The sequence below is a fragment of the Thiogranum longum genome (assembly GCF_004339085.1).
In the GTDB taxonomy this organism is placed as follows: Bacteria; Pseudomonadota; Gammaproteobacteria; order DSM-19610; family DSM-19610; genus Thiogranum; species Thiogranum longum.
Genome location: NZ_SMFX01000001.1, coordinates 2,869,486 through 2,916,906, shown reverse-complemented (window position 1 = coordinate 2,916,906; position 47,421 = coordinate 2,869,486). Strand labels below are relative to the sequence as shown.

The window sequence follows — 47,421 nt, the reverse complement described above, 5'->3', positions numbered from 1 at the left end:
CTCAAAAAAGACCTGAGTGACGCCATGGTCAGCCCGCTGGGCAACCCGGCCATGCCGATGAAAATGCCGTTCGGTCCCAAGTGGTTCCAGGACTTCGACTGGCCGATGCCCAACCTGCTGATGGCCGGTGTTCCCGGGTTCGAAAAGGTCGCCACCGGACTGATGAAGAAAACATTCAAGAACAAGGGAGTAGCAACAGTTGAAGAGTTGCGTGACCTGTGTGTCGAAGCTGATGTGAAGATGGTTGCGTGCCAGATGACGGTGGATGTATTCGGATTTGACCAGAGCGAGTTTATCCCGGAAGTGACCGACTATGTCGGTGCGACCTACTTCCTGCCTGTCGCCAAGGATGCCGACGTCTGCCTGTTTATCTAGGCTGTCGCGTCATCATGAAAAGGCGTGCTTTGCACGCCTTTTTTTATGTCAGAATAAAAGCATGCGAACACTCTATCCCCCTGTCGAACCTTATGTACGCCATACGCTGCAGGTCGAGGCGCCACACACGCTGTATGTCGAGGAATGCGGGAACCCGGCCGGCATTCCCGTTTTGTTTGTGCACGGAGGCCCTGGCGGCGGTTGCGAACCCTGGCACAGGCAGTTTTTTGATCCCGATCGATACCGTATTGTTCTGTTTGATCAGCGGGGTTGCGGACGGTCAACCCCGCACGCCAGTCTTGAAAATAATACAACGCAGGCCCTGACAGGAGACATGGAGCAACTTCGTGAGCACCTGGGCATCGAGCGCTGGATGCTTTTTGGTGGTTCCTGGGGTTCCACGCTAAGTTTACTGTATGCGCAGGCCTGCCCTGAACGGGTGCTTGCGCTGGTGCTGCGGGGCATTTTCCTGTGCCGTAAACAGGATATTGACTGGTTTTACCAGCAAGGGGCATCACGATTGTTTCCGGATGCGTGGCAGGATTTTATTGCACCTGTCCCGCCATCACGGCGAGACAACCTGGTGCAGGCGTATCACGAATTGCTTACGGGCGATGATGAAGTAAGGCGCCTTGCCGCAGCGCGGGCCTGGTCGGTTTGGGAGGGAACGACGTCGACACTCCAGCATAAGCCCGCGCTTGTGCGGCATTTTGCCGACAGTTATATCGCGCTGAGTATGGCGCGCATCGAGTGTCACTACTTTATCAACGGGGCATTTATACGCCCTGACCAGATCATCAGTGACGCTGCGCAACTCAAAAATATCCCCGGACGGATTATCCATGGCCGCTATGATGTGGTGTGCCCGGTAGATCAGGCTATTGAGCTGCACCACGCCTGGCCTGAGGCAGATGTGCAGATAATACCGGCGAGTGGGCACTCTGCAGGCGAGCCGGCCGTTGCAGGGGCGTTACTGGAGGCGACAGATCATTTTGCAGGCCAACTGGCATGATCGCCCTCCTGCAGCGTGTCAGTGAGGCATGGGTCGATGTGAAGGGCGAACGGATTGGCGAGATTGATACCGGCCTGATGGTTTTAATCGGTGTCGAGCGTGGCGATAGTGGGCAACAGGCTGACCGCTTGCTGGAGCGCTTGCTCGGTTACCGGGTATTCTGCGACGCGCAAGGCCGGATGAACCTCGGTGTGGGGGAGGTGGGCGGTGGTTTGTTGCTGGTTCCGCAATTTACCCTCGCAGCAGACACATCGCGTGGCCGTCGTCCTGGCTTCAGCCAGGCCGCATCACCCGAAGAAGCCATAAAATGGTTTGAGTACTTTGTAGCGCAGGCAAGGCTCAGGCACCCGGTCGTGGAAACCGGCCAATTTGGCGCAGACATGCAGGTAGGGCTGGTTAACACAGGGCCTGTTACTTTCTGGTTACAGGTCAGGCCCGTGTGACCCGGTTGTTGTCAGTATGGCAGGGCTTCTGGAAATAACAGGTCAGTGCGCAGGTGCCGGCTGTCAGCAACCAGAACAGAAAGAAACCGATCGTGTAGACGCCCATGCGACTGATCTCGGGCAGGCCGGCTATATGCACCAGGTCCTGTGGATCAAAAAGTGTAAAGAAAGCCCCGGTAGCAATGCCGGAGGTCAGGAAAGATGGCCAGAATACGGCGATGATTCGCTGTATGAGGGGTGTATCTGACATGTGTTCCTCCATCTCTGTTTGAGCGGTGAAAGATCGGGCGCTATCACGCATCGGTAGTTGTTCAGAGTTCGTCTGAACTCAGGCGTGCCTGAAACTGTCTGCCACCTTTTATACGGGCGCGTATTTCCCAGCGATTGTCTGCGGGTCTCAGTCGGAGATACCACACGCCTGTCGGCAAGTCAGGTGAAGGAGCGGCATAGTGGCCTTCTCCAAGAGTTTCCAGCTTAACGCTTCTGTCCAGCTCAGCACGTGTTGCATGAATAAACTGGAGGACCAAAGCGCCATCATCGACTATTTTTTTGCCGCGTAGTGACAGGGTAATCTGGCTGCCATCACTGCGCAGCAAGGCATCAAGCTGTGCGTCCCTGGCCATTTCGAGGCGGTGCTTGTGCTGGTTGATGGCGAGTCCTTCCTTGTAATAGTCGTCAACAACCAGGGCGTGAGGGCTTTGAACGGCCAGCACAATGGTCAATATGCCGCCCAGCACGGCACCGACCGGCGGGATGAACAGCAGGCCGGGCCAGGCCTTTCTGTACCACGGTGAAGATTCATATACGGTAGTTTTCTGCATGGCGGTTACCTTATAACGGGGCCAAGAAAACGTGCTGTTTCAGTGCGTGTCAGTGCAGGATCATCGACTGCCTGAAGCGTAAACTCAATGGTATTGGCTGTGCGATCAAGTACCACCGGGTCGATTCTGACCGAAACCGGCAGGTTACGCACCACGCCGGCAGGTACCTCGACAAGTGGTGACTCCATGGCAAGGCTCATGCCTTCAAGTCCGGATGTGGAGAGTTTGAAGGTGTGAGCTTGCTCGTCCATGTTGATGAGTTTCAGTGTGTAGACATTCTCCACCAGTCCATCCGGAGTTTCCCGGTACAGGCTGTTACGATCGCGGATGATATCCAGTTCCAGCGGCATACGCTGGCTGATGGCGTACACCAGTCCGATGCTTAGTGCCGCCAGCACAATGGAGTACAAGATGATACGGGGACGTAGCAGGTGGGTCTTCAGTCCTGCCATGGCATTTTCTGTTGTATAACGTATCAGGCCGCGCGCATAGCCCATCTTGTCCATGACATCGTCACAGGCATCGATGCAGGCGGCGCAGCCAATACACTGGTATTGAAGGCCATCGCGGATATCGATCCCCGTCGGGCAAACCTGCACACACAGCGTGCAATCGACGCAGTCACCCAGTCCGGCACTGGCAGGATCGACATTGCGTTTACGTGAGCCGCGTGGCTCACCGCGGCGTTCATCGTAGGAGATGACCAGCGTGTCCTTGTCGAACATGGCGCTCTGGAAGCGCGCATAAGGGCACATGTAAATGCACACCTGCTCACGCAACCAGCCGGCATTCCCGTAGGTGGCAAAACCGTAAAAGAACACCCAGAAGGTCTCCCAGGGTCCCAGGTTGAAGTTCATCGATTCAACAGTCAGATCACGGATGGGTGTGAAATAGCCGACAAAGGTAAAGCCCGTGAACAATGCGAAACTGATCCATATAAAGTGTTTGAGTGCCTTGGTACGGAATTTAACCGGTGTCAGATCACTTTTATCGAGCTTGATCTGCTGGTTACGGCTGCCTTCCACCTTGCGTTCTATCCATAGAAACACCTCGGTCCAGACGGTTTGCGGGCAGGCGTAGCCACACCACAGTCGTCCTGCCAGGGCGGTAAAGAAGAACAGTGAAAGTGCGGCAATGACCAGAAGCCAGGCAAAGTAAAAGAAATCCTGTGGCCAGAATGTCAGGCCAAAGATATAAAATTTACGTGCCGGAAGATCAAACAGGACAGCCTGGTGGCCATCCCAGGTCAACCAGGCAGTACCATAGAACAGGCCAAGCAAAACCACCACGCCCAGGGTGCGAAGGCGGGCAAATGTGCCGTGCACTTCGCGTGGGTAGACTTTCTTGTGGCTGGCATACATCTCGTCCATTCCGGAGCCAGGTTGTGGCTCCGGGCTGGACGAGGTTTGCGTGGGTGGTGCCTGGACATCTGTCATGGACTAGCGTTTCCCGTTGGACAGACTGTACACATAGGTTGCCAGCAGATGCACCTTGTCTTCACCAAGGAAGTTGCGGTGTGCCGGCATGTGTCCGTTTCTCCCATTGGCGATGGTCTTGGCGATGACACCGGCCGACGCACCGTACAACCAGGTCTTGTCGGTCAGGTTTGGCGCACCCAGTGCCGGGTTGCCCTTGCCGTCAGCGCCGTGGCAGGCAGCGCAGTAGGTTGCGAAATGCTGTTTCCCGGCAGTTACCAGCGAAGTGTCAGCATCACGACCACTGAGACTGACAACATAGGCAGTGACCTCTTTTATGCCCTGGTCACCCAGTACCGCTTTCCAGGCCGGCATAACGCCGCTGCGACCATCGAGGATGGTAGTGGTAATCGTTTCCGGGTTGCCGCCGTACAACCAGTCAGTATCGCGCAGATTCGGGAAGCCCGGGGCACCACCTGCATCTGAACCATGGCAACTGGCGCAATAGTTGACGAACAGCCGTTCACCAATGCGCAATGCCCTGGGGTCCAGAACCAGTTGCTCAACCGGCTTGGTGGCATACTGGGCAAACAAGGGCCCGAACTTGGCATCTGCCGCTTCCATTTCTTTCGCGTAGGCATTCTGGTGGGTCCAGTTCAGCACACCGCGGAAGCTGCCGAGCCCCGGGTACAGTACCAGGTAGCCCAGTCCGAAGATCATGGTGATATAGAACATCCACAACCACCAGCGCGGCATCGGGTTGTTGTATTCGGCCAGTGTCTCATCCCAGGTGTGCCCGGTGGTATCACCCTCGGCAGCCTCACCGGCACGCCGTTTGGCGGTCCAGCGTATGAGCCACCAGCAGGCAAAGATATTGCCCAGCGTTAAAACGATGATCCAGCCACTCCAGAATTCACTGGTGAAGGCGAAATCCTGTGCAAGGTTTGCTTCATTCATGGCTTGCATCCTTTGGTTCAAGATTACTGTCATCGGCGAACGGCAGGTTCGCCGCTTCGTCGAAGGCACTCTTGCGGTTTTTGCTCCAGGCCCAGATACAGACGGCAAGGAAAGCGATCAGTGCAAGTGCCGTGGTGATGCCACGCAATGTATTGAGATCCATGACGCTTACCTCCGTGATGAAATGCTGGTGCCGAGCACTTGCAGGTAGTCGATAAGTGCATCCAGCTCGGTTTTGCCCTTGAGTGTTTCCGGGGCCTGTTCGATTTCCGCATCACTGTAGGTATCGCAACCATTGCAGGTGGCGCTGATGAGCATATTCATGACGCGCATTTTCTTTTTGATCAGCTTGCCATCCAGTTCGGTTTCCCCCAGCCAGGGGAAGCTCGGCATGTTGGATTCCGGAACGACATCGCGTGGATTTGTCAGGTGTACACGGTGCCAGTCATCACTGTAACGACCGCCAACACGTGCCAGATCCGGGCCTGTGCGTTTGGATCCCCACTGGAATGGATGGTCGTATACGAACTCACCCGCCACCGAGTAGTGACCATAGCGTTCTGTCTCGGCGCGGAACGGCCGGATCATCTGTGAATGGCAGAGGTAACAGCCTTCACGTACATAGATGTCACGCCCTTCCAGTTGCAGTGCCGTGTAGGGTTTTAACCCTTCGACAGGCTCCGTTGTGCTCTTCACAAAAAACAGCGGAACAATTTCGACCAGCCCGCCGACACTGATGACCAGCAGGATCAGTACCGCCATCAGACCGATATTTTTTTCGACGACTTCATGACTCATGATAATTCTCCTCGTTCACGCCGTCTGTGGGACCGGGGCATCGGCAGGTTCGGCACCGGAAGTGGTCCTGATAACGTTGTAGGCCATCACCAACATGCCGCTGAAGAACAGCGCACCACCCAGGAAGCGGACGAAGTAGTAGGGGTACATGGCTTCCAGTGACTCGACAAAGCTGTAGGTCAGCGTGCCGTCATCATTGACAGCCCGCCACATAAGGCCCTGCATAATGCCGGAGATCCACATGGAGACGATGTACAGCACGACGCCGATGGTTGACATCCAGAAGTGCCAGTCGATGAGCTTGATAGAGTACATCTGCTCACGCCCGAACAGTTTTGGAATCAGGAAGTAGACCGAGCCGATCGACACCATGGCAACCCAGCCCAGCGCACCGGAATGCACGTGGCCGATAGTCCAGTCGGTGTAGTGAGACAGTGCATTGATAGTCTTGATCGACATCATCGGGCCTTCGAAGGTAGACATTCCGTAGAAGGACAGCGACACGATCAGGAACTTGAGGATCGGATCATCACGAAGTTTATGCCAGGCGCCCGACAGCGTCATAATGCCGTTGATCATGCCACCCCATGAAGGGGCGAGCAGAATCAGCGAGAACACCATGCCCAATGATTGTGCCCATACCGGCAATGCCGTGTAGTGCAGATGATGCGGGCCGGCCCACATATACGTTGAGATCAGGGCCCAGAAGTGTACCACCGACAGGCGATAGGAATACACAGGGCGCCCCGCCTGTTTGGGGACGAAGTAGTACATCATGCCGAGGAATCCGGCCGTCAGGAAGAAACCCACAGCATTATGTCCATACCACCACTGCACCATGGCGTCGATGGCACCCGGGTAGACCGAATAGGATTTGGTCAGGCTTACCGGTATCTCGGCACTGTTGACCAGGTGCAGAACTGCGACGGTCAGGATAAATGCACCATAGAACCAGTTCGCCACATAGATATGCTTGACGCGGCGTTTCATGATGGTACCGAAAAATACGATGGCGTATGACACCCAGACCACAGTGATGAGAATATCAATGGGCCATTCCAGTTCTGCGTATTCCTTGCTGGTGGTGATACCCAGTGGCAGGGTGATAGCAGCCAGAACAATCACCAGCGTCCACCCCCAGAAGGTGAATGCTGCCAGCTTGTCAGAGAACAGCCGCGTCTGGCAGGTGCGCTGCACGACATAATATGAAGTCGCAAACAGCGCCGATCCACCGAAAGCAAAAATGACGGCATTGGTATGCAGTGGGCGCAGGCGGCTGAAGGTTAACCAGGGCAGATCCCAGCTTAACTCCGGCCATACCAGCTCGGCGGCGATAAAGACGCCGACCAGCATGCCGACGATGCCCCATACGATAGTCATCACGGTAAACTGGCGCACAACCTTGTAGTTGTATGTGGTCTGTGAGTCCATGGCGTTTCCTGTTATGAGAGAAAGATTGGACAAAAGCAGGCGTGACGGTTTTCGCCACGCCTGCTGTTACTTCAGAACTTCTTGCCGACACCCAGCATGAAGACCCAGGGATCGATATCAACATCTGCCTTGCCGGCGGCAGACGAATCCGCGGTGGTACCAATCCTGGCATACCACACCTGGGCGCTGATGAGGGTGCCGTTACCGATGTCGTAATCCAGACCGGCCTCAGCAGCAAGGCCGAAGCTGTCATCGAGATCAAGCTGCGTACCACTCAGTGCGCCATTGGTGTTTTCATCCCAGAAATAAGTGTAGTTGATGCCTGCGCCGACGTAAGGGTGCAGGTTGGAACCGGAGTTGAAGTGATACTGCAGCGTGACAGTGGGAGGTAATGCCTTGGTGTCGGCAACCTTGCCTGTACCCGCCAGAGCACCCTTGTCACCCTTGATATCGACGGTAAATGGCCAGACACCAAGCAGACCTACACCAAGGTTATCAGTGAACATGTAAGTGAAAGAGACGCCGAGCGTATCGGAATCCTCGACACTGACAGTGGTGCCGGGGAGTCCGGAAAAATCATCGGCATCATCATTCGGCGCCAGGTGCGCCCAGCCGACCCGGGCGACAAAATCACCGGTTTCATAGGCCATGAGTGGCATGGAAGCAAAACTGCTGACCAGTACTGTACCGATCATGGCGTTCTTCAAGGTACCCATCGTTGTACTCCTCTGTAGACATGCGGGGTTGAGGTGTACTTTGCGTGAGTGCCGGGTGAGCGGCATTGATTCAGATCAAAACAGCATTAACTTCGTGGCTGTGGCGGGAGAGGATCAGGTGCGGGAGACAGGGTTGTCAGCGTCGCAGTTGGCAGATGAGAACTGGCACAGACGATCACGATCCAGAAGTTCGATATGCCTGCGCTCGACTTTCAGCAGGCCTTCGTTCTGGAAGCGGGTAAACAATCGGCTGACAGTCTCCAGCGCCAGTCCAAGGTAGTTTCCAATGTCGCCGCGTGACATGGTCAGGTTGAACTGGGTGGAGGAAAAGCCGCGTCGCCTGTAGCGATTGGACAGGCTGATGAGAAAGGCAGCAAGCCTTTCTTCAGCGGAGCGCTGGCCCAGTGCCAGCATGCTTTGCTCGTCATCATGAATTTCCTGACTCATGACGCGTAACATCTGGCGTTGCAGGTCGGGTAGCTGAGTGCTCAGTGCTTCGAGTTGATCAAAGGGGATTTCACAGACGCTGGTGGTTTCCAGGGCCCTGGCTGTCAGTGGGTGATTGTTGTGGGCAATGGCGTCCAGTCCAACCAGTTCGCCGGGTAGTTGAAAACCCATTACCTGCTCCTGGCCATCCTCGGATGTTGCGAAGGTTTTCAGTGAGCCGGAACGTACGGCGTACAGCGCGCGAAAGCGATCACCGACTTTAAACAGGTGGTCCCCACGCGCCAGCGGCCGCTTGCGGTCGATAATGGCATCCAGCTGCTCCATATCGTTTTTATCAATACCCACAGGGAGGCAGATTTCATTCAGGCTGCATTCCTGGCAGGCAACCGTAATCTCTTTCAGGGAGACGACTTTTTCCTGTTTTCGAGTGGGCATGGCACGACCTGCTGGATGGTTTGTACGCATTATGTGCAAAACGACACACTGTCGGCAACTATATTATATGAGTAAAGAATGGTTCTCTAACTGTGCGATTTCAGATAGGATTCAGGTCAATCCGATCAACTGTAACGAAATCCTGACCATGACGGCGAGAACAGCGCAGATTCAGCGCGATACCCTGGAAACACAGATTGGTGTAAAGCTCGATCTGGACGGCTCCGGCAATTCTGAATTTGATACGGGTGTGCCCTTTCTGGAGCACATGCTGGACCAGATCTCCCGCCACGGCCTGCTGGATATAGCCATACAGGCAAAAGGGGATTTGCACATCGATGCCCACCACACTGTGGAAGATATCGGAATTGCACTGGGACAGGCCTTTAATGAGGCCCTGGGTGATAAAAAAGGGATTCGTCGTTACGGGCACGCGTACGTACCGTTGGACGAGGCCCTGTCGCGCGTGGTCATTGATTTTTCCGGTAGACCGGGGCTGGACTATCACGTCAATTTTGCGCGCGGCCGTATCGGTGATTTTGACGTGGATCTTTTTCATGAGTTTTTTCAAGGCTTTGTGAATCATGCCAAGGCAACAGTTCACATTGATTGCCTGCGTGGCGACAATGCACACCACATCGCCGAGACGGTCTTCAAGGCATTCGGGCGCGCCGTACGCATGGCGGCCGAGGCAGACCCGCGTATGGCGGGTATAATGCCTTCCACCAAAGGGAGCCTGTAGCCGGGAAAATCCCGCCGCACTGCCGGCAAGCATCTGTCCGCCATGTCCAGCATCGCTATCATTGACTATGAAATGGGTAACCTGCACTCCATTGCCAAGGCAGTGGAGCATGTCGCGGGAGAGACCAGGGTGCTCGTCACCTCCGTGCCAGAGAAGATTCTGGCAGCTGACCGGGTCATTTTCCCCGGTGTTGGAGGAATCGGGCACTGCATGGAATCTTTGCTGAGGCGCGGACTTGACCCGGTGATCCGTGAGGTGGCGGCCTCCGGGAAGCCGTTGCTGGGGATTTGCCTGGGTATGCAGGCCATGCTGGAACGCAGCGAAGAAAATGGCGGCATAGATTGCCTGGGTCTGATCAAGGGCGAAGTGCGACGTTTCAGCGACTCGCTCAATGACAACGGCGTAAAGCTCAAGGTGCCACACATGGGCTGGAACCAGGTGCACCAGCAGACGCATCCGCTGTGGCAGGATATTGACCAGGACAGCCGCTTCTATTTTGTCCACAGCTACTATGCCATACCTGCCGAGTCCGCTGACTGCGCAGGCGTTGCGGATTATGGTGGTGAATTTTGCTGTACGCTGGCCCGTGAAAACCTGTTTGCGGTACAGTTCCACCCGGAGAAGAGTCAGCATGCCGGGTTGACGCTGCTACGAAATTTCAGCCGCTGGGATGGGCGGGATAGTTAGATTTGTATGATGTTTATCAATGATATGAGGGTGGGAACATGTTGCTGATTCCGGCAATCGACCTCAAGGATGGCAAGTGCGTACGTCTGCGTCAGGGTCGAATGGAAGATGAAACAATTTTTGCGGACGATCCGCTGGACATGGCGAAGCGCTGGGTTGATGCCGGTGCGAAGCGTTTGCACCTGGTTGATTTGAACGGTGCATTTGCCGGTCAGCCAGTCAATGCCGATGTGGTGCATCGCATTGCCGAGGCATTTCCCGAGGTGCCAATTCAGGTTGGCGGCGGCATTCGCGACGAGGACACGGTGCAATTATACCTGGACGCCGGTGTGCAATACGTCATTATCGGCACCAAGGCCGTCAGTGCGCCACACTTTATTAATGATCTGTGCCTGGAGTTCCCCGGGCATATTATCGTCGGCCTCGATGCAAAGAATGGCAAGGTAGCCATCGACGGCTGGTCGAAACTTTCCAACCATGATGTCATCGACATGGCGCAACATTTCGAACGTGACGGCGTGGAAGCCATTGTGTATACCGATATCAGTCGTGACGGCATGATGCAGGGGGTTAATGTCGAGGCGACAGCGAAACTGGCGTCAGAAATCAGTATCCCGGTTATCGCTTCGGGTGGCATCAGTAACCTCGATGACATCAAGGCGATTCAGGCTGTCGCAGATGAAGGCATTATGGGTACGATTATTGGTCGGGCGCTGTATGAAGGTACGGTTGACCTGGCTGAAGCGCAGAAGCTGGTCGACGGGTAGTGCAGGGTTATGCTGAATAAAGGTGTTACTTCCTGCGCCGCTGTGACGCAGTCCGGGCACTGATTGTGGCACTGGCAAAACGCATTATTCCCTGCCTGGACGTGGACAACGGCCGTGTCGTCAAGGGCGTGCAGTTTGTTGATATCCGTGATGCCGGTGACCCGGTAGAGATCGCCCGACGCTACGATCAGGAAGGTGCAGATGAAATTACCTTCCTGGATATCACCGCCAGCCACGAACAACGCGATACTATGGTGCACGTGGTCGAGAAGGTGGCTGGCGAAGTTTTTATACCGCTGACCGTTGGCGGTGGCATTCGTGAGACAGCAGACATTCGCCGCATGCTCAATGCAGGCGCTGACAAGATAGCCATTAACACGGCTGCTGTATTCAACCCTGACTTTGTGCGCCAGGCCGCTGACCAGTTTGGTTCGCAGTGTATTGTGGTGGCGATCGATGCCAAGCGGGTGGAGGATGATGCGCAGACCGGTGAGCCGCGTTGGGAGATTTTTACCCACGGTGGCCGCAAGCCGACCGGCATCAACGCGGTTGAGTGGGCGTCGCGTATGGTCAGCTATGGCGCAGGAGAAATTTTGCTGACCAGTATGGATCGTGACGGCACCAGAAACGGTTTTGACCTCGCCCTTACCCATGCTGTCAGTGACGCCGTCGACGTGCCTGTCATTGCTTCCGGTGGCGTGGGGAACCTGGACCATCTTGCCGAAGGTGTATTGCAGGGGCACGCCGACGCTGTATTGGCAGCAAGCATCTTTCACTTCGGGGAATACACTATTACCGAGGCCAAGCAGTATATGGTCCGGCGTGGTATCGAGATGCGCCTCTAGCGCAAACAGGGAAGGATCCGGGCGCTGCTGCGTCAAGTTCATACAGGTAGAATATCGCATGTCCGAACAATGGCTGGATGCAATCGCGTGGACCGAGGACGGGCTGGTGCCGGTCATCGCCCAGGATGCTGCGGATGGCAAGGTGCTGATGTTTGCGTGGATGAATGCCGAGGCGCTACGCCTGACGGCAGAAACCGGGCATGCCGTGTATTGGTCACGCTCGCGCAAGAAACTCTGGCACAAGGGCGAGGAATCCGGCCACCAGCAGGTGGTAAAGGAAATTCGCCTGGACTGCGATAATGATGTGATCAACCTGCAAATCGAACAAAAGGGTGGAATTGCCTGTCATACCGGGCGACGCAGCTGTTTTTACCAGCGCCTAGAGAATGGACAATGGAAAGCGGTTGATCCGGTATTGAAAGATCCCTCGGATATCTACGGGAAATCCTGATATGTCAGATGAAATTCTTCGCCAACTGGCCGATATCCTGGAGAAGCGTAAACAGGCGGCGCCGGATTCTTCCTATGTGGCAAGCCTTTACAGCAAGGGTCTTGACAGTATCCTGAAAAAAATCGGTGAAGAAGCCACCGAGACCGTCATTGCGGCAAAAGACGGTAACGCCGACCAGTTGGTTTATGAAATGGCGGATTTGTGGTTTCATAGCCTAGTATTGCTGGCGCACCAGGGGCTTGGTCCCGATCAGGTGCTGAAAGAGCTGGAGCGCCGCTTTGGTCTGTCGGGTCTGGATGAGAAGGCAGCAAGAAAACAGAAATAGGCCAGTCCCGGCCTGATTGGGTTCCAGGAGAACATTATGGGTATCAGTATTTGGCAACTGTTGATCATTCTCGCGATTGTGCTGGTGTTGTTTGGCGCCAAGCGACTGCGCAACGTAGGTGGTGACCTGGGTGGCGCCATCAAGGGCTTCCGCAAGGCCATGAAGGAAGACGATGAGCCGGCCGGTGGCGAAAAGCTTGAAGATCAGAAGGCAGATCGTGTGATTGACGGCGAAGTGACTTCCAAGAAACAGGAAAAAGCCTGATTCAGTCTTGACTGCGTATGTTCGATATTGGCTTCTGGGAACTTGCAGTAATCGGCGTGGTGGCGCTTCTGGTCGTTGGGCCGGAGCGCTTGCCGGGGCTGGCGCGTACCACCGGACACTGGGTCGGGCGGGCACGGCGTTTTGTGTCTGGTGTAAAAGCGGATATTGATCGCGAAATAGCCGCGGATGAACTGAAGAAGGCACTGGCTAAACAGGCCAATAGTGAAGCACTGTACGAAATCATAGAAGAAACCAAACAAACCATTCTGGAAACGAAAGATCAACTGGAAGCGCAGGGTGAAGATGATGTGCCTCCAGAACCTGAGATACCTGCTGCGGTAACGCACAAGTCGAATGACACAAACGGATAACCCCCCGCCACCCGAGGAAGAGACTGAGCTGCCCTTTGTGGCTCACCTTATAGAACTGCGCGATCGTTTGTTGCGCGTTGTGCTGGTCGTGGTCGTCATTTTTCTCGGACTCATGCCCTTTGCCAACTGGCTGTTCACGCAACTGGCCGGGCCGTTGACGGCGCACCTGCCGGAAAACAGTTCACTGATTGCGATAGAAGTCGCCTCTCCCTTCTTTACGCCCTTCAAGCTGGCCATGGTTGTCGCATTATTTGCCGCAATGCCCTATATCCTCTACCAGGGCTGGTCCTTTATCGCCCCGGGCCTGTACCAGCATGAAAAGCAGCGTGTGATGCCGTTGATGGTATCGAGTACGTTGCTGTTCTACCTGGGTGCGGCATTTGCGTACTTTGTTGTGTTTCCCCTGGTGTTCGGGTTTCTGACCAAGGCGGCACCTGAAGGTGTGGAGGTGATGACAGATATCAGTCGTTACCTGGATTTTGTCCTGACCCTGTTTTTTGCCTTCGGACTGGCCTTTGAAGTGCCGGTCGCAACCGTTTTACTGGTGTGGAGTGGCGTGGTGACACCAAAAACACTTCGCGAAAAACGGCCCTATATTATTGTTGCAGCCTTCATTCTCGGGATGCTGTTGACGCCACCGGATATCATTTCACAAACATTACTGGCTGTTCCCATGTGGTTATTGTTCGAGGTGGGCGTATTCATGTCAGAACGATTCAAGCCAGGGCCGGAGCGTTCACACGAAGAGTACGAGCCGCCAATGGATGATGAGGAAGTTGAAAAGGAAATGGATCGTTTCGAGAACGACGAAAAATAATACAGTCAACCAACGCCTGAACTTACGTTTGCCTGCAAGGATGGCGCTCATGAAAAAATTGTTTTTGTGTCTCTTGCTGGTTATTTTTTCCGGATCTTTGATGGCTGCTGCCGGGCCTCATTTTGACAACCGTCTCAAGGATCATCCCTCCCCCTATCTTGCCATGCACGGAGAAGACCCGGTTCACTGGCAGAGCTGGGGAGAGGAAGCCGTTCAGTTGGCAAAAAAGCTGAACCGGCCCCTGTTTATTTCCAGCGGCTATTTTTCCTGCCACTGGTGTCACGTTATGCAGCGTGAAAGCTATCGAGACCCGGAAGTGGCCAAAATCCTCAATACCTGGTTTATCCCGGTCAAGGTCGATCGTGAACTGAATCCGGCTCTCGACAGTCACCTGATTGAGTTCGTGCAATTGACGCGCGGGCGCGCCGGTTGGCCGTTAAATGTATTCCTGACCCCTGAAGGCTACCCGGTTGTTGGAATAACATACTTGCCAAAAGATCGTTTTCTTGCGCTGTTGACGCAACTGAGGGATCGCTGGCAGTCGGATCCGGATGAATTACGACGCCTGGCGCAGGATGCGCTTGATGAGTGGCGCAGCATGCGGCAGCCAGCCGATGTTCCGGTCAGTCCAGAAGTCCCGGTTGCTCCGAAGTTTGTTGAGCAGGCCGGCAAGTTGATGGATGAGTTGTCCGGTGGGTTTGGTGAACAGAACAAGTTCCCCATGACGCCGCAGATGAGAGCCCTGTTGAAGGTGCGTGTTCAGGTAAAGGGCAGGAAAAATCTCGATGAGTTCCTTCGATTAACGCTCGATAACATGGCCGGCCAGGGGATGCACGATCTGATTGGCGGCGGGTTTTTCCGTTATGTTGTCGACCCGGGCTGGCAAACCCCGCATTACGAAAAAATGCTCTATGACAATGCCCAGCTGGCTTCTCTGTATCTGCAGGCCGCGACGGCTTTCAGTGAGCCACGTTACCGGGCTACTGCGTTTGAAACTCTGGATTTTATGTTGCGCGAGATGTGGCGTGATAACCATTTTATCAGCAGTTTTTCCGCAGTTGATGCGCAGGGTAGAGAAGGTGCGTACTACCTGTGGGACGAGGAAACGCTTCGCAAGATTCTCACGGATAAGGAATTAACGCTGGTAAAAACAGCGTGGTTCGATGCTGTAGCAGCCCAATCGGAATGGGGGAAGTTGCCTCGCTGGCAATTGACCATGGATGAAATAGCACATCGTACCGGGCAGCCCGAGGGAGCCATAAAACATCGCCTTGAAGTAATACGTGAAAAGATGCTGAAGGCCCGCGCTGCACGTTCTTTGCCTGCAGATAACAAGGGACTGGCTGCATGGAATGGACTGGCGTTGAGTGCGCTGGCCGATGCTGTCGGTGCGGGGGGCAGCGAGGCGTATCGCGAGACCGGTGATCAGCTCGCAAGCTACCTTGCAACAAAACTGTGGGATGGCAAGCGGCTTGGGCGTGCGCTGGATGCAGGAAAAGTGCTGGCAGACGGTACGGTGCAGGACTATGCAATGGTAGCAAAAGGCCTGCAGGACTGGGTCAGTGTCAGTGGTGATGAGCAGTATGCAGAAATCGCCAGCGAGCTTGTTAAAATTGCCTGGAAACGGTTCTATCGGAAAAACCGCTGGCTGGAAAGTGATATGCCGCTGATCCCGATGCTGGACGGCAAGTTGGCACTGGATGACAATCCGCTGCCGTCAGCGACAGCACTGGTGGCAGGGCTGTCGCTTGATATGGAGGGCCTTCAAAATAATAAACCGGTTCAGAAGCTGGTAACTACACACCTGGATCAGGTCAGGTCCCGTTTGTCCGACTCGATTTTCTGGTATGCAAGTTATGTCGAATGGCTGGATCGAAACTAGCCCTTGCGATAGCGCATGCGTGTTCCATGTGTCAGTGAAAGCATCAGTTCTTCAGCGCTCAGTTCAGCCGGAAAATAAGCGCCGGATATTTTTGCAGCATTGATGCTGGCGCCTTCCAGATTGGCGTTTGACAGGTCAAGGCCTCGCAGGTCTGTCTGTCTGAAGTAGGAATCACGCAGGTCAAGGCCATTGGCATCAAGTTTACGCAGGTCCAGCGTCCTGAAATCACAGCCACGCAAGTCGCATGATTCTCCTGAGGCGTGGCGCGTATTGAACTCCTCAACTGCGCCTTCGCGTAGCAGGCGATACATCGGGTCGTCGCTGATCCTGGGGTCTTCGTTGCTCATGGCATGCCTCGCTCGGTTGGTCTGGTAAAGGTGTGCGCTCGCTAACCTCAAGCACAGTGAAAACTGCTTTGACGTTTCTGTAATCAGTAATTTACAGAATATACGAGCTTCTTTCCAGCATGGAGGGGATTTATGGGCTACAGGGATTAATTGTATAACCGTACTGCATGCATGCGGCAAACAGAATCAGAAGAGGACCCGCTGTATAGCGGGTCCTGGTATACAGCAAAAATATTACTCCACCACTAGAATTGTAACAGCGCGATTATCATCTTCCAGTGAGACAGTGACAGTATAGATGCCTGGCGCAGAGCCTATCGCTACCGGAACATTAAGCATGCTGCCATTCGGTCCGGATATGCCATCCCCGGATGTGGTGAGTGATGTGTTCTCCAGTAGAGAGCCACGGGAGTTTTTTGAAGGTCCCTTGATTTCGATATCGCCGATTTCCTCGTCATCACTGTCAGCAACACCATTACCATTGGAGTCGACAACCAGTTCAGCTTTCCAGGGTTTACGAGTATCGATGGTATATCCGACCTGCGAAATACCTTTAAAGGGTATAAAGGAATCCGGTTGCCCTTCCAGTTCCTCAAACATAAGGAAGCGTGGAGCATAGGGTGCGCCTTCAGAGAAAGAGCCGGTGCGCACAGTATTGGTCAACCTAGTCCCAGGTGCTACGTGCTGGAAGGTAACTGATTCGACAAGCTCCGCAGTATTCGTCAGTGGGCTGCCTTGCTGGCCTGTGGCAAGCCCGGCATTGGTCACGCCAATTACACGACCCAGGGTGGCCGGAAAGACAACATCACCTTTACCTTGTTCAAGGTCGTTTGGTCCGTTACCCCCATTGGGCACCACAGTGATGATTTTGTTGCCATTGTCGAGGATGCTGTAATTACCATGCTGGACACCGTCTCAGGCCGGCGCAGTTACAGGCATCTGGGGTAAGCCGGTTACCAGGACAAAGAAGGCGTTGCTGTTTACCGGAACAAATTCCTTAGTGTTATCTACGCCATTACGCTGGAAGGTTCCGCCAATCTCGACTTCCATGCGCCCACCGGCAGGTATCTGGTGGCCAAAATTGACGGGGTTAAGCGCCTGACTGTCGAGAGCGCCCGGCGCGTTAAGTACAGCAATAATTTCCGTGGGTTCACCGGCAATCGTACCGTTACCGACCACCGGGGGTGCGACAATTGCAGTAATAATGTTTTCGAATTTCTTCCCCTTTCCGGACTTTTGTTTCTCGCCTGCGAAAGTGTTGTCGGGTGTGCTGAATACCAGCATGCATGTGACTACCGCAATATGTAACAGAATTTGCTTATTGTTCTTGCTTGAATATCTCATCAGGTAAACCTCCATGTTGGAACGTTATAAGGATTGGGTTTCAGCCAGCAACACACATCGGATTGATAGCTGTCAAAGGCTATAGAGGAAATGCCAGAGTCAAATATTCCACTTCGCGTGCGAATTATGTGCAGCGCAAAATAATTACAGTATGCAAGGAACGCATAGAAGAGTCGTCGCAGGGTTTGTTAAGTAAGTGTTGCGGTAAACCCGGCCTGCCAACATGTAATCCATATGTCCTGTTAACCAAACAGGTCGTAGCAGGTCTGGAGGGGGTGCCATACACGTAATTAAGCGGGATGGCATTATCTGTAATCGACAACGAGGAAATATAAATGAAAATACCACAAAGGAAGCTGTATTCCGGCCTGTTTGGTGGACTGCTGGCATTTGCCATAGGAAGTTCTCCCGCAATTGCCGGGAAAAAACCACCCAAGCCCAAGCCGGGTTCAGATCGCACGATCACGCTGATTCACCTCAGTGACGTGCATGGTCATATTATCCCGCACGATGAAGACTTTCTTGAATCCGGTGACCGGGAAAACAGTGGTGGTGTCGCCAGACTGGCGACCGGCATCAAGCAGATCAGAGAAGACGTCGGTGAAGACAACAGCCTTCTGTTTATGGTTGGTGATGCAACGCACGGTGGAGCCGAGGTGCTGTTTACGCTCGGTAATGCCATCATGCCAGCCTTCAATGCATTAAGGATCGACGGCTTTGTAATGGGCAACTGGGACTTTGCCTATGGAAACCGGACAACCCGGAACCGTTATGTTGACGCCCAGAAAGGCACGATTCAGATGTCGGGTAATAACCAGACGACGCTGAGTTCGACAATTCCGGCGTGTGACGGAACGGCGCCTCCCAGCGAGTGCGTGGTGATTGCGGCTAACTACGACACAGTGGCCAACAACGTTTACAACTTTAATGAGCGAAGCACGGGTGCGGCACGCAAACCGAATCTGACACCGGAAAACCGGGTATTCAGGCCGTGGGTAATCAAGGAAGCCAACGGTGTAAAGGTAGGGTTTGTCGGTATTACCTCAACCCGTCTACCTGTGCAGAATCCGTTGTTTAACCTGAGCTTTCGTTTCACCAAGGGCTTTAATGAGCTGCCGCAGGACATCGCAGATGCGAGGGCAGCCGGTGCTGAAATCATAGTGCTGGCAACGGAACTCGGGTTTAGCGATAACGTACAGATTGCCCAGGAAATCCCCGACATTGATGTGCTGCTCAGTGGCGACACCCATGAGGCGCTGCCTGATCCAATTCTGGTGACGAGGAAAGATGGTGGTCAAACCATTATTGTAGAGTCCGGTGAAGATTCCTATCTGGGCCGTCTTGATCTGACCATCATCGATGGCGGAAAGATCAAGGACTTCGCCTTTACACTGATGGAAATAACGGACGAGGTGCCCGAAGATACCTCAGATTTCTATGTCCCGGGTGGCATCAAGAACCTTCTGGAGGCCTCGGTCAAGGAGTTCTACTCTGGACCTGATTTCAAGTGTCATACCTTCGGGCCAGGTGGTTTCCCGTTTGGTAAGGGTCACACGCTGTGTACTCCGCTGGATGAAATTGCCGGATATACAGAAGTTATACTGGAGCGCCGTGATGTGATCGGCGACTACATGAACAACTTCATTGGCGATGCCACACTGGCGCTTGGTATGAGCACCGGTGCGTCGATCAGCTTCGACGATTCATTTGCCATCAGTAACGGATTCCGTTTCGATATCCCGGTTTTCGGTGCAGGAACCCCGCTGGCCAGTGGCGGTGTTTCTGACGGTACCATTACCGTCGGAGAACTCTACAACTTCATGCCGTTTACGCCCGCTGTGTCACTGGTCGAATTCACCGGTGGTTTGCTGCGTGGCAGGTACGAAGGCTTCCTGGAAGGTGTCTTTGATCCACATCCTTTCCGTCACCGCGGCGGCTGGTGGATGGGCTTCTCGGACAATATGCGTTTCGTACTGGACCTGGAAAGTGCACCAACGTCTGTGCCCCTGCAGACATTGGGTGGCAGGATTCTGTCGATGGAGCTGAACGGTCGTGAAGTTGATCCCAGCGAAACGATTACTGTGGTCAGCTGCTATCCCAACGGCGAAGGTGTGGATCGCCAATGCCGGACATCGGGTGGCAGAAACATGCGATTCCCTTGCGGTGCATTCAACCCGGATGTAAATACGCCGAGTGTAGTGGGCTTATGTGAGCCATTGAACAACGCAAATATTGTTGACCCTACACGGAGGCCAGCAGTGCTCCAGGTTGCACCCGATGATTTCTGGGTTCCGGCACAGGTGTTGCGCGAATACCTGAAGACCAATGTTATAACTGAAGCTGCCAATGGGCCGCCACGTAAGAATACCTTTATGGTTCCTTACAACGGTTGCCCGGATAACCCGCCAGCGGTTGATCAGAACTGCGATGGTGTTCCTGATTCCTCGTTCGGTGAGGTGCAGCCGGTGTTTGGTGCTGGACCGTCCTGGCTCGGAAGGGGCGATACGGGGGCCACAGTGACAACGGTTTCAGACGACTAGAGACTGGATAATGTAGCGCTACCCCGTTTCGGTAACGGGGTAGCGCTATTTTTTGCGTAAAAAAAACGTGGCAAGCATGGCCTGCCACGTTATGCCGCCGATTCCATTCGGCAAATATCATTTTACTCCGGTTCTGCTCAGTACTCCTTCGGTACCACTAACTCGCGTTTCATCCACGCAGGTCCCGCACCCTGGGTCGGTTGAACAATGCCAGGCCCGCCGAACTCGGATACAGGTACACCGGTTACCGCATTCACACGACCCGGACCATGTTGCACTGTGGTGACGTCGTTGTTAGCCAGATAACGGCGAAGCGCATCCACCGGATGGACGAAATTATCCGGTGCAACTTTCAGGAAAAGCGGCCCGGTGGGATTGACGCCATTGTTAAAGCGTACCGGGTCAAATATATTTTCCGAATTGGCAGGTGCTACGATGGCATAAGACCCGTTTACATCAAGTTGGCGGTTGCCAAACACATCGGTAGGTCCGGTAGTTTCCCGTGTTCCGTTTATGAAGCGTACGTTGGTGGCACCCGATGTACGGCAAACCTCATCGATGGGGTTGCCGTGTGGATAGCAGGAGGCCAACGTGTAAGTCTTGCTACGGTCAAGGCGTTTGCCATTGATTGTTGCAAGATCTATGCGTTTTCCATCACTGATAGTGCGCGGAAAGTCATCGTTAAGCTCCAGGTCGAAGTGCATGTTGGCAGGGAAACCCAGGAACCAGCCGCCTCGCTGACGGTAGGGGTTGGGGTCGAACACATTGTTCAGGATGCCTTCCCAGTGGTCCAGTAAACGGCCCCCGGTAAACTCTGCAAGCGCAACCGCAGCACCGATCGGATAGTAGGCATAGAGGTCACCGATGGTGATAGCGCCTGAAAAGCCATCATCCCGTCCCAGAATGGTGACATCGAAGCGGAAACCGTTGGTGGTGGACAGGGAATTGTCTGCGTTCAGGTTCGGGTCTACATCCCGCGCCAGGTCTACGAAAGCATCAACCATAACGTTGTTGGCAACTTCCTCCAGGACGTCAAACCGCTCGATAGTCGGATCGGTGTAACCTGCGATGGCATCCAGTGGTTCACACAAGGTATGTCCTTTGCCGAACGGGAACGCATTCACGCCGAATGTGTGACATTCGAAATCCGGTCCGGAGACAAAAGTCTTGCGTTGCTCGTCGACCATGGCTTTGATTGCCGGGTCCTCCACCACGGAGCTGCTGGCCTCGATCAGATCCCATTCCCATGATGTAAGGCGACCGCCGGAGACTTTTACATCAAGGCGCCCAAGAAATTCATCTTCGCCGGCTTCGGTAACAATACCGAAGTTATCGCCATTCTCGTCAGGGCGGTTGATCACAATAGCTTCCGGGGTGCGCTCATGGGTATGACCGCTGAACATTACGTTAATTTCCGGAAACTCCTTGACCAGTTGTACGTTCTTGGCAAGGCCCAGCTCTGACAGTACGACAATCAGGTCAGCGCCTTCAGCCCTGGCTGCTGCAATATCCTGTGGCAGTTCCTTGTATCCCATAGTGAAACGGAAACCGGTATTGAAGGCCTGGGCCTGCTGCGGCACGACGTCACTGGTAATTCCTATAATGGCAACTTTTTTGCCATCGACCTCCTTGATGATGTAGGGAGCATGAACGCGCGGCCCCAGTGGTGTTCCCGGAGTTGTCGCGCCTGCAACTTCGTTGTAGTTATAGAGATTGATGGCAACCGTCGGAAAAGTTGCCTTGGTGACGTGACAATCTTCATAGGTTGTTGCATTCAGCCCGCCGGGTACATTGCAACCGGTACCAGCCGGGTATTGCCATGCAATAGTGGTACGGTTATTCGGTGACAGTGGCAGGCTGGTGTTGGGGGTGAAACGTTGACGGTATACGCGTGGTCCCCAACCGAAATCCCAGTTGCCGGGAAGAAAGGCATCTATGTCCAGTGCGTTTATCATGGGCATAATGGCGTCGCCCATTGTAAACAGCATTTCAGCGCTGCCATGAGTGGTGTCGCCAACTGCAAGCAGCAGGTTGTTCGGATTGTCCGCGCGTACCTGCTTGATGAGCGTGGCCAGTTTGGCTACACCGCCTGCATTGGTATCCATGACATCATCTTTCAGAATTGACGAGTGGGGCGCAATATGACCGTGCACATCCTGAAGTTGCATAAGTGTGATGGTGCCCCCACCGCCTTTCGGCGGCTTTTTCCCTTTCCCGGCGATGGCGTTCGTGCTGGCCACCGAGAGTGCAGCAATACTGCTGGCGAGTAGTGTTGCTATTAAGTAGCGTTTCTTGTTCATGTGTGTCTTCTCCATTCCTTTTCCATAGACCAAAAGTTAAATCAGGGTCTTGTGCTGTTGAAATCCATCATGCAATACGCAGGTAATGTTACGAGTCGCAGATGGGATTACGCCTTTGATATTTATATAGCGCAGGGGAATAGATACGGGAGGGCCATTGGCCGGTCTAGGTGTTATTTGCGTGGATAGAGTTTTTTTGCGCAATGCTTGATGGCCGGGAATATTATCAATCACTCTGGCATCTGCTACAAAGAATGAATAATTACGTGGACAAGAATGTCCGCCGCATCAAGAAAGTTTGAATTTCGGTAAATGTGCAAGGAACCGCTAAATGTTTTCTCCACTTATTCTCTGGCTGGATTTTGTGGATAAAGATAGACGCTCCGGTTTTCGATCGGGTCTGTCTGGACACTACAGAGTACACCGTATACATGACATGACAGTTTTGCCGCATGCAGTAGGAGAGCTATCGCCCGATATTATCTGTTTCGATTTTGATTATCCGGGGCCATCCGAGCTTGCATTGCTGCAAAAAATAAAACTGCTGCACCCTTCGGTGCCTATTCTGATGCTGACCGAAAATCATTCCACAGAACTGGTTATATGGGCCTTGCGTTCAAGAGTATGGGATTGTTTGTTAAAACCAGTCAGTGGAGGGGAGATTGGCAGAAGGCTGAATCTTATGTTGCCGGTGCTTGATGGAAACAACAGCCAATGCCCACGTAATGTATTTATGCCGGGTAGAGGTACGCTAAAACCCAGTATCGATAGCGGAACATCTCCTAAAGACAAAACCTGTAAAGTGCTCCCTTATCTGGCAGCACATTTTCATGAAAAAGTTGTATTGTCCGATGTCGCGCACATTTGTCATATGGGGACTTGCGAATTCAGCCGAACCTTCAGGCGTGAGCAGGGAATGACTTTCCGTGATTACCTGGTCCGTCTTCGCGTCGAGGCAGCAGCCACGATACTTCGTAATACGAATTCATCGGTGCTGGATGTTGCTTGTTCCGTTGGTGTGAATGATCCTTCGCAATTCTCGCGCCTGTTCCGACGCCACATGGGCGTTACCCCAACGGCATATCGAAAGAGAGGCAGCAGGGCGACGAGGGTCGAGATTGATGTAACGACTGGCATTGGAGGCCAGTAACACAGAACAGATTGATCCACGGGTGAGTCACGAGCTCAATTACCGGGAGCGCAGGCCACGGCTGCGTCCGGTGAAACAGTTGCACGCTCACGCCACAACACGCTTTCATGACGAGTGTTTCCTTTACTGCTGTGACGTATTGTGACTTTAATGCAGCAAATTGTAATATCCATGGTTTCATCTGGACGATAGTTCAGGGGAAGTTCAATCGTACCGCCAGCATCACCACCGGGTGATGCAGGAAACGGATCCATCGTGAGTTCGGCCTTCCCGAAACGTTTCCACTGCAGCCATTTTACGGCAGCAACCCACGCCAGAAGCAGGCCTATAAATGGGAACAGTCCTGTCAGCACCATCTTCCAGCCACCGGCTTCAGGATTATTAAAGGCCGTCAGCCAGAACAGGGGTTGCGCAATTACATTCCAGGCGAGCGCCATTATCAGGTAGCCTTTGTACTCCTTCCCTATGCTCGACCGGATTCGCCCGTGGTTCCATTTCGTGTTAAAAATAAGCTAATAGGATGTGCAGCAAATGCAAGCCGAACCAACTAAGCTTTCCTGTAACTATAAGTTGGCCGAAACGGCCAACTTATGCCTGCATGCACAAAGATACTTGTCTTGGCTATGAATTGGTGGGCCCGCCAGGACTCGAACCTGGGACCAAGGGATTCACTGTACCCTGATATTTCCATCAGGAGTGGACTATCTCATCACCCTCAACCGGGTTGTTAGGGTGCGGGACGCTCTTGCCTGTCATTAAGGACGCTTCGGCAGCCTTGCGGCTTCCAGTCCTCAGGTAGTCTCTGCACCTTCCGAAGGTGTACCCCCGGCTTGGCTCAGGGTTGCCACCAGCCTGACTGATGAGGTTTCCCTGAATTCATCCCGTTCATTTCGCACATTTCTGTACGAACGCACCATTTCGATGAGTCCCCTGCTCTAACCAACTGAGCTACAGGCCCAAAACAGGCTGGATTCTATCAGGTTTTATACCCCAAAGGGGAGACGGGAGTAAGGCTGTATGCGGGCAAAAAAGGGGCGTCACCCGGGGTGGTGACGCCCCGCAGGAGCTTACTCGATTTCCAGGAAGCTGCGCAGTTGTTCCGAACGACTCGGGTGGCGCAGTTTACGCAATGCCTTGGCTTCGATCTGGCGGATGCGTTCACGGGTAACATCAAACTGCTTGCCAACTTCTTCCAGCGTGTGATCAGTATTCATGTCGATACCGAAGCGCATACGCAACACTTTCGCCTCACGCGGCGTCAGTCCCGACAGCACGCCCTGTGTGGCTTCCTTCAGGCCGGCGCCGGACGCAGAATCAACCGGGGAGTCGATCGTGGAGTCCTCGATGAAATCACCAAGATGTGAGTCTTCATCATCACCGATCGGGGTTTCCATGGAGATCGGTTCCTTGGCAATCTTGAGCACCTTGCGAACCTTGTCTTCCGGCATGTCCATGCGTTCGGCCAGTTCTTCCGGCGTGGGCTCGCGGCCCATTTCCTGCAGCATCTGGCGGGAGATACGGTTCAGCTTGTTGATGGTCTCGATCATGTGCACCGGGATACGAATGGTGCGCGCCTGGTCAGCTATCGAACGCGTGATGGCCTGGCGAATCCACCAGGTGGCATAGGTTGAGAACTTGTAACCGCGACGGTATTCGAACTTGTCGACTGCCTTCATCAGGCCGATGTTGCCTTCCTGGATCAGGTCGAGGAACTGCAGGCCGCGGTTGGTGTATTTCTTGGCAATGGAAATGACCAGGCGCAGGTTGGCCTCCACCATTTCCTTTTTGGCGCGACGTGCCTTGGCCTCGCCAATCGACATGCGGCGATTGATATCCTTTATTTCACTAACGTTCAGGCCGGCTTCTTTCTGAATCGCAACCAGTCTGTTCTGTGCGCGCAGGATCTCGTCCTTGTGCTGTTCGAGCACGGTTGAGTACTTGTGGCCGCCCTTGATCTGGGAATCCAGCCATTTGAGATCCGTTTCGTTATCCGGGAACGAAGTTATAAAGTCACGGCGCGGCATGTGCGCGTCATGCACACAGATGTTCATGATAATGCGCTCGTGCGAACGGATGCGACTCACCGTCCTGCGCAGGTTCTGGGTCAGCGTTTCCACCATGCGCGGAGAAAGCTTGATATGCATGAGGTGATCGACCAGCTGTTCGCGCAGCTTTTTCAGTTTTGCCTGGTTCTTGCTCTTGCCGGTCAGACCTGCCTGGATATTTTCGTGCAGGTCTTTCAGTTTGGCAAAGAACGCGCGAGTCTCTTCCGGGTCGGGTCCGGTATCAACGGGTGTTTCGTCTTCTTCCTCGTCACCGCTATCCGCTTTCTTTTCGGCTTCAGCCTGTCGCGAAGCAGGTGTCGGGATAGGTTCTTCGACGGCATTGGGGTCAACAAAAGTACTGAACAGATCAGCGAGGCGTGCTTCACCGGCTGTTACGCGATTGTATTCGGTCAGCAACAGGGCTGACGATGCCGGGTAACTGGCCAGAGCGGAGTAGACCTGCGCAAGGCCGTCTTCGATACGCTTGGCAATCTCGATTTCGCCTTCGCGGGTCAGCAGCTCGACGGTGCCCATTTCACGCATGTACATGCGCACAGGGTCGGTGGTGCGACCAAATTCACTGTCAACCGTGGCCAGTGCGGCGGCGGCTTCCTCGACGGCATCTTCGTCAGTGGTAGTGGTTTCGCTGGACAGTATCAGGGCATCGGCGTCCGGTGCGGTCTCATGCACCTGGATGCCCATGTCGTTGATCATGCCGATGATGTCCTCGATCTGCTCGGGATCGACAATGTCGTTGGGCAGGTGGTCATTGACTTCTGCATACGTCAGGAAGCCCTGTTCCTTGCCCTTGGCAATTAACAGCTTAAGCTGTGATTGTTGATCCTGGTTTATCACCTGAATTGTTCCCCGTCTCTCGGATATCGTCGCGACAAAAAGTCAAACGACCATTATAGCTGATAGGGCGTGTATTAGCCATATCTGTTAGTATTGATTGCATCATCTGTTTGCAGCCTGTGATGATGCAAGCAACGCTTTTAATTCATCTTTTTCATTGTCGCTGAGCGCCTGTCGGCGACTCTGAAAGAGTAATAATTCAATGCGGTAGCGATTCCGCTGCTCTATCAGACGCTGTATGGCGTCCCGGAATTCCTCACCCAGCCCTTCAGGGGGTAAATCCAGCGCTGTGCCCGCCAGCGTGGCGAGGTGTTTTTCTTCGGGCAAACCACGCCAGTGTTCTAGTATCCCTCCTGCTGAAAGGTTGGGGCTTGTGTGAAGAATTTCAAGCAACCTGCTCAACAGGGCTATGCCCGGCACATCGAGATCTTCAAAACCGCATGGTATTTCTACCGTTTCGGCCAGTTGTGGCCGTTCCAGCAGCAGGTGTATGGCTGTGCGCACCGGGCTGCGTCCGGTATGACCAATATGTGGCTTCGGTGGTTCCTCCTGTTGAGTAATTTCACTACCGAATACACGGTCTTGCAGCCTTGCGGCATTCATGCCGCTGCGATCTGCCAGTTGGTTCAGCATCAAATCCCTGAATACCGTGTCCGGCATGGTCTGCAGCAGGGGGCGGGCCAGTTCAACCAGTCTTGCACGTCCATCCACACTTCCCATATCGACCTGTTGTTGCAGGTGTTCAAAGAAAAACTGTGAAAGTGGAACCGACTCGACAGTTTTTTTCTGAAAAGCCTGTTTGCCGATGTCACGCACCAGGCTATCGGGGTCTTCTCCCTCAGGCAGGAACAGGAAGCGTGCCTCACGACCATCGCGCATCACCGGCAAGGCATTTTCCAGGGCACGCCAGGCCGCACGGCTGCCGGCGGCATCCCCGTCGAAACAGAACACCACTTCGCGCACCGTGCGGTACAGGCGCTCGAGGTGGTCAGGTGTAGTTGCTGTACCCAGTGTGGCGACCGCGTTGGTCAGGCCGAACTGCGCCAGCGCCACCACGTCCATGTAGCCTTCTACCACCAGCAGGCGTTCCAGTTTCTGGCTTGCCTTGCGGGCTTCGAACAGGCCGTAAAGTTCCTGTCCTTTGTGGAATACCGGGCTTTCCGGGCTGTTCATGTACTTGGGTTTCTCGTCGCCCATGACCCTGCCGCCAAAACCGATGGTACGTCCGCGACGGTCGCGTATGGGAAACATAATGCGGTCACGGAAGCGGTCATAGAGGCCGCCTTCATCACGTTTCACCAGCAGTCCCAGCTCGACGGCAAGTTGCTGGCTGTGGCTATCCTTGTCGAGAAATTTAAGCAAACTGTCCCAGCCAGGTGGCGCGTAGCCGAGGCCGAAGGTGGCAGCAATCTCCCCGCTCAGGCCACGCTCCTTCAGGTAGTCGATGGCGCGTTCAGCCTGCGAGTGTTCGCGTAGCTGGCTGCGGTAAAAATGGTCTACACGTTCCAGTAGCGAATAGTGGTCGTCGCGACGCGGGTCCTGGCGAGGGGCATGCCCGTCTTCGCGTGGAACCTCTACACCGATGCTTCGCGCCAGCTCCTCGATGGCTTCGGGAAATTCCAGGTGGTCGTATTCCATCAGAAAGCCCACAGCGCTGCCGTGCGCGCCGCAGCCAAAGCAATGGTAGAACTGCTTGCCCGGGCTGACCGTAAACGACGGCGTCTTTTCGTTGTGGAACGGGCAGCAGGCCTGGTATTCACGGCCGGCTTTTTTCAGTGGCACCCGGGTATCGATAACTTCGACAATGTCGACGCGGTTGAGCAGGTCATCGATAAAACTTTGCGGAATACGGCCAGGCATGTGCTGTATGTTAGGGGATGCGCGTGGTGGGGTATAGGCGCAATGACGGGACTTTGGTGAGGTAAATCAGGCGGAGAGTCGTGCCTTGATTTTACCGCTGACGGCGCCCATGTCAGCACGACCCTGCAGCTTGTCCTTGAGTTGCCCCATGACCTTGCCCATGTCTTTCATGCTGCTGGCACCGGTTGCTTCAACTGCGGTGTTGATAAGCGCATCGATTTCCGCGTCTTCGAGCTGTTTGGGCAGATAGGTCTGGATGACTTCCAGTTCGAAACGCTCTTGTGCGGCGAGATCTTCGCGACCGGCTTTTTCGTACTGTTCCAGCGAATCGCGGCGTTGTTTGGACATTTTGTCCAGTACCACGGTGACTTGCGCATCATCCAGCTCGATGCGCTCGTCAACCTCGCGTTGCTTGATGGCGGCCAGAATCAGGCGGATGACGCCCAGCTTTGGTTTGTCGCCGCCACGCATGGCAGTCTTCATGTCCTGTTGGAGAGTATCCTTGAGGGCCATGTCAGACAGACAGGTATGAATTAGTACAGACGGGTGCGACGTGCGTTTTCGCGAAACATCTTTTTCGCGTGACGCTTTACAGCGGCGGCTTGCTTGCGCTTGCGTTCCTGGGTAGGTTTTTCGTAGAACTCACGGCGGCGGACTTCCGACAGGACACCGGCCTTTTCACAGGAGCGCTTGAAGCGACGCAGGGCAACTTCGAAGGGCTCGTTTTCGCGTACTTTTACTTGTGGCAAAGCCTATTCCTCTACAGGGACATTTCAAGGGTCGCGTAGTGTATCAGCGCCAGAAGAAAAGGTAAAATTTAGTTTTTTTAATATAATCAATGTGTCAGGGTGGGTTGCCAGGCTATTTCGCGCTGCTTTCAGTGTGCAGTACACTAACGGTCGCCGGAATTCACCCTGTATAAGACGAGAATACCTATGAGCAAGAGCAAGATGGACGAACTGGTTGCGGCTACGCACAAGTCCCGTGATGCCCGTGAACTGGGTTACCGGGAGCAGGCGTTGAAGTTATATCCGTGGATCTGCGGGCGTTGCGAGCGTGAGTTTGGGCGCGAAAACCTCCATGAGCTGACGGTGCACCACCGGGACCACAACCATGACTACAATCCGAGTGACGGTAGTAACTGGGAATTACTCTGCCTGTACTGTCATGATAATGAGCACCAGCGCCTGCTGGAAGCTGAGCAGCAGGGCACCGGCAAGTCGACTCACGCCGCCGGGACCGGTTCTTCCCCCGGCAGTACTCACAAGCCATTTGCCGGCCTCGAATCCCTGTTGAAGAAGTAATTAAACGGCACCCTGACGCCCATGCGCATACTCGGTATTGAATCTTCCTGTGATGAAACCGGCCTGGCCCTGTTCGATACCGAACAGGGCCTGCTGGCACATGCCCTGCACAGCCAGGTTGCGCTACACGCGGAATATGGCGGCGTAGTGCCGGAACTGGCTTCGCGAGACCATGTGCGAAAAGCCCTGCCATTACTCCGTAGCTTGCTGGAGAAGGCCGATATCGAGCCGCAGGCGATTGATGGCGTTGCCTATACCGCCGGCCCCGGCCTGGTAGGTGCGCTGCTGGTCGGCGCTTCTATTGGCCGCAGCCTGGCGTTTGCCTGGGGTGTGCCGGCCATCGGTGTGCACCATATGGAAGGGCACCTGTTGGCGCCGATGCTGGAACGTCCTGCGCCGGCGTTTCCTTTCGTTGCACTGCTGGTATCTGGTGGGCATACCCTGTTGGTGGAGGTGCTGGGCATCGGCCAGTACAAGATCCTGGGTGATACGCTGGACGATGCGGCCGGCGAAGCTTTCGACAAGACCGCAAAGTTGCTTGGCCTGGAATATCCCGGAGGACCGGTATTGGCGAAGCTGGCCTTGAAAGGTGATCCAGGGCGTTTCAGATTTCCTCGCCCGATGACCAACCGTCCGGGACTCGATTTCAGTTTCAGTGGGCTGAAGACCTTTGCGCTGACAACCTTCCAGGAAAGCAATAAGTGTGATCAGACGCGTGCCGATATTGCGCGGGCGTTTCAGGATGCCGTGGTGGATACACTGCTGATTAAATGTCGTCGCGCATTACAGCAGACAGGTGTCATGCGGCTTGTCATCGCAGGCGGTGTCGGTGCCAACCAGGCGTTACGCGACGGACTGACACACATGACCAAAGCGCTGGGAGCTGAACTGTTTTTTCCGCGCCTGGAGTTTTGTACGGATAACGGTGCGATGATCGCCTACGCGGGCGCCTGTCGCCTGCAGGCCGGTGAGCGCCAGGGCCTTGAAATCAGTGTCCGGCCACGCTGGTCGCTGGAGGAATTACCTGCACTTGGCATGTCCGCTTAGTCCTGATCTTGCAGATCATTCCCGTCCTTGTTGATACCACTCTCTTCACCACGCAGCAGGTTGCGAATATTCGAGCGATGGCGCCAGAACAACAGCGTGCCCATGAAAATGACTGCCACCAGCAGGACCGGTTCCTCGGGCTTCAGCCACAGGACGTACAGTGGTGTGAGCAGAATGGCGATCAGTGCTGCCAACGAGGAGATTTTGAACCCCTTGGCAATGACCAGCCAGCTGGCAATGGTCAGCAGACCTACTGGCCAGTACAGCCCCAGCAACACGCCCAGCACCGTGGCAACACCCTTGCCACCGCGAAAGCCAAAAAATACCGGGTACAGGTGACCAAGGAAGGCGGCCACTGCGACAGCGGACTGGATCGTGACGTCTGCCCCCAGTGCTTTAACCGCCAGCACTGGCAGCAAACCCTTGAGCATGTCGCCGGCGAGGGTGATAGCAGCGGCTTTCTTGCCGCCGATGCGCAGTACATTGGTTGCGCCCGGGTTGCCGGAACCACCGCTGCGCGGGTCGGGCAGACCCATCAGGCGGCAAGTGATAATGGCTGAAGAAAGGGAGCCCAGCAGGTAGCCGGCCAGTATGTAAACCAGGTTGATCATCATATGACTATTGGAAGGCTTTAGCCGGTCGTGGTCAAGCTGTCTGACAGAATCCCTGGCTGGTTCAGGGCCGGCAACCTGTATATAGTTAACAGCTTCTGAAGTACCTGAAAGTTTCAGCTATGGATATCATCTTCATCCGCGACCTGCGTATCGATACCGTGATCGGTATATATGACTGGGAGCGTGCCATCAAGCAAACCATACATCTCGACCTGGAAATGGCAACAGATATCGCCCGGGCTGCTGCCAGCGACCATATCAATGACACCCTGAACTACAAGGCGGTCTCAAAGCGTGTCATTGCATTTGTACGGGAAAGCCGGTTTCAGCTGGTCGAGACACTGGCAGAGCGTATTGTGGAGCTGGTCCTGTCCGAGTTTGATGTGCCGTGGATGCGATTGACCCTGAACAAGGGTGGTGCGGTAAGAGGCGCCCAGGGCGTGGGTGTTATTATTGAACGCAGCAAAGAGAGTTGAGCGCATGTCAAAAGCTTACGTAAGTGTGGGAAGTAATGTCGATCGGGAAAAAAATGTTGCGGCATCGCTTGAGCGAATGCAGTCAGAGTTTGGTGAGCTGCAGAGTTCCCGCACATGGGAGACTGCTGCTGTGGGTTTCGAGGGTGACCGGTTTTACAATCTTGTGGTGGCGTTTGAGACAGATATGGAACCCCGGGATCTGGCGCAGTTGCTGCATCGTATTGAGGATGAGCTGGGCCGGGAGCGAAGTGGCGGGAAATTCAGCAGTCGTAGCATCGACCTGGATCTGTTGCTCTATGATGACCTTGTCCTTGACGAAGAGGGGCTGACATTGCCGCGCCCGGAAATTCTTGAATATGCTTTTGTGTTATGTCCACTGGCCGAGATTGCCGGTGATATGAAACACCCGTTGACCGGGTTTACCTTTGCCATGCTCTGGAGACACTTTGATCCGACGGCTCAGCCCATGTGGCCGGTAGATCACTAGCGCGGACCATGCCGAATGAATCAATGTCACCGGATGCCGGGGCGCTCGCGCTCAGTGCGCAGCTGGTTGAGCATATCTCGGGACTGGTCAATCAGTCAGGTGGTTTTCTTCCTTTTGATGTTTTCATGGATGCGGCGTTGTATACACCCGGGCTGGGTTATTACAGCAATGGCCTGACGCCGTTCGGGGCGCAGGGCGATTTTGTGACGGCCCCGGAATCAGGGGGTCTGTTTGCGCGATGTCTGGCACGCAGTTTCGTACCTGTATTGCAGCAACACAAGGCATCCGTGCTGGAGCTTGGTGCAGGCAGCGGCAGGCTTGCTGCAGATCTGCTCACTGGCCTGCAAGACCTCGACGCATTACCGGAGCGCTATGCCATCCTGGAGCGCAGCCCTGCCATGCGTGCCATGCAGCAATCACGTATAGCGCAGTTGCCGAAAGTGTTGCAGGGTCGCGTTGAGTGGGTAGAGGAGTTGCCCCATGACTGGACGGGTGTCATTTTTGGAAACGAGGTAGCCGATGCCTTGCCGGTAAAACGTTTTCACTACCACGAGCATGGCGTGTCCGAGGCCGGTATTGAAGTGTCGGGTAATGATCTGCGGTTGCAGGAAACCGGGGCTGACCCTGAAAGCGTGGAGTATATTACTTCACTGGCACGGCAGTACGGCTGGGAGGGTGACTACCAGACCGAATATTGTCCGCCACTGAAAGAATGGGTGGGCCGTCTGGCAGACTGTCTTAAACAGGGTCTGTTGTTACTGATTGATTACGGCTACGGGCGAGCCGAGTATTACCATCCGCAACGTAACGCCGGTACACTGATGTGCCACTATCGTCACCAGGCGCATGACAACGCGCTCTGGTGCCCCGGTCTTCAGGACATCACGGCTTTCGTTGATTTTACCTCCGTGGCTGAAGCTGCCACTGAAGCCGGTCTGGACTTTGCCGGGTATACCAGTCAGGCGCGCTTTCTGGTTGGCGCCGGGATTGACCGGGTTATGTCAGAAGCCGATCCAGATGACCTGCCGCGTTTCCTGGAAATGACCGGTGATGCCAAACGCCTGATGTTGCCAGGCGAAATGGGTGACCGCTTCAAGGTTATTGGCTTTTCACGAAACCTTGGCGGGGTTGTCCCCGGATTTGATTCACAGGACCTGCGCAGTCGGTTATAAAGCGCATTCACAATTAAAGAAATAAACTTATGGATATGCTGCACGCCGTTGTCCTTGCGCTGGTTCAGGGGCTGACCGAATTCCTGCCGATCTCCAGCTCTGCGCACCTGATCCTGGTGCCGGTTCTGCTGGGCTGGGAAGACCAGGGGCTTGCCTTCGATGTCGCCGTACATTTCGGTACCTTGACAGCCGTGGTGGTGTATTTCCGTCGTGAGCTGCGCGGGATGTCCGTTTCCTGGCTGGATTCCTTGCGTACACGCAATCCCGACGAGGAAGCCAGACTGGCCTGGGCTGTGTTGCTGGGTACAATCCCGTTGGGTGTGGGGGGGTTGCTGTTTCACGAACAGGTATCAACATTGCTTCGTTCACCATTGGTGATTGCCAGTACAACAATTCTGTTCGGTCTGGCGCTCTGGTATGCCGACGTCAAGGGTGCGCAGACGCGCTGCGAATACCGGATGGGTGCCTGGCGTGTTGCGGCTGTTGCGTTTGCGCAGGCGCTGGCATTGATTCCCGGAACCTCCAGGTCAGGTGCGACGATTACAGCGGGCCTGCTGGTGGGGCTGGATCGCAAGGCGGCCGCGCGGTTTTCTTTTCTGTTGTCCGTGCCGGCCATTGCCATGGCTGCGCTTTACGAAACCGGGAATCTGCTTGAGACCACGGAGCCGGTGGATTGGGCCGCCATGTCTACCGGTATTGTGCTATCGGGGCTAAGCGCCTACCTGTGCATCCATTACTTTCTCAAACTGCTTGACCGGGTAGGTATGCTACCGTTCGTTATTTACCGGTTATTACTTGGTGCCGTACTGCTTGTATTGTTCTGGTAGGTCGGGTGCCTGTCGTTATTTCGGCAGCGCGTCGGAGATCGCCTGGCAGCGTTTTTTGTTTATGGCAGCACCAATCGCCGGGCCACTCAGGGAAGGTTCATCCAGAAAGTTTGCATTGATGGCGACGGCTTTCTGCCTGGCGTCGTCAAGTTGTTGCGCCCGCTCGCGGGTAATGCGTTCGGAGAGTACATAGGTGTCCAGTAACCGGTGCCAGCGCGAGGCATCGTGTAATGCGCGGGTGGACTCCATAATGCCCAGTAATACGCAGGGGTCATTGCTGGCAATATCCGTTTCATGCCGGATAGCGCTAACGGCCAGCGCCTGGTATTCACCCGGTACGCGGTAGCGCTTGCAAATGGCTTCTGCATCGGCGATGCGTTGTTCGACTGTTTTGTCGGTATGCAGGGATAGCAGGAGTGCAGCGAAGCGTACGCGGGTGTCATCGGTCTGTTCGGCGCTATGTCTGAGTGCGCTGAGTGCGCGGGGCAGTTTGTCCGAACCTGTGTGTGTGCCCGGATCATCTGCGTAGGTTGACTCGATTTCAGGAAACAGTATCGCCAGCACCCCGCAACCGTGCAGTACCGTAAAAAATTTTTCCGGCGCATCAGTTGCCAGTGCCTTGTTCAGTTCTGCCCATACCCGCTCGGGAACCAGGTGATCGACTTCACCTTTCTCCACCATGTTTCGCATCAGTGTGTTCGTACCATGCGTGACACTGAAGCCCATTTTGGCGAAGCGGGCGGCGAAGCGGGCCACGCGCAGTATCCGTACTGGGTCTTCGGCAAACGCCGGGCTGACATGGCGTAGCTTTCCAAGTCGCAGATCTTCCTGCCCGCCGTAAGGGTCAATCAGCTCGCCCTCGGGACTTTCTGCCATGGCGTTTATCGTCAGGTCGCGGCGTTTGAGATCTTCCTCCAGCGTGACATCCGGGGAAGCATGAAAGGAAAAGCCCTTGTACCCAGGTGCGGTTTTTCGTTCTGTCCTGGCCAGTGCATACTCTTCCCCGGTTTCGGGATGAAGAAAGACAGGGAAATCCTTGCCCACCTGTTTGTAACCGAGGTCCAGCATTTGCTGCGGAGTGGCGCCCACCACTACCCAGTCGCGTTCATGGACAGGCAGTCCAAGCAGCTTGTCACGTACCGCGCCCCCGACCAGGTAGATCTTCATCCCTGGCGGCGTGCCGTGGCACGAAACCGGAAGTAGCGTGCGCGCATGCTGGCATCACCCAGGTAGGTGGGTACAACGGATTCGACAGAACGTGGCTGGATACCGAGTTCGGGCAGTGCGTTGTTCTTGCATACACTGTCGATCCTGAGAGAGTAGTAGTTATCCAGGCTGAACGGTTTTCCCGGTAGCAGGCCGAGAAGCATAGCTTGCAGACGCGACAGAATATCCGGCAGTTCGATGACAAATGTTTTACGGCCGGTGAGTCGCGCTGTATAACGCACCAGTTCGCCGAGGCTATACTCCCCCGGGCCGCACAACTCCAGTCGCTGCCCTATGGTTCGTTCATTGCCCAGCGCCTCGATGAAGGCGTCAACGACATTACCGATATATACCGGAGCGAAGCGCGCCTTTGCGCAGGCCAGCGGGAATACCAGTGGTGACAATGCCAGCAGTGAGGCAAAGCGGTTGAAGAAGCTGTCGCCGGGGCCGAAGATGACCGATGGCCTAAAGCTGGTGGTTTTGATGCCCGGCGTCTGGTGTACCAGGTCTTCACCGGCACCCTTGGTTTTCAGGTAGCGGCTGTGTGATTCATTGACATTGGCGTTGAGGGCGCTCATGTGAAGCAGACGTGTTACACCGGCCGCGCGCATGGACTTGACGATGGCACCGGGCAGTTCAACGTGTGCTGTCTGGAAACGGCTGTTGCCGGTTTCATTAAGGATGCCAACGAGGTTGATTACCACATCGGTATTCTGCAGCAGGGCGCTCAGGCGGTCATGGTCGTAAGGGTTGGCTTCAACAAGCTGTACTCCGGGGTGCACACGAAATTCGCGGTGCCTGGCCGGGCGCCGGGTCGGTATAGTGATGCTATGGCCCAGATCCGCCAGCCGGAAAACCAGGTGCGAGCCAACGAAGCCCGTGCCGCCGAGTACGCAAATACGCAATGCTTTCATGTCATGCCCTTGGTGTTTTGGATTAAATGACCGGGCACAGAGTTTACGGTGGTTTGAGATTATGTCTAGCCGGACAAGGCGTGTCAGTAGCGCCCATGCACATCGGGCAGCCGTTGTGACAGGCGTGTGAGGGGCTGTGAAAGGCGCCAGTCAAATATGGTTGCATAGGCCAGTACCTGCTTGACATAGTGGCGGGTTTCGCGGAATGGAATGTTCTCCATCCACAATGGCGCTGGCAGAGAGCGGTTTGTGGGCAGCCAGCGGCTGACCCGGTGTGGCCCGGCATTGTAGGCGGCGGCTGCCAGTACCGGTGAGCCGTTGTAGCGCGTCATCAAGTGGTTGAGATAAGCGCTGCCGAGGCGAATATTCTGGTCTGACTTCAACAGTGCGCGGTTGCCTCCATAGCGAATGTTCAGGCTGCGTGCTGTTTGCTTGCCGGTGGCTGGCATCAATTGCATCAGCCCAAGTGCGCCGACGGCTGAGTGGGCGTCTTCCATAAAGGCGCTTTCCTGGCGGATAACGCCATAGATCAGTGCCGGGTCAAGGTTGTATTGCGAAGCGGTGGCAAAAATCGATTCGCGGTGTGGTAACGGGAAGCGTAGTGCCAGGTCGTCCCAGTTCCGTGCCTGGGCTGCGGTTACGATTGCGCGGTCGTGCCAGCCCCAGCGATGCGCCAGTACGGCAGCTTGCCTGAGTTGTTCCTTGTTCATGCTGGCTGTGCTGTAGAACCATTCGCGGCGCGCATCTGTCCGTTTGCCGACCCGGTAGAGCTCCTGCGCACGTCTGACACCGGGCTGACCTGCCAGTGCATCGAGTTGTTTTTTACCGATCTTCAGGCGGGAGTCATTCATCTGGTAGGTTCGGCCGAGTTTGTCAGCCGCAAGAAAACCGTAGTAATCACGTTCAGTGCTGAGCCGGGTATAAGTTGTCAGGGCATCGCCCTTCGAGCCCAGTTGTTCCTGGGCCCAGGCGTGCCAGTAACGCCATTCCGGTTTTTTGCGCTCTTCGGCGGGAAGTTTTTCAGTCCATCGCTTGACGTCCGCTGCATCCTGGCGCATCAGTGCATTTCGTACGCGCCACTGGCGAAGGTCACGGTCGGCAGCTGACTCCGGAACTTCTTCCAGCCAGCGTTTGGCGTCCGGCTTGTTGCCCAGTGCTGCGGTCAGGGCGATATCGTGCAGTATTTTTGCATTCTGTGAGACACTGAACCTGTGGCTGGTGCGAAGCGTCTGCCAGTGCATGTAGGCCTGACCAGGTTTATGCCGTGCCAGGCGTTGTATGGCGTGCACCAGTATCTCGCGAACCAGGGGCGTGTCTTCACTTGCCCATGGGCTGGACATGGCGGCTGTCGGGCGGCGATGGGCGTGGTACCAGCGAGTGACCCACTCACGATCCTCGGCAGACAGTTGTTTGGCAAGGTAGGCCGCAAGGCTCGACTTCTGGTTGGCAAATGCCAGTCGAACACGCTCCCAGATGTGTGCGCTGGTCAGCCGGGAGCTGGCGGAAAGTTGCTTGAAGACGGGATCACAGGCGTCGGGTTGTGAGTGACCGACCAGCCACAGTTTTAGCGCGTCATTCAGCGCAGTGTCCCGGTCTTGCCCCAGTTCCAGTCTTGCGCGGATTTCATTGCATTGCAGGGTGATCGAGGACTGTGGCCAGTAGAAAGCCAGGTAATTTTCCCAGTCACCACGTTTTGCCAGCATGAAAAGCCAGTTGATGCGCAGGCGCGTGGCAATCGGCTGGTCATTATAGAGCTGAAAGAACTCCCGAACCTCGTCGGGCTTTGCCTGGCTGAGGTGGCGCTTCAGCGCCCAGTAGTCCAGGTAACCGTACAAGGGGTAGGTGATAAGCTTTTGTTTTAGCCGTTTGAAGGTTTTCTTATCGCCGGTCTGCAGCGCCTTTTCTGCTCGCAGGAAATCATCGCGCTGCCGGTCCAGTGAGTCGGCAATACTGTACTGTGCCAGGGACAGGCCCAGCAGTATCAGACAAACTTTGATAATTCGGTACTTCACCGGGTACTACGTTCCATGTTGAGTGGCATTGTCACAGCGCCACAATAAAAGACTCTTTCCAAAGGTACAATGGCGGTATGAATGTTTCCTCCTTTTGGGTAAGTTATGCGGCGTTAGGTGTATTTGCCGGTTTAGCGGCCGGTCTGCTCGGTATTGGAGGTGGTCTGGTTATTGTGCCGGTGCCGGCCAGTGCTGTTATCAGCATGGTGTCTGGATGGTATTGAGAGGGTGGTGGTTGAGATCTGCTTCTCCAGGTTATCCATGACCAGGGAGAGCTTGCCTGCACGTGGTCTCGGTTTATTAGAGAGAGCCCCGGTGATTCTGAATATAATAAGCTTACTGGTTTTATTGCTGGCAGGGTGCTCGTCAGTTGCAGTGCGCAACCCGGTAAAAATGTCCGGGAACGATAACAAGGTTGTCATTAATTACTGCATAAAGTCATCTGCCCGCATGAATATCATTGATAAAACGTTATCGAGTGAAGAAAACAGGAGGTTATTTGAAAGAAATATTGAAGCCGCTGTTGAAGACATTCATGACTATGTTGATTCAAATGCACTTGAGCTCCCGTTTTTCAAGTTCAGTGAATTACCAACATGTAACCTGGCGCTGCAATCAGTCACACCTGATGCATCGCTATTTCTGACACTTGAGCTTTCTGGTTATGGCAGTATTAAGGAAAAATGGAAAAAGGTGCTTATTGGTACCGGGGCTATTGAGGCAGTCGTGCAAGGGGTAGTGGTAGGATCTGCCACGCAAAATGTATGGCTTGGTCTGGGTGTTGCTGCCGAGGAAATGACTTCAGAGTATTTAACCTGGAATGGTGTTGACTGGGTGTTAGGCGAAACGTTTGCGCCCGTAACACTGGAAGGTCGGATGATAACTATAAAAACCCGGAAGGTAGTCTGGGAAGACAGTTATTTTGTAGCAAAAAACAATGACGAATTGAGGAAGCTGGGCAAGGAAGAAAAAGCAGACAAGACAAGGCAGCTGGAGGCAAGCCTGCATAAAGTTGAAAGAAAGCTTATATCCAGGCTGAATGACTATCTTGCAAAAGACGTACTGCAAAAACCCTTGGGTAGCCCTCCATAAACCTGCCGCGTAAACAGGAAAAATCCTGACCTGTGCCCGGAGTTCAGAAAAAGTTCTTAACCACCTGTCATCGACATGAAGCGCACAACCTGCTCAGGCTTGTCGCGGAACTCATGGCGTTCCGGTTTCAGTGTGATGGCATGGCGCAGGGTGTCTTCCAGTTCACTGTCGCTCGCGCCTCCACGGAGGAGCGGGCGCAGTTCAACCTTGTCGTTCTGTCCAAGGCAAAGATACAGCGTGCCATCGACAGACAGGCGTACACGGTTACAGGTTTCACAGAAGTGTTGCGAAATGGGAGTGATAAAACCGATGCGCAGTTCAGTGCCGGCGACACGTACATAACGCGCCGGACCACCACCTGGCATGACACCGGGTACCAGTTCAAACCGTTGTTCGAGCCGTTTACGCACAGTTTGCAGATCGACGTAGTGCTGCGAAGCAGAAAGCCCGGTTTCACCCATTGGCATGGTTTCGATAAAGCGCAATGTGAAATCATGCTCGATGCAGAAATTGACCATGTCTTCTACTTCATCATCATTGACATCGGCCATGACCACCATGTTGATCTTGATGGGGTGAAAGCCGGCATCGCGTGCTGCCATCAACCCGTTCAGTACCTTTTCCAGTTTGCCCTGGGTGATATCCCTGAAGCGGTTGGCACGCAGGCTGTCGAGGCTGACATTGATGCGGGAAATACCGGCCGACTCAAGTGCTTTTGCGTGTTTGGCGAGACGTGTTGCATTGGTGCTCAGTGACAGGTCTTCGATTCCCGGCAGCGCCGACAGGCGGGCCGCCAGTCGGGGAAGATCTTTTCGCACCAGGGGTTCGCCACCGGTCAGGCGTATGCGCGTAACACCCAGTCGCCCAAAGGCCGCCATGACACGTTCGATTTCATCGAAGGTCAGCCAGTCTTCCGGTTCCTCGAAATCGTGGAAACCTTTTGGCATGCAGTAGCCGCAGCGCAGATCACAGCGATCTGTCACCGAGAGGCGAACGTACTCGATCGGTCGATTGAAGGGATCGACAAGTTGCATAAATCAGGATCCTGATCAGTTCAGGTCAGTATAGTCCGACCGTAGCGCGCTTGCAGTGCAGGTTGCTTTGACCTGTATCAAGGTCCGGGGTTTGATTCAGCCAACGGTCTGGTAATACAGGTTTTGCGGATGGTTGGACTGGGCGAAGAAAAACCAGCGCTCCAGTAATAATCCGGAATACTGGACCAGAAAGGCCGCAATCAACAGGCTGAGGGCATGGGTGCTGAGGCCAACCGACACCAGCACTAATGGTACAGGAAATACCAGTACCAGGAATGACCACTTTATCAGGCTGAAAATGTGTTGTGGTGCGCCATGAAAATACTCGCGGGTATTGAAAGACCCGCACATAAACCCCTGGGCCTTCTGCTCGATGCGTGCGTGACGGATACCAATAGCTGTTTCCAGTGAGGTTTTATGCTTGATGCGCGCATTGCGTATCAGGCTGGCGGTACGTGTAATGAAAGCAACCACTGTCATCAGGATGGCCCAGCCGCCGAAGAAATCGGTCAGTTCCGACCCCTCCCAGGCGGCGAAAGCAGTGGCCAGCAGGAAACCGGAGGCACTACCGAGCAGGGTGTAGTTTACAACCGTCAGCGGAGTGGCCCATTCCTGTAACTGTTTGATGCAAGCGTAGATCATGCCGGTACACAGGAACAGGGTGAAGCCCAGCAATGATGCGCCGGCTCCAATGATCAGTGACAGGTCGATTTCAAACGTTTCGCGGAAGGTATACAGCACCGGATTCCAGCCGAGGTAGTGAATCAGTCCATAGACTGCAACCGCGCCCGTGAAGGCAGGTAGCACGATTACCTCACGCGACAGCCATGAGGTCCGCCAGCAGGCTGCGGAGCGCCAGGCGCGTTCCGGGTGTCCCAGGTGGAAGAAGGAGCTGAGCAGGCCGGCCAGCAGCAGCAGTACTGCCAGCAGGCTGCCGAGGGCGTAGAAATGCGCCGAGTCCTGGACCGGCAGCACCTTGAATACCGAGTACAGCTGCCCGGTGTAAAGCGCCAGGAACAGCCCCTGGCCTGCTCCTATCAAGGTGGTCAAAAAAATAACAGAAAATGCGGGGTGCATAAGTGTGCTCCAGTGTAAATCGTTTACCAGCTCGTGGTTTCGTCCAGTGTCGGGTCGTCGGCATCCGGCATGGGCAACTGACGTTCCTTGTAGAGCGGGTTGTCGGCGCGGATCAGCTCATCTTCGTGGATGGTGATGCTGGTCTTGCGCCGTGGCAGGTAATGGTTGGCCGGGCGGGTACCCCATTCGGGCATAAGCTGGTAACCACCACGTTCGCGTATGGCCTGGGCGGCTTCCGAATCCGGATCATTGACGTCACCGAACAGGCGCGCACTGGTCGGACAGGCCAATACACAGGCCGGTTTGCGTTCGTTCTCCGGCAGTGACTCGTCATAGATACGATCTACGCACAAGGTGCATTTTTTCATCACCTTCTGGTGTTCGTCGAGTTCCCGTACGCCGTACGGGCAGGCCCATGAGCAGTACTTGCAGCCGATACACTTGTCGTAGTCAACCAGCACAATGCCGTCCTCGTCGCGCTTGTAGCTGGCGCCGGTCGGGCAAACGGGTACGCAGGGCGGGTCCTCGCAGTGCAGGCAGCTCTTCGGGAAGTGTACGGTTTCGGTGTTGGGGAAATTACCCACCTCGAACGTCTGCACACGGTTGAAAAAAGTGCCGGTCGGATCTTTACTGAACGGGTTCATGTCGGCCATGTAGCCGGCAGTGCCGGAGGTATTCCACTCCTTGCAACTGGTGACACAGGCATGGCAACCCACGCAAACGTTCAGATCGATGACTAAAGCTAATTGTGACATTCTGTATGTTCCCCTGTGCAGGAGCGGGACTGGCCTCGATGAAGGTTTACACCTTTGGCGATCAGGCCTGCTCCTGCGGTATGGTTCAGGATTTTTTCCTGCCGGCGAAGTAGGTTAACCAGCGGCCACGTTTTTTCTCCATGGCCTGCCCGGGTACCGGTTGCACCGGGTCGAACTGCGGTGAAGTGACTTTCGGTTCGCCGGGTTCCGCCGGGTAGATGCGAACATGCACGTCGTACCAGCCCGCCTGGCCGGTAATCGGGTCCGAGTTGGAGAGATGTTCGCCATCTTCCGATGGCGGCAGTTCTTCACTGATCACATGGTTGAGCAGAAATCCCTGCTTCGATTCATTGGCATCGGGATCCAGACCCCAGGCGCCGGGGCCCTTGCCGATCGCGTTCCAGGTCCAGACCGTGCCGGGTTCCACCGCTTCGGAATAACGACACAGGCAACGTACCTTTCCGTGCATGGATTCGATCCACATCCAGCCGCCGTCATCGATCCCGGCTTCACTCGCTGTTTTTGAATTTACATATAAATAGTTGTAGGTGTGAATCTGGCGCAGCCAGGCATTCTGCGAATCCCATGAATGGTACATCGCCATCGGACGCTGGGTTATGGCATTTAGCGGGAATTTGCGCATGTCCGTAGCTTGCGATTCCAGCGGCTGCGAATAGAACGGTAGCGGATCGAAGTGTGTTTCGACGCGTTTACGCAGGTGATCCGGTGGCTGCTTGCCGTCCGATTTGCCCTGGGCGGCAAGGCGGAACTTCTGCAGGACTTCGGAGTAGATATGGATGTTGATGGGTTCAACGTAACGTGTCAGTGCATGACGCTTCGACCATTCAAGATAACCCTGGTTCCAGTTACGCATGTACTGGTAGGACTTGGGTAACTCGTACTGGAATACGCAGTTGTTCTTTTCGTACATCTCCCACTGTTTGGGATTGGGCTCGCCCTTCATGAATTTCTCGCCGCCCTTGCCGCGCCAGCCGGCCAGGAAACCGATGCCGGAACCGGGAGCCGTTTCGTAGTTGACCACGAAGTCCGGGTAGTCACGAAACTTGCGGCTGCCGTCAGCATTGGTGAAGGCCGGCAGCTTGAGGCGTGAGCCCAACTCGATAATGACTTCCTGGAACGGCTTGCACTCGCCGGTCGGCGGCAGCACGGGGATGCGTACCGAGTCGACCGGGCCATCGAATTCGGAAATGGGGCGGTCGAGCATGGACATACAGTCGTGTCGTTCCAGATAGGTGGTGTCGGGCAACACCAGGTCGGCATAAGCCACCATCTCCGACTGGAAGGCATCTGCAACAATCAGGAACGGGATTTTGTACTGGCCGTCCTCATCCTTGTCGTTGAGCATCTCGCGCACTTCGCTGGTATTCATGGCAGAGTTCCACGCCATGTTGGCCATGAAGATCAGCAGTGTGTCGATCCTGTAGGGGTCGCCGCGCCAGGCGTTGGTAATGGCATTGTGCATCAGGCCGTGAACCGACAGTGGGTATTCCCAGGAGAAGGCCTTGTCGATACGCACCGGGCTTCCATCGTCGTTGACGAACAGGTCGTCCGGGTCGGCAGGCCAGCCGAGCGGCATGCCGTCCAGGGGTGTGTTGGGTTTCACCGCGCGCGGATCGTTGGGTGTCTTGGCGCAAGGCGGGATTGGACGCGGGAACGGTGCCTTGTGACGGAAGCCACCGGGCCGGTCAATGGTTCCGAGGATACTCATTAATATAGACATCGCCCGGATGGTCTGGAAGCCATTGGAGTGCGCCGCAAGTCCGCGCATGGCATGGAAAGCGACCGGGTTGCCGGTCACTGACTCATGTTCGTTACCCCAGGTGTCCGTCCAGGGGATCGGGAGTTCGATTTTTTCATCACGAGCCGTAATACCCATCTCATGGGCCAGGCGCTTGATGGTCTCCTCGGGAATGCCGGTAATGCTGGATGCCCATTCAGCGGTGTAGTCCTTGACGCGATCCACCAGCAACTGGAATGAAGGCTTCACCGGTGTACCGTCGTCGAGTTTGAACTCGCCGAGGAAGTAGGGATCGGCACCGGGGGTGTGGGTGGAAATCGGCTTGTTCAGCTCGCGGTCCCACCATAATTTGTTTTGCGGGTCGAAGCAGCCTTCTTCCGGTGGGACCTCGAAGCGTACGAACATGCCGTACTCGCTGGATTCCCGGTCCATATTGACCAGTTCCGCAGCATTGGAATAGTTGACCAGGAAGTCGCGGTCATACAGACCCTGCTTGATAATTTCATTGGTCAGGGCCAGGAACAGCGCGCCGTCGGTGCCGGGCTTGATAGGAATCCATTCGTCGGCAATGGCCGAATAACCGGTACGCACCGGGTTGATGGAAATGAATTTGCCGCCCTGGCGTTTGAACTTGGACAGTGCCATTTTCAGCGGATTGGAGTGGTGGTCTTCCGCAGTGCCGATCATCACGAACAGCTTGGCGCGATCCAGGTCCGGCCCGCCGAACTCCCAGAATGAACCGCCGATGGTGTAGATCATGCCCGCGGCCATATTCACGGAACAGAATCCGCCGTGTGCGGCGTAGTTCGGGGTGCCGAACTGTTTGGCGAACATACCGGTCAGTGCCTGCATCTGGTCGCGGCCGGTGAACAGGGCAAATTTTTTCGGGTCGGTTTCGCGCAGCCCGCCGAGGCGTTCTTCCATGATTTCGAACGCCTTGTCCCAGGAAATCTCCTCGAATTCGTTGTCGCCACGATCGCTGCCGGCCTTGCGCAGCAACGGTTTGGTCAGGCGTGCCGGCGAGTACTGTTTCATAATGCCGGAGGAGCCCTTGGCACAGATGACGCCCTTGTTGAGCGGGTGATCCGGGTTGCCCTGGATATAGCGGACTTCACCGTCGCGTAGTGTCACACGGATACCGCAGCGACAGGCGCACATGTAGCAGGTCGTATTCTTGACCTCGATGCGGCTCTGTTCGTCGAGCGCTTTCGAAAGCGGATCATGTATCGGGTTGGACATAGGTGTTATCCCTGTTATGCCTGGTCATGGCCAAAAGACCGAGCAATTTACTAGACTATTGCCGATTACTGCCAATAAGCGTTTCTGAACCCGCCATTAAATATCATAATATACTAATATACAAAATATAATTATATTTAAAACAGTTAGTTATAATATCCCTTGTTGCGCAATTAAACAATAAGGTGACTTTATGGTGTAGTAAATTAAAACTGTTGGCATTCCCCTCTGGCATCATTAAGGTTACACCCCCTGCTCATAGGGGAAGCTGTGCCTTTTTTGCGCAGATAACCAGAATATAGACCTGTTTCGGAAGGAGTCTCATGTCCAGTTTAGTGAAGCCTCATGGTGGTGGAGATCTGAAGCCACTGTTGCTCGAAGGCGATGCACTCGCCGCGGAAAAGGAGCGTGCTGCTTCGCTTCCGAAGGTTAATATCTCATCACGCGAAGCCGGTGACATCATTATGATGGGCATTGGTGGCTTTACCCCGCTCGAAGGCTTTATGACCAGGGCCGACTGGCAGGGCGTATGCGATGGCATGAAGATGGCCAATGGCCTGTTCTGGCCGATTCCGGTCACCCTGTCTGCTGACACGGCAACAGCTGACGTGATCAGTGAAGGCGATGACGTTGCCTTGTACGACCCGGAGCGTGACGAAATTCTCGCAACAATGACGGTCACTGATAAATACACCATCGACAAGAAGCACGAGTGCATGATGGTCTACAAGACCACCGATATGGAACACCCGGGCGTGAAGATGGTCATGGAGCAGGCCGACGTAAACCTGGCTGGCCCGATCAAGGTGCTGTCGCAGGGCGGCTTCCCGGAGGCCTATGGTGACCAGTTCATGACCCCTGCGCAGACCCGCGCCGAGTTCGAAAAACGCGGCTGGAAGACCATTGCGGCCTTCCAGACTCGCAATCCGATGCACCGTTCCCACGAATACCTGGCCAAGATCGCTATCGAAACACTCGACGGTGTTCTTATCCATTCGCTGCTCGGCAAGCTGAAGCCCGGCGATATCCCGGCCGACGTGCGCAGCAAAGCGATCGGGACGCTGATTGAAAAATACTTCTCTGACAACACCGTCATCCAGGCCGGTTATCCGCTGGATATGCGCTACGCCGGTCCGCGTGAAGCGCTGCTGCATGCGCTGTTCCGTCAGAACTACGGTTGTTCCCACCAGATCGTCGGTCGTGACCATGCCGGTGTCGGCGACTACTATGGTCCGTTCGATGCGCACCACATATTCGACGAGATCGATGAAGACGCGCTGGTCACCGAGCCGCTCAAGATCGACTGGACCTTCTGGTGCAACAAGTGCGACGGCATGGCCTCCATGAAGACCTGTCCGCACGAAGGTTCTGATCGCATCCTGTTGTCGGGTACCAAACTGCGCAAGGCGCTGTCGGAGGGTGAAGAGGTGTCCGACAAGTTCTCACGTCCCGAGGTGCTGGAAATTCTGCGCGCCTACTATGCAGGTCTGAAGGACGACGAAAAAGTCGAGATTAAAATGTCTGGCCATTCAGCCAAGTAAGTTACTGAGCAGTTAATAGTTAAAAAAAAGCCCGCGCATGTAAATGCGCGGGCTTTTTTTATGCCCGGATAAAAAAATTGTAGTAACGGAATTCCTTAACGTGGCACCGGTATTGCTAGTTAGCGCGGACGCATAACAAATACGGGAAAAAGAATGAAAAACAGGGATTTTTTACGGACAGCCGCGGTATATCTGACGCTGTCACTGGGGATGTCGGCAATACCGTCAATAATTCAGGCCGAAGAAGCGAAGACCGGGGAACCGATATTACTGGCAGGAGTGGTATTGAATGGCCAGAAGTCTGTTAGTGCCGCTTCTGCCGAAAGTGGTGCAGATGCCTTCAGCGTGTACCATGTACTGGCGGGTGGTCTGCTTGGGCTGGCGCTGGTGTCTCGACGTCGTTCGGCCTGAAGGGTCTATTGC

Annotated in this window: 50 protein-coding genes; 24 read left to right on the top strand and 26 right to left on the bottom strand. The window is 54.8% G+C overall.

The window, feature by feature from the left end; genetic code table 11:
* The 3 genes from DFR30_RS14205 to dtd all read left to right on the top strand — a co-directional run.
* Positions 1-375, top strand: a 375-nt coding sequence (locus DFR30_RS14205) for a DsrE/DsrF/DrsH-like family protein (RefSeq protein WP_207891915.1), incomplete at its 5' end; no start/stop codon positions are given.
* A 61-nt stretch (positions 376-436) separates the two neighbouring features.
* Complete coding sequence (gene pip / locus DFR30_RS14200) at positions 437-1,387, top strand: prolyl aminopeptidase (RefSeq protein WP_132974313.1); 951 nt, start codon at positions 437-439, stop codon at positions 1,385-1,387.
* Positions 1,384-1,830 (top strand): D-aminoacyl-tRNA deacylase, encoded by a 447-nt coding sequence (gene dtd / locus DFR30_RS14195; RefSeq protein WP_132974312.1) that lies wholly within the window; start codon positions 1,384-1,386, stop codon positions 1,828-1,830. The genes pip and dtd overlap by 4 nt, the downstream gene beginning before the upstream one ends.
* Here dtd and DFR30_RS14190 read toward each other — a convergent pair.
* The 9 genes from DFR30_RS14190 to fnr form a co-directional block, all read right to left on the bottom strand.
* Positions 1,817-2,080: a hypothetical protein gene (locus tag DFR30_RS14190; protein WP_132974311.1), complete on the bottom strand. Its 264-nt coding sequence runs from the start codon at positions 2,078-2,080 to the stop codon at positions 1,817-1,819. The genes dtd and DFR30_RS14190 overlap by 14 nt on opposite strands.
* 61 nt (positions 2,081-2,141) lie before the next feature.
* Positions 2,142-2,651, bottom strand: coding sequence for a FixH family protein (locus DFR30_RS14185; protein ID WP_132974310.1), 510 nt, complete (start codon positions 2,649-2,651; stop codon positions 2,142-2,144).
* A 5-nt stretch (positions 2,652-2,656) separates the two neighbouring features.
* A complete protein-coding gene (gene ccoG / locus DFR30_RS14180) occupies positions 2,657-4,087 on the bottom strand; it encodes a cytochrome c oxidase accessory protein CcoG (RefSeq protein WP_341539299.1) in 1,431 nt (476 codons plus the stop codon).
* Positions 4,088-4,090: 3 nt separating this feature from the next.
* A complete protein-coding gene (gene ccoP / locus DFR30_RS14175) occupies positions 4,091-5,023 on the bottom strand; it encodes a cytochrome-c oxidase, cbb3-type subunit III (protein WP_132974309.1) in 933 nt (310 codons plus the stop codon).
* A complete protein-coding gene (locus DFR30_RS14170; protein ID WP_132974308.1) occupies positions 5,016-5,186 on the bottom strand; it encodes a cbb3-type cytochrome oxidase subunit 3 in 171 nt (56 codons plus the stop codon). Before DFR30_RS14170 ends, ccoP begins: the two co-directional genes overlap by 8 nt.
* A gap of 5 nt (positions 5,187-5,191) precedes the next feature.
* On the bottom strand, positions 5,192-5,821 hold the full coding sequence (gene ccoO / locus DFR30_RS14165; protein ID WP_132974307.1) for a cytochrome-c oxidase, cbb3-type subunit II: 630 nt from the start codon (positions 5,819-5,821) through the stop codon (positions 5,192-5,194).
* 15 nt (positions 5,822-5,836) lie between these two features.
* Entirely contained in the window at positions 5,837-7,252 is a 1,416-nt protein-coding gene (gene ccoN / locus DFR30_RS14160; RefSeq protein ID WP_132974306.1) for a cytochrome-c oxidase, cbb3-type subunit I, read from the bottom strand.
* A 71-nt stretch (positions 7,253-7,323) separates the two neighbouring features.
* Entirely contained in the window at positions 7,324-7,968 is a 645-nt protein-coding gene (locus DFR30_RS14155; protein WP_243640744.1) for an OmpW/AlkL family protein, read from the bottom strand.
* Positions 7,969-8,082: 114 nt separating this feature from the next.
* Positions 8,083-8,850 (bottom strand): fumarate/nitrate reduction transcriptional regulator Fnr, encoded by a 768-nt coding sequence (gene fnr / locus DFR30_RS14150; RefSeq protein WP_132974305.1) that lies wholly within the window; start codon positions 8,848-8,850, stop codon positions 8,083-8,085.
* 148 nt (positions 8,851-8,998) lie between these two features.
* Here fnr and hisB point away from each other — a divergent pair, with 148 nt between their 5' ends.
* The 10 genes from hisB (at position 8,999) to DFR30_RS14100 (ending at position 16,001) form a co-directional block, all read left to right on the top strand.
* The gene (gene hisB, locus DFR30_RS14145; RefSeq protein WP_132974496.1) at positions 8,999-9,592 is read left to right on the top strand and encodes an imidazoleglycerol-phosphate dehydratase HisB; all 594 of its coding nucleotides are present in this window, start codon (positions 8,999-9,001) and stop codon (positions 9,590-9,592) included.
* Positions 9,593-9,634: 42 nt separating this feature from the next.
* On the top strand, positions 9,635-10,279 hold the full coding sequence (hisH, locus tag DFR30_RS14140) for an imidazole glycerol phosphate synthase subunit HisH (protein WP_132974304.1): 645 nt from the start codon (positions 9,635-9,637) through the stop codon (positions 10,277-10,279).
* Between the two features lie 38 nt (positions 10,280-10,317).
* Complete coding sequence (gene hisA, locus DFR30_RS14135; protein WP_132974303.1) at positions 10,318-11,046, top strand: 1-(5-phosphoribosyl)-5-[(5-phosphoribosylamino)methylideneamino]imidazole-4-carboxamide isomerase; 729 nt, start codon at positions 10,318-10,320, stop codon at positions 11,044-11,046.
* 65 nt (positions 11,047-11,111) lie between these two features.
* Positions 11,112-11,891: an imidazole glycerol phosphate synthase subunit HisF gene (gene hisF / locus DFR30_RS14130; RefSeq protein WP_132974302.1), complete on the top strand. Its 780-nt coding sequence runs from the start codon at positions 11,112-11,114 to the stop codon at positions 11,889-11,891.
* Positions 11,892-11,949: 58 nt separating this feature from the next.
* Entirely contained in the window at positions 11,950-12,342 is a 393-nt protein-coding gene (gene hisI / locus DFR30_RS14125) for a phosphoribosyl-AMP cyclohydrolase (RefSeq protein ID WP_132974301.1), read from the top strand.
* Position 12,343: 1 nt separating this feature from the next.
* A complete protein-coding gene (locus DFR30_RS14120) occupies positions 12,344-12,667 on the top strand; it encodes a phosphoribosyl-ATP diphosphatase (RefSeq protein WP_132974300.1) in 324 nt (107 codons plus the stop codon).
* A gap of 36 nt (positions 12,668-12,703) precedes the next feature.
* On the top strand, positions 12,704-12,931 hold the full coding sequence (gene tatA, locus DFR30_RS14115) for a twin-arginine translocase TatA/TatE family subunit (RefSeq protein WP_132974299.1): 228 nt from the start codon (positions 12,704-12,706) through the stop codon (positions 12,929-12,931).
* Between the two features lie 17 nt (positions 12,932-12,948).
* Complete coding sequence (tatB, locus tag DFR30_RS14110) at positions 12,949-13,302, top strand: Sec-independent protein translocase protein TatB (RefSeq protein WP_132974298.1); 354 nt, start codon at positions 12,949-12,951, stop codon at positions 13,300-13,302.
* A complete protein-coding gene (gene tatC / locus DFR30_RS14105) occupies positions 13,286-14,119 on the top strand; it encodes a twin-arginine translocase subunit TatC (protein ID WP_132974297.1) in 834 nt (277 codons plus the stop codon). Before tatB ends, tatC begins: the two co-directional genes overlap by 17 nt.
* 49 nt (positions 14,120-14,168) lie before the next feature.
* On the top strand, positions 14,169-16,001 hold the full coding sequence (locus DFR30_RS14100; protein WP_165869225.1) for a thioredoxin domain-containing protein: 1,833 nt from the start codon (positions 14,169-14,171) through the stop codon (positions 15,999-16,001).
* Here the strand turns inward: DFR30_RS14100 and DFR30_RS14095 are convergent.
* The 3 genes from DFR30_RS14095 to DFR30_RS14085 all read right to left on the bottom strand — a co-directional run bounded on the left by DFR30_RS14095 (position 15,998) and on the right by DFR30_RS14085 (position 17,632).
* Positions 15,998-16,348, bottom strand: a complete 351-nt coding sequence (locus tag DFR30_RS14095; RefSeq protein WP_207891914.1) for a pentapeptide repeat-containing protein — start codon at positions 16,346-16,348, stop codon at positions 15,998-16,000. The genes DFR30_RS14100 and DFR30_RS14095 overlap by 4 nt on opposite strands.
* Before the next feature lie 234 nt (positions 16,349-16,582).
* Positions 16,583-17,203: a hypothetical protein gene (locus tag DFR30_RS14090; protein WP_132974295.1), complete on the bottom strand. Its 621-nt coding sequence runs from the start codon at positions 17,201-17,203 to the stop codon at positions 16,583-16,585.
* A 60-nt stretch (positions 17,204-17,263) separates the two neighbouring features.
* Positions 17,264-17,632: a hypothetical protein gene (locus tag DFR30_RS14085; protein ID WP_132974294.1), complete on the bottom strand. Its 369-nt coding sequence runs from the start codon at positions 17,630-17,632 to the stop codon at positions 17,264-17,266.
* A 395-nt stretch (positions 17,633-18,027) separates the two neighbouring features.
* On the opposite strand from DFR30_RS14085, the gene DFR30_RS14080 reads away from it, so the two are divergent.
* Positions 18,028-20,232, top strand: coding sequence for a bifunctional metallophosphatase/5'-nucleotidase (locus DFR30_RS14080; RefSeq protein ID WP_132974293.1), 2,205 nt, complete (start codon positions 18,028-18,030; stop codon positions 20,230-20,232).
* Positions 20,233-20,369: 137 nt separating this feature from the next.
* Here DFR30_RS14080 and DFR30_RS14075 read toward each other — a convergent pair whose 3' ends face one another.
* Positions 20,370-22,547, bottom strand: coding sequence for a bifunctional metallophosphatase/5'-nucleotidase (locus tag DFR30_RS14075; protein WP_132974292.1), 2,178 nt, complete (start codon positions 22,545-22,547; stop codon positions 20,370-20,372).
* Positions 22,548-22,863: 316 nt separating this feature from the next.
* Between DFR30_RS14075 and DFR30_RS14070 the strand changes: the two genes are divergently transcribed.
* Positions 22,864-23,682, top strand: a complete 819-nt coding sequence (locus DFR30_RS14070; RefSeq protein ID WP_132974291.1) for a helix-turn-helix domain-containing protein — start codon at positions 22,864-22,866, stop codon at positions 23,680-23,682.
* Positions 23,683-23,717: 35 nt separating this feature from the next.
* Here the strand turns inward: DFR30_RS14070 and DFR30_RS14065 are convergent, their stop codons facing one another.
* The 5 genes from DFR30_RS14065 to rpsU form a co-directional block, all read right to left on the bottom strand.
* On the bottom strand, positions 23,718-24,119 hold the full coding sequence (locus DFR30_RS14065) for a hypothetical protein (RefSeq protein WP_132974290.1): 402 nt from the start codon (positions 24,117-24,119) through the stop codon (positions 23,718-23,720).
* A 630-nt stretch (positions 24,120-24,749) separates the two neighbouring features.
* Complete coding sequence (gene rpoD / locus DFR30_RS14060) at positions 24,750-26,582, bottom strand: RNA polymerase sigma factor RpoD (RefSeq protein ID WP_132974289.1); 1,833 nt, start codon at positions 26,580-26,582, stop codon at positions 24,750-24,752.
* 102 nt (positions 26,583-26,684) lie between these two features.
* A complete protein-coding gene (dnaG, locus tag DFR30_RS14055; RefSeq protein WP_132974288.1) occupies positions 26,685-28,442 on the bottom strand; it encodes a DNA primase in 1,758 nt (585 codons plus the stop codon).
* A 66-nt stretch (positions 28,443-28,508) separates the two neighbouring features.
* Positions 28,509-28,955 (bottom strand): GatB/YqeY domain-containing protein, encoded by a 447-nt coding sequence (locus tag DFR30_RS14050; protein ID WP_132974287.1) that lies wholly within the window; start codon positions 28,953-28,955, stop codon positions 28,509-28,511.
* Between the two features lie 20 nt (positions 28,956-28,975).
* Positions 28,976-29,191 (bottom strand): 30S ribosomal protein S21, encoded by a 216-nt coding sequence (gene rpsU / locus DFR30_RS14045; protein ID WP_132974286.1) that lies wholly within the window; start codon positions 29,189-29,191, stop codon positions 28,976-28,978.
* Between the two features lie 186 nt (positions 29,192-29,377).
* On the opposite strand from rpsU, the gene DFR30_RS14040 reads away from it, so the two are divergent.
* Together DFR30_RS14040 and tsaD are read left to right on the top strand one after the other, a co-directional pair.
* Positions 29,378-29,746: a YajD family HNH nuclease gene (locus tag DFR30_RS14040; RefSeq protein WP_132974285.1), complete on the top strand. Its 369-nt coding sequence runs from the start codon at positions 29,378-29,380 to the stop codon at positions 29,744-29,746.
* A gap of 21 nt (positions 29,747-29,767) precedes the next feature.
* A complete protein-coding gene (gene tsaD, locus DFR30_RS14035; RefSeq protein WP_132974284.1) occupies positions 29,768-30,793 on the top strand; it encodes a tRNA (adenosine(37)-N6)-threonylcarbamoyltransferase complex transferase subunit TsaD in 1,026 nt (341 codons plus the stop codon).
* Here tsaD and plsY read toward each other — a convergent pair.
* Positions 30,790-31,407: a glycerol-3-phosphate 1-O-acyltransferase PlsY gene (gene plsY, locus DFR30_RS14030; protein ID WP_132974283.1), complete on the bottom strand. Its 618-nt coding sequence runs from the start codon at positions 31,405-31,407 to the stop codon at positions 30,790-30,792. The two genes, tsaD and plsY, sit on opposite strands and share 4 nt — an antisense overlap.
* A gap of 119 nt (positions 31,408-31,526) precedes the next feature.
* On the opposite strand from plsY, the gene folB reads away from it, so the two are divergent.
* From folB to DFR30_RS14010, 4 genes are read left to right on the top strand one after another with little or no spacing between them, the layout of a single operon-like run.
* Positions 31,527-31,883: a dihydroneopterin aldolase gene (gene folB, locus DFR30_RS14025; RefSeq protein ID WP_132974282.1), complete on the top strand. Its 357-nt coding sequence runs from the start codon at positions 31,527-31,529 to the stop codon at positions 31,881-31,883.
* Between the two features lie 4 nt (positions 31,884-31,887).
* Positions 31,888-32,370: a 2-amino-4-hydroxy-6-hydroxymethyldihydropteridine diphosphokinase gene (folK, locus tag DFR30_RS14020; RefSeq protein ID WP_132974281.1), complete on the top strand. Its 483-nt coding sequence runs from the start codon at positions 31,888-31,890 to the stop codon at positions 32,368-32,370.
* Between the two features lie 8 nt (positions 32,371-32,378).
* Positions 32,379-33,542 (top strand): class I SAM-dependent methyltransferase, encoded by a 1,164-nt coding sequence (locus tag DFR30_RS14015; RefSeq protein WP_132974280.1) that lies wholly within the window; start codon positions 32,379-32,381, stop codon positions 33,540-33,542.
* A gap of 29 nt (positions 33,543-33,571) precedes the next feature.
* Positions 33,572-34,369, top strand: coding sequence for an undecaprenyl-diphosphate phosphatase (locus tag DFR30_RS14010; protein WP_132974279.1), 798 nt, complete (start codon positions 33,572-33,574; stop codon positions 34,367-34,369).
* Positions 34,370-34,384: 15 nt separating this feature from the next.
* Here the strand turns inward: DFR30_RS14010 and DFR30_RS14005 are convergent, their stop codons facing one another.
* The 3 genes from DFR30_RS14005 to DFR30_RS13995 form a co-directional block, all read right to left on the bottom strand.
* Positions 34,385-35,536, bottom strand: a complete 1,152-nt coding sequence (locus DFR30_RS14005) for a tRNA nucleotidyltransferase/poly(A) polymerase-related protein (RefSeq protein WP_132974278.1) — start codon at positions 35,534-35,536, stop codon at positions 34,385-34,387.
* A complete protein-coding gene (locus tag DFR30_RS14000; RefSeq protein WP_132974277.1) occupies positions 35,533-36,489 on the bottom strand; it encodes a complex I NDUFA9 subunit family protein in 957 nt (318 codons plus the stop codon). The genes DFR30_RS14005 and DFR30_RS14000 overlap by 4 nt, the downstream gene beginning before the upstream one ends.
* Before the next feature lie 83 nt (positions 36,490-36,572).
* Positions 36,573-38,501 (bottom strand): transglycosylase SLT domain-containing protein, encoded by a 1,929-nt coding sequence (locus DFR30_RS13995; RefSeq protein ID WP_132974276.1) that lies wholly within the window; start codon positions 38,499-38,501, stop codon positions 36,573-36,575.
* A 261-nt stretch (positions 38,502-38,762) separates the two neighbouring features.
* On the opposite strand from DFR30_RS13995, the gene DFR30_RS13990 reads away from it, so the two are divergent.
* Positions 38,763-39,593 carry a hypothetical protein gene (locus DFR30_RS13990; protein ID WP_132974275.1) on the top strand — a complete coding sequence of 277 codons (831 nt, stop codon included), beginning with the start codon at positions 38,763-38,765 and terminating at the stop codon, positions 39,591-39,593.
* Positions 39,594-39,649: 56 nt separating this feature from the next.
* Here the strand turns inward: DFR30_RS13990 and moaA are convergent, their stop codons facing one another.
* The 4 genes from moaA to DFR30_RS13970 form a co-directional block, all read right to left on the bottom strand.
* Complete coding sequence (moaA, locus tag DFR30_RS13985) at positions 39,650-40,627, bottom strand: GTP 3',8-cyclase MoaA (RefSeq protein ID WP_132974274.1); 978 nt, start codon at positions 40,625-40,627, stop codon at positions 39,650-39,652.
* A gap of 96 nt (positions 40,628-40,723) precedes the next feature.
* The gene (locus DFR30_RS13980) at positions 40,724-41,704 is read right to left on the bottom strand and encodes a dimethyl sulfoxide reductase anchor subunit family protein (protein ID WP_132974273.1); all 981 of its coding nucleotides are present in this window, start codon (positions 41,702-41,704) and stop codon (positions 40,724-40,726) included.
* Positions 41,705-41,727: 23 nt separating this feature from the next.
* The gene (locus tag DFR30_RS13975; protein ID WP_132974272.1) at positions 41,728-42,459 is read right to left on the bottom strand and encodes a 4Fe-4S dicluster domain-containing protein; all 732 of its coding nucleotides are present in this window, start codon (positions 42,457-42,459) and stop codon (positions 41,728-41,730) included.
* An 85-nt stretch (positions 42,460-42,544) separates the two neighbouring features.
* On the bottom strand, positions 42,545-45,457 hold the full coding sequence (locus DFR30_RS13970) for a molybdopterin oxidoreductase family protein (RefSeq protein WP_132974270.1): 2,913 nt from the start codon (positions 45,455-45,457) through the stop codon (positions 42,545-42,547).
* A gap of 323 nt (positions 45,458-45,780) precedes the next feature.
* Here DFR30_RS13970 and sat point away from each other — a divergent pair, with 323 nt between their 5' ends.
* On the top strand, positions 45,781-46,998 hold the full coding sequence (gene sat / locus DFR30_RS13965; RefSeq protein ID WP_132974268.1) for a sulfate adenylyltransferase: 1,218 nt from the start codon (positions 45,781-45,783) through the stop codon (positions 46,996-46,998).
* A gap of 153 nt (positions 46,999-47,151) precedes the next feature.
* Positions 47,152-47,409 (top strand): hypothetical protein, encoded by a 258-nt coding sequence (locus tag DFR30_RS13960; RefSeq protein ID WP_132974266.1) that lies wholly within the window; start codon positions 47,152-47,154, stop codon positions 47,407-47,409.
* The last annotated feature ends 12 nt before the right edge of the window (positions 47,410-47,421 follow it).

Excerpts from the sequence above, each read along its gene's own strand:
- pip (WP_132974313.1), top strand. The coding sequence starts at position 437 with ATGCGAACACTCTATCCCCCTGTCGAACCTTATGTACGCCATACGCTG.
- dtd (WP_132974312.1), top strand. The coding sequence starts at position 1,384 with ATGATCGCCCTCCTGCAGCGTGTCAGTGAGGCATGGGTCGATGTGAAG.
- DFR30_RS14190 (WP_132974311.1), bottom strand. The coding sequence starts at position 2,080 with ATGTCAGATACACCCCTCATACAGCGAATCATCGCCGTATTCTGGCCA.
- DFR30_RS14185 (WP_132974310.1), bottom strand. The coding sequence starts at position 2,651 with ATGCAGAAAACTACCGTATATGAATCTTCACCGTGGTACAGAAAGGCC.
- ccoG (WP_341539299.1), bottom strand. The coding sequence starts at position 4,087 with ATGACAGATGTCCAGGCACCACCCACGCAAACCTCGTCCAGCCCGGAG.
- ccoP (WP_132974309.1), bottom strand. The coding sequence starts at position 5,023 with ATGAATGAAGCAAACCTTGCACAGGATTTCGCCTTCACCAGTGAATTC.
- DFR30_RS14170 (WP_132974308.1), bottom strand. The coding sequence starts at position 5,186 with ATGGATCTCAATACATTGCGTGGCATCACCACGGCACTTGCACTGATC.
- ccoO (WP_132974307.1), bottom strand. The coding sequence starts at position 5,821 with ATGAGTCATGAAGTCGTCGAAAAAAATATCGGTCTGATGGCGGTACTG.
- ccoN (WP_132974306.1), bottom strand. The coding sequence starts at position 7,252 with ATGGACTCACAGACCACATACAACTACAAGGTTGTGCGCCAGTTTACC.
- DFR30_RS14155 (WP_243640744.1), bottom strand. The coding sequence starts at position 7,968 with ATGGGTACCTTGAAGAACGCCATGATCGGTACAGTACTGGTCAGCAGT.
- fnr (WP_132974305.1), bottom strand. The coding sequence starts at position 8,850 with ATGCCCACTCGAAAACAGGAAAAAGTCGTCTCCCTGAAAGAGATTACG.
- hisB (WP_132974496.1), top strand. The coding sequence starts at position 8,999 with ATGACGGCGAGAACAGCGCAGATTCAGCGCGATACCCTGGAAACACAG.
- hisH (WP_132974304.1), top strand. The coding sequence starts at position 9,635 with ATGTCCAGCATCGCTATCATTGACTATGAAATGGGTAACCTGCACTCC.
- hisA (WP_132974303.1), top strand. The coding sequence starts at position 10,318 with ATGTTGCTGATTCCGGCAATCGACCTCAAGGATGGCAAGTGCGTACGT.
- hisI (WP_132974301.1), top strand. The coding sequence starts at position 11,950 with ATGTCCGAACAATGGCTGGATGCAATCGCGTGGACCGAGGACGGGCTG.
- DFR30_RS14120 (WP_132974300.1), top strand. The coding sequence starts at position 12,344 with ATGTCAGATGAAATTCTTCGCCAACTGGCCGATATCCTGGAGAAGCGT.
- tatA (WP_132974299.1), top strand. The coding sequence starts at position 12,704 with ATGGGTATCAGTATTTGGCAACTGTTGATCATTCTCGCGATTGTGCTG.
- tatB (WP_132974298.1), top strand. The coding sequence starts at position 12,949 with ATGTTCGATATTGGCTTCTGGGAACTTGCAGTAATCGGCGTGGTGGCG.
- tatC (WP_132974297.1), top strand. The coding sequence starts at position 13,286 with ATGACACAAACGGATAACCCCCCGCCACCCGAGGAAGAGACTGAGCTG.
- DFR30_RS14100 (WP_165869225.1), top strand. The coding sequence starts at position 14,169 with ATGAAAAAATTGTTTTTGTGTCTCTTGCTGGTTATTTTTTCCGGATCT.
- DFR30_RS14095 (WP_207891914.1), bottom strand. The coding sequence starts at position 16,348 with ATGAGCAACGAAGACCCCAGGATCAGCGACGACCCGATGTATCGCCTG.
- DFR30_RS14085 (WP_132974294.1), bottom strand. The coding sequence starts at position 17,632 with ATGCTGGTATTCAGCACACCCGACAACACTTTCGCAGGCGAGAAACAA.
- DFR30_RS14080 (WP_132974293.1), top strand. The coding sequence starts at position 18,028 with ATGAAAATACCACAAAGGAAGCTGTATTCCGGCCTGTTTGGTGGACTG.
- DFR30_RS14075 (WP_132974292.1), bottom strand. The coding sequence starts at position 22,547 with ATGGAGAAGACACACATGAACAAGAAACGCTACTTAATAGCAACACTA.
- DFR30_RS14070 (WP_132974291.1), top strand. The coding sequence starts at position 22,864 with ATGTTTTCTCCACTTATTCTCTGGCTGGATTTTGTGGATAAAGATAGA.
- DFR30_RS14065 (WP_132974290.1), bottom strand. The coding sequence starts at position 24,119 with ATGGCGCTCGCCTGGAATGTAATTGCGCAACCCCTGTTCTGGCTGACG.
- dnaG (WP_132974288.1), bottom strand. The coding sequence starts at position 28,442 with ATGCCTGGCCGTATTCCGCAAAGTTTTATCGATGACCTGCTCAACCGC.
- DFR30_RS14050 (WP_132974287.1), bottom strand. The coding sequence starts at position 28,955 with ATGGCCCTCAAGGATACTCTCCAACAGGACATGAAGACTGCCATGCGT.
- DFR30_RS14040 (WP_132974285.1), top strand. The coding sequence starts at position 29,378 with ATGAGCAAGAGCAAGATGGACGAACTGGTTGCGGCTACGCACAAGTCC.
- tsaD (WP_132974284.1), top strand. The coding sequence starts at position 29,768 with ATGCGCATACTCGGTATTGAATCTTCCTGTGATGAAACCGGCCTGGCC.
- plsY (WP_132974283.1), bottom strand. The coding sequence starts at position 31,407 with ATGATGATCAACCTGGTTTACATACTGGCCGGCTACCTGCTGGGCTCC.
- folB (WP_132974282.1), top strand. The coding sequence starts at position 31,527 with ATGGATATCATCTTCATCCGCGACCTGCGTATCGATACCGTGATCGGT.
- folK (WP_132974281.1), top strand. The coding sequence starts at position 31,888 with ATGTCAAAAGCTTACGTAAGTGTGGGAAGTAATGTCGATCGGGAAAAA.
- DFR30_RS14015 (WP_132974280.1), top strand. The coding sequence starts at position 32,379 with ATGCCGAATGAATCAATGTCACCGGATGCCGGGGCGCTCGCGCTCAGT.
- DFR30_RS14010 (WP_132974279.1), top strand. The coding sequence starts at position 33,572 with ATGGATATGCTGCACGCCGTTGTCCTTGCGCTGGTTCAGGGGCTGACC.
- DFR30_RS14005 (WP_132974278.1), bottom strand. The coding sequence starts at position 35,536 with ATGAAGATCTACCTGGTCGGGGGCGCGGTACGTGACAAGCTGCTTGGA.
- DFR30_RS14000 (WP_132974277.1), bottom strand. The coding sequence starts at position 36,489 with ATGAAAGCATTGCGTATTTGCGTACTCGGCGGCACGGGCTTCGTTGGC.
- DFR30_RS13990 (WP_132974275.1), top strand. The coding sequence starts at position 38,763 with ATGACCAGGGAGAGCTTGCCTGCACGTGGTCTCGGTTTATTAGAGAGA.
- moaA (WP_132974274.1), bottom strand. The coding sequence starts at position 40,627 with ATGCAACTTGTCGATCCCTTCAATCGACCGATCGAGTACGTTCGCCTC.
- DFR30_RS13980 (WP_132974273.1), bottom strand. The coding sequence starts at position 41,704 with ATGCACCCCGCATTTTCTGTTATTTTTTTGACCACCTTGATAGGAGCA.
- DFR30_RS13975 (WP_132974272.1), bottom strand. The coding sequence starts at position 42,459 with ATGTCACAATTAGCTTTAGTCATCGATCTGAACGTTTGCGTGGGTTGC.
- DFR30_RS13970 (WP_132974270.1), bottom strand. The coding sequence starts at position 45,457 with ATGTCCAACCCGATACATGATCCGCTTTCGAAAGCGCTCGACGAACAG.
- sat (WP_132974268.1), top strand. The coding sequence starts at position 45,781 with ATGTCCAGTTTAGTGAAGCCTCATGGTGGTGGAGATCTGAAGCCACTG.
- DFR30_RS13960 (WP_132974266.1), top strand. The coding sequence starts at position 47,152 with ATGAAAAACAGGGATTTTTTACGGACAGCCGCGGTATATCTGACGCTG.